Raw genomic sequence first — 54,390 nt, 5'->3', positions numbered from 1 at the left:
CCCGCCGCGTTCAGCGACCGGTACATGACGCCGGTGGCCAGCACGACCGAGTGCGCCGCGATCTCCGAGCCGTCCTCGAACCGCACCACCCGCGCCGAACCCCGCGTCTCCAGCGCCACCACGCCACGCGCCGTCAGCACCTCCGCGCCGAACTTGCGGGCCTGCCGCCGGGCCCGGTCGGTCAGCTGAGCGCCCGACACGCCGTCGGGAAAGCCCAGGTAGTTCTCGATACGAGAACTCTGTCCGGCCTGCCCGCCGGTCGCCTTCTTCTCCACCAGCACCGTGCGCAGGCCCTCGGACGCCCCGTACACCGCCGCGCCCAGCCCCGCCGGGCCGCCGCCCACCACGATCAGGTCGTAGAACTCGCTGGCGGGATCGGTCGACAGGCCCGCCGCCGCGGCGATCTCGTGCCCGGCCGGACGGATCAGCGCGGTGCCGTCCGGGGTGACGACCACCGGGATGTCGTCGGGACCGGCCTCCGCGGCCTCAAGGAGCCGCTTGCCCTCCGGCTCGTCCACCGAGTACCAGCGGTAGGGGACGGCGTTGCGGGCCAGGAAGTCGCGCACCCGGTACGAGGGCTCCGACCAGCGGTGCCCCACCACCTTGATCTCCTCGACCGGCCGTTCGCCGACCGCCCTCCAGGTCTCCACCAGGGCGTCCACCACCGGATAGAGCTTCTCCTCGGGCGGGTCCCAGGGCTTGAGCAGGTAGTGGTCGACGTCCACCACGTTGATCGCCTGGATCGCCGCCTCGGTGTCGGCATAGGCGGTCAGCAGCGCCCGGCGGGCCCGCGGAAAGAGGTCCATCGCCTGTTCGAGGAACTCGATGCCGTTCATCTGGGGCATCCGGTAGTCGGCCAGGATCGCCGCCACCGTCTCGCCGCGCAGCTTGATCTCGCGCAGCGCCTCCAGCGCGTCGGCACCGGACGAGGCCCGCATCACCCGGTAGTCAGGGCCGTACCTTCGGCGCAGGTCACGGGCGACGGCACGGGACACCGACGGGTCGTCATCGACGGTCAACAGGATCGGCTGGCTCATGGAACGCATCATCCCCTACAGGACGGCGAATCGCTCCTCAGTGAGGCTCCCCTGGCTCTCGTTTGGAGGGCGCCAGCAGTGCCGACTCCAGCCTCTCCATGAGCAACAGCACGACCAGCGCCACCAGAGGGGCCATCAGCAGCGTGAGGATGGCACTCACCTCCCACACGGGTTGGGGTATTTGCGGCCAGACCACAATCGGCCACAAATCCGACAACAGTGCCTCTACCTCCCGAAACACCCCCTAAACCCCCCGGCCCACCAGCCCGTCCCTGAAGAACAGCCTGGAGGCACCTGCCGCGAGGCGATGAAGCCCGCATCTCCCGCCTCCGTACGCGTCCGCCCCGCTTCCCGCCATTGAGATCGATCGCCGACAGCATCGAGTACCCCGCAGGCACCCAAGCCACTTACGTCACACCCGTTGACCAACCCCACGGCCGGAACCCGACCCGCCGCTTCCCAACTAGCCGGCCGACGCAACCGATTCGGCCTCACACTCCGCCCAGACGACCTTCCCGCCCTCATTGAGCGCCCGCGTCCCCCAACGCACGACCAGTTGCGTCATGAGCAGCAGCCCCCGCCCCGATTCACTGAGTTCATCGGGCGTCCGCACGACCGGGGCCTCGTCCGACCGATCCCACGCCTCCACCACAGGCCGCCCGTCCCGCAGGTAAACGCGCACCACGATCGGATCTCCCGGCTGCGATCCGTGCTTGACGGCATTCGTGGCCAGCTCCGTGACGACCGTCCGCGCGACAAAGCTGTCCAGGCCCCACGCCCCGAGAATCAGCCCCACCCAATCCCGCGCCTCCTTGATCGCTTCCGGCTGCGCTTTCAACACGATCGTCGGCGGTTCGGCCATCTTCCCTCCCAATGTTCGTGACCCACCGCACAGACTTACTGACTCGGCGTAATCTCAGGGGAGAAGCGAACGAGGACAAACGAGTCCTCGGCAGGCGGTTGCAGAGAGGTGGCACCATGGCGTCACGCAAGCCGACCCCGCAGACCATCGCCTTCGGCGCGGAACTCCACCGCCGCCGCGAAACGGCCGGCCTCTCCCGCCTCGAACTGGCCAAACTCATCAGCATCAGCCGCAGCTACATCGGCCAGGTCGAGACGGGCGTAACCCGTTGCCGCGAGGAGTTCGCCCAGTGCGCCGACAACGCCCTCGGCTGCGCCCCCGCCCTAGAGGACGCCTGGAACGACCTACTCCGCTCCTCCGGCTACCCCAAGTGGTTCGCCGACTACCCCCAAGCCGAATCCACCGCCGCCCTCCTCCGCGCCTTCTCGGCAACGTACGTGGACGGGCTCCTGCAAAGGGAGGACTACGCCCGTGTACTCCTCGCGTCAGACCAGACGGGCCTCGAAGGGCGACTCCGGCGGCAGCAGATCCTTACGCGAGAGAACCCGCCCCGGCTTGTGGTGGTCCTGGAAGAGAGTGTGCTGGCACGACAGGTCGGCAGCCGGGAAGTGATGCACGCCCAGTGCGAGTACCTCCTGGAGGTCTCGCAGGCCGAGAACATCACACTGCAGATCGCTTCCACGATGTACCACCGGGGCGTCTCGAGCGCCTTCAACATCGCCACCCAGCCCAACGGCGAGGAACTCGTTCATCAAGAGACCTCGACTGGTGGCGTCACATCCAATGATGTGGGCGATATCTTGCACCTCGTCAGCGCATTCGCGGAGTTGCAGGCGCGCTCTCTGAGCGTCAGTGACTCGCGCGAGTTCCTACGAAAGGCGGTGGTCCGGTGGAGCCCGTGACCTGGCGAAAGGCTCGTCTGAGCAATGATCAGGGCGGTGCGTGTGTGGAACTGGCGGGGCTGCCCGAGGGAGTCGCGGTGCGGGACTCCAAGGACCCGCAGGGGCCGAGGCTCATGGTGAGCCGTGAGGCGTTCAGGACGTTCGCGGCGTCCCTGAAGAAGTAGCCCCGATCAGACGAGGCCCCGGCGCGTGCCGGGGTTTCGCTTTTTCTGGGACGCGTCCGGTGCAACCCTGGCTGGAACACTCGGCGCAAGGATGGTGGTGGACGTGTCTGAGATCGTGTGGCGGAAGGCCACCCGGAGTGACAACCTCGGTGGCAACTGCGTGGAGGTAGCGGCGCTTCCCGGTGTGGTTGCTGTACGAGACTCGAAGGATCCGCAGGGGCCGAGCCTCATGGTGAGCTGGGAAGCGTTCAGGACGTTCGCTGCGTCCCTCAAGAACTAGCCCTCGGAGGACGAGGGCCCGGCGGGCTTCCCCCTTTCCCTGGGACGCGTCGGATGCAACTCTGGCGGAGGTGCTCGGCACAAGGGTGGTGGTGGACGTGACCAAGGCCGTGTGGCGGAAAGCCAGCCGAAGCAACGACCAGGGCGGCTTGTGTGTGGAGCTGGCCAGCCTTCCCGGCACAGTCGCTGTGCGGGATTCCAAGGACCCGGAGGGGCCAATGCTCCTGGTCAGCCGAGAGGCGTTCAGGGCGTTCGCGGTGTCCTTGAAGAAGTAGCCCTCGGAGGATGAGGCTCCGGCAGGTGCCGAGGCATCTCTTTCTCTGGGGCGCGTCTGATGCGACTCTGGCGGAGGTACTCGGCCACAAGGATGGTGGACGTGGCTTTAGCCCGGCAAGTCCAGGCTGGACCCGTCGAGTCTCCTGAGCGACCGCCAGAAGCCGACGCCGCCCCTTGTCGAGCTCTTCTGCCGTGTCACCAGCGGCGATGGTGGTGGTGGTGTTGACGACCTTGCGCGGCGACGCCGGTGGGAGTACCAGCGCGGGCGGCCCCGGATCAGAGCGGGGTGAGGACGCAGAACCCACGCGTGTGGGGACGGCCCCCCAATCAGCATTGAACAGGCCGCGCGTGATCGCGCGCTCCTCACGCTCGCGGGGTGGGGCGGTAGAACGGCCCGCCAGCAGACGTTGGCGGGACGGCCGCGAGGACAAGGCGCGTCTTCACCTGGCGTGCTTACAGGTCGAACGCATCCCGGACCTGCTGGAAGAGGCCGCGGTAGTCGGTGCCGAAGGCGGCCGCGGCGGCATAGAGAGCGTCGAGCGCGGCCTGCAACGGGTCGGCCGAGACCGCGCCCAACAGTGCCGGCACGGCCGCCGCCTGCTGGGAGAAGTTGTCGACCTCCCCTTGAGGAAGCGTGACCGTCGTTCTCGGCACGCTTTCGTCGGCGAACAGTCTGGGCCAGACCTGTTCGAAGTCGTCGAAGGGCGGGGGAAGGTCGCGGCCCTGTTGCATGGCGGCCAGGGCGGGGGCGATCCAATCGATGCCCGTCAGACCCGCCACCTGGTAGGCGCGTCGCGCCGCCCACCGGGCGATGTCACGCTGCAGTTCCGGATCGGTCGCCGCTATCGACTCGGCCAGGTCGCGATCAAGGCGAACCAAGCCGGGCGCGTTACCGGCAACGCGCCGAAGCCGCTCGCTGGGCAGTTGTCCGCCCCATAGAAGCATCTCAGAACGCAGCCTGGCTTTTTCCTGCTCGCGTTCCTGCTTGCGTTCCTTTTCCAGCTCGGCAAGACGCGCCGCCTCGGCTCTTTCTGCGGGCGTCGGGGCCGGAGGCAGACCGCGGGCGAACTCGTGCCAGTACGCGGCGATCTCAGTGGTCTGCTTCAGTACGCGATCGGGTTCGGGCGGGGCCGGCCAGAACTGCAGAAGGTAGCGGTCGATCAGCGGCTCGTCCTCGAGCCTGGTGTCGGCGTCCCTGGCCGCCCTCATTCCGCTGGCGCAGCACCGGACGCGGTAGTCGACCCGATCGAGTTCGAGGTCCCACCTGGCCTCCCCCGCCCACTGCATCAGGACGACGTCGTCCGTCTCCGGTGTGAAGGAGACTTCGACGATCTCCTCCCAGGCCCCGTCGTCGATCAGGGGCGGCTCATCATGCGACTCGACGGCGAACCCGACGTTGCCGGTGTGCAGGCCGGTGGTCAAGAACAACATTCCGGGTTCCGCCGCGCCGCACAACCCGTTGACCTGACCCGCGAAGCAATCGCGCAGGCTGCTGCCGAAACTCTGCGAGCTGTGCACGTACACCTGGCTGTAGTGGACGTGCACTTCACCGCTGAACAGCAACTGCATGACCGACTCCTGATCCCTCGATCGCCGAAGCCGAGACTGTCACCTCACACCGACATTTTCTGTCGCCCGCGCTCCCGCCAGGTCGCGTCACCTCGGCAATGCGGAATGCCACAACCGAGGGACCCACCTGCCCGACTTCGCGATTCAAGAACGCTTGTGCCTAGTAACGCCGCCAGGAGGGATCCGCAGGTGTGGAAATATCTGTGATCAACCGTGTCGACGACCCAACCTTGACTACTGTAAGTGATCTTCCTTCTACTGCAGCGGACACGTCAGAGACCGCGCAATAACCTAAGGCCGTGTGGCGAAAAGCCAACCGCAGCAACGACCAAGGCGGTGCATGCATCGAGGTGGCCGGGTTCCCCGGCGCGGTTGCCGTACGTGACTCCAAGGACCTGGACGGGCCGCGTCTCCTGGTGAGCCATGAGGTCTTCAAGGCGTTCGCGGTGTCCTTGAAAAGGTAATCCCTCGGAAACTGGGCCCCGCATATGCCGGGGCCAGCTTTCTCTAGGACGCTTGCGGTGCGACTCTGGCAGGAGCGCTCGATACCAGGGTGGTGGTGCACGTGTCCAAGATCGTGTGGCGGAGGGCCAGCCGGAGCAACGACCAGGGCGGCCACTGCGTGGAGGTGGCCAGCCTTCCCGGCGCAGTCGCTGTGCGGGATTCCAAGGACCCGGAGGGGCCGCGTCTCCTGGTGAGCCATGAGGCGTTCAGGACGTTCGCTGTGTCCGTGAAGGGGATGGGCTCGACGTGAGCGCGATCGTGTGGCGGAAGGCCAGCCGGAGCAACGAGCACGGCGGTGCTTGTATCGAGGTGGCAGAGCTCCCTGGTGCAGTGGGCGTACGAGACTCCAAAGATCCGGACGGGCCGCAACTTGTGGTCAGTCGTGAGGCGTTCGGAGCGCTCGCGGCGGCTTTGGGGAGGCAGGTCGAGTGAGAGGCGGCTGGGCGGTGAGCACCGGACGGCGCTGGCAGGACATCAAGGACGAAGCCCACCGCCGTTACCCCGAGTTGGGCGGACCGTCAACGGCAGGCTCGCGCCCGTGCGCAGCCTGACGCTTGGGTCGCTGGTCACCGCCTCAACCCAGGCGGTGAGTCGCCCAGTTGCGGATAGCGTGTGAATTGCATGCGGTGGAACGCGAGCGGACGGCGGGACTTGTGGGGTGCCGTGCCGCCATCGAGGGAGAGGGTGACCATGCCTGGGCGGGCTCCGCAGGATTGGGAAGAGCTGGAGCGGGAGTTGTACGCGGCCGGGGTCTCACCGGCGGAGGTGGAGGCCGGGACGCGCAGGCTGCTGGCTGAGACCAGGGGCCATCAACTCGCGGAGGCGCGTAGGCGGGCGGGTCTTGCTCAGGGGGACGTCGCGGCGCGATGGGAGTGAATGTCGCTCCCTTTGGCCGGTTCAGGTGCGTACGGTGGTGGGAGCGCGCTTGAGCAGAGGAGGCCGCCGTGCCGGAGACCGTCCGCTGGCGTAAGAGCAGCCACAGCCACAACAACTCCCAGCAGCAGTGCGTCGAGGTCGCGGCGGTGGCCCACGCGATCGGCATCCGGGACAGTGAGAACCCGGCAGGGCCGCGCCTCGCGGTGAGCCGGGCGGCCTTCCGGAGCCTGGTCGAGCGGGTGAAGGCTGGCGACCTCAACTGACCTGGCGAGGATGCCACGCCGTGCCCTTGTTCGGGAGCCTTGCTGGTGTTTCCTCCGGGTGCTGCCCGTCCGTTCCGCCGCCGGTGTGCGGTGATTGTTGCTGGGCGGGTTGGCCGCTGACCGCGCTGGTCATCGGTGTGGCCTTTGATCGGGGTGCATGGCAACTTCGTGTTCGCCCTGCCCGTCCTGGCTTACCTGACTGGTCTGCGCCGCAGCGCGGACGTGGGCGCGGCGCTGGTTCCGGCCCGCGATTGGTTCGTGCTGGCCTGGCTGGTGGGCCGCTGCCGGCGCAGGCTGCTCCGGGCCGGGCGGCGGCACGTCGAGGGGCCGCGCGAACGAGCCCGGACACTGGCGGCGTGTGCCGAGGCCCCGGCCTGGACGGCCACCAGCGGGAGTGCTGCGGGACGCTGGCGTCGTCCTGTCGCAGGAGCACCCGCCCCCGTGCCGTTGTGCGGCAGGTGCTTCCGCCAGGTTTCGATGCACGCCGAAGACCCTGAGCCGCGCATCTAGGGGGACGGGGTTCATTTCAGGGTGACGATCTCGTGCATTCCCTGGGCGGCGAACATCCGGCCGGTGCGGTAGTCGGTGATCCAGGTGACCAGGGCGTACGTGCCCGGTCGTAGGCCGACCGAGATGACCGTGGAGCGGCCCGGCGACAGCGGTACCGTGCCGATGGGGCCTCCGGTGAACGGGGGCGAGGCCGCCTCGCCGGCTTCCAGGGCGGTGAAGAAGGCGCCGACGTGGGCGCGGGTCGTGCCCTCCCGTACGGGCATGAAGATCGCCTCGTTGAACTGGCGGGACCGGTTGGTCACACGGATCGGGGCCCCGGCGCGCAGGACGCCCGAGACGCCGAACCGCGCCGTCTGGTGCTGGACGATCTCCGCCTCGGCCCGAGGCCGGGTGCGGCCCGGGCCGAGGACGCGCAGTGTGCGGACCTTGGCCTCCAAGCCGGGGGACCCGACGTCCTTGAAGTCGAGCAGGTGGTAGGTGCCCTGCCGGAGCGTGGGCGTGAAGGTGACGGGAACGCCGGGCAGGACGGCCGCGCCGCCGTACATCACCACGTCGCGTTCGGCGGCCCGCGATCCGGCCAGGGCCGCTTCGGGGTCGGACTCGTCGTAGGCCTGTTCGAGGTCGGCCAGGTACCGCTGGAGCGACACCCCCTTCCGGAGCTGGACCAGTCCGATGTACGCGCCGTCGGGATCGGTCGCGGTCACCCGGAAGGACGTGGCCTCCGGCACGGTGGCCGGGGCGGTGAACCCGTCGGGCGTGACGGTGATCTCGGATGCCCTGGCCTGCGATCGGGCGGCGTGGGCGGGGGTGACGGCGGTGGCCAGCAGGGAGACGATCAGTGCTGAAGCGGTGAGGATTCGCATGGGCCAAAACTCGCCCATCCAAGATCACCACGGCATCTGGCTCCGGCCGTATCTCCCCGGCGCTCCCTACGACCGCAGATGTAGGAGGGAGGAGAACCTGAGAGGTAAGGACTCGCGGCCGAGAAGGGTGGCTGGGGGCGGTTGGGGGTTGGCTCTTGCGGGTGACGTTGATTCGGCGGTGCCGTTCCTAGTGTGAACGCCCATGCGAAGGTATGTGGCGTTGGTGAGCGGGGCCTTGGCCCTGACGACCGTGGTGACGGCGCAGCCGGCCGTGGCGCGTACGGATCAGGCGGAGCTGCGGCGGGTGATGCAGCGGTTGACCGCGCAGGACGGCGCGGTGGGCGCGCAGGCGCTGGTGACCGGACGGGGGGAGCGTACGGCCATTGCCGAAGGGCTGGGCGACGTGCGCACCGGGACACCGATGCCGCGCGGGGGGCGGTTCCGGATCGGCAGCCTGACCAAGCCGTTCGTCGCGACCGTGGTGCTCCAGCTCGTGGGCGAGGGCAAGGTCGAGCTGGACGCGCCCGTGGAGCGCTACCTCCCCGGGGTGGTGCGTGGCAACGGCAACGACGGGCGGGAGATCACCGTACGGAACCTCCTCCAGCACACGACCGGCCTGCCGGACTACCTGCGGCTCCTCTCGCCGCAGCACTTCATCGAGCACCGGTACGAGGATCACGATCCGCGCGAGCTCCTGCAGGTCGCGCTCGACCATGACAGGCTCTTCGAGCCCAGGTCGCAGTGGAGCTACTCCAACACCAACTACATCCTGGTCGCCATGATCATCGAGCGTGTGACCGGTCGTTCGCACGGGGAGGAGATCGACCGGCGCATCGTGCGGCCGCTGCACCTGCGCGACACGTCCGTGCCCGGGGACGAGACCGGCATCGGCAGCGGGCATGCGCGCGGGTACGTGCGGGCGGGGTCCGAGCTGCTCGACCTCACCGAGCTCAACGCCTCCATGGCGTTCGGCGGCGGCGACATGATCTCCAGTGCCGCGGACGTGAACCGGTTCCTCGGCGCGCTGGTCAGGGGCAGGCTGCTGCGACCGGACCAGCAGCGCGAGATGATGACGACCCGGCCCACCGGTGGCTCCTCGGGCAGCGAGTACGGGCTGGGCCTGCAGAGGTTCCAGCTGGACGGCTGCGAAGGCGAGTTCTGGGGCCACGGCGGGGACATGCTCGGCTACACCGCCAAGTCCGGCGTGACCCTGGACGGCCGCCGGCAGGTCACCGTCATGATCAACCTCAACCCCGGCGGCACCCAGGCCCAGGAGGACGACCAGGGACGCGCCGTCTCCGCCGCCCTGTGCGACTGACGGGTCTGGAAAGGGTCTCCGCGCGGGGTGCCCCAGTCTGTCGCAACAGAAAGGGTTTGGGTCGTTCCGTGTTGTTACCGTCTGCCGTGGTGTGAGGCGGACGGGCAGGGGGCATGCCGGTGACGACGTTCAGCACGCGCAGCGACAGCGATCTGCTGGCAGGGTTCCGTGCGGCGGTGGACGCGTTCCTCGATCGCACGCTCCAAGACAAACTGGCCACCGACGCTGGCGCGCACCTGGCCGTGCCGGTGAGTGTCCTGCGGGACTTCCTGGGCGGGGGCGGGGAGCGCCTGCGGCCGATGTACTGCTACTGCGGCTGGCTGGCGGGTGGCGGCGATCCCGACGACCCTACGGTGGTGCGCCTCGGGGCCGCCGTCGAGCTGCACCACGCCCGCTACCTGCCCCTGCCGGGGTTGGGCGAGAACGCCGCGGTGCTGCTGGGCGACCTGTGCGCGAGCTGGGCGGACGAGCTGTTCGGCTCGATGCGCGAGGCCCGGCGGATGTTCGCCCGGATGCGCACCGAACTCGTGGTGGGCCAGTACCTGGACCTCTGCGCGACCGGCACCGTCCAGCAGGCGCTGACCGTCGACCGGTACAAGTCGGGCAGCTACACCGTCCAGCGGCCGCTGCACATCGGCGCGGCCGCCGCGGGCGCTGACGCGCGGGTCCTGGCGGCGTGCAGCGCCTACGGGCTGCCGCTCGGCCAGGCGTTCCAGATGTGCGACGACCTGGAGGACGTGATGGGGCACCCCGGCCGCCTGAGGGAGGGCAAGTCGACCGTGGTCGTCGCCCTGGCCGTGCGGCGCGCAGACCCGGCGCAGCGGCTGCGGCTCGGCGCGCTGCTGGGCGATCCCGGCCTGGACGAGGCGGGCGCGGCCGAGGCCCGCGCGATCATCGCCGCCACCGGCGCCGTCTCCGTCACCACCGAGATGATCGGGGAGTATCGCGAGCGCGCCCTGTCCGCCCTGCGCGCCGCCCCGTTCCCCGCGGAAGTGGCACGCCTGCTGACTATCCTCGCCGGATGCGACTCGACCTGATCACGATCGTCGTGGACGACTACGATCCCGCCATCGAGTTCTACACCCGCGCCCTGGGCTTCGACCTGGTCGAGGACTCTCCGTCGCGGACGAATGACGGCCGTCCGAAACGGTGGGTCGTCGTCCGGCCGCCGGGCGCCGAGACCGGCATCCTGCTCGCCCGCGCGGACGGCCCGCAGCAGACCCCCGCCGTCGGGAACCAGGTCGCCGGACGCGTGGGGTTCTTTCTCCAGGTGGACGACTTCGACGCCGCCCACGCGCGCATGACGGCCGCCGGTGTCGAGTTCGTCAAGCCGCCCCGGACGGAGCCCTACGGGCGCGTCGCCGTCTTCCTCGACATCGCCGGCAACCGCTGGGACCTCCTGGGTCCTGCCTGACCCGCTGGGCGTGCCGCCCGCACCGCGGCCGTGCGGCGCGGGACTGGCTATTCAAGTTTGACTAGCGGTGTGATCGGGTCCTACCGTGACGGCATGGCCGAGAAGACCATTCCGATCTTTCCCTGCCGGGACATCGACGACTGCTGGGCGTTCTACGAGGCGCTCGGGTTCGAGCTGACCTTCCGGGAGACGCGCCCCTACCCCTTCCTGGCGGTCCGCTACGGCGACATCGAGGTGCAGTTCGGGGGCATGAAGGCGCACGACCCGAACACCGGCCTCTTCAGCTGCTACGTCCTGACCACTGATGTCGACGGCCTGTACGCGGCGTTCCGCGGCAACCTCAAGGCCGCGCTCGGCCGGATCCCCGCGCGCGGGCTGCCCCGGATCGGCCGGCTCGGCGACATGTCGTACGGCGTCCGCCAGTTCCTGGTGACCGACCCGGACGGCAACCAGCTGCGCATCGGCCAGCCGATCTCCGACCACTTCGAGCACCGGCCCGCGCCCAAGGACAAGGTCGGCCGCGCCCTCCACACGGCACGGCTGTACGTGAACTCCAAGGAGGACTTCGCCGGAGCCGCCAAGATCCTCGATCACCTCCTCGCGGACGCGGACGGCCTGACGGCGGCGCAGCGGGTCGAGGCGCTGGTCCTGCGCGCCGACGTCGCCGTGCACATGGAGGAGGGCGGCCGGGCCAGGGAACTGGTGGACGAGGCCGCGCGCGTCGAGCTGACCCCCGGCGAGCGCGAGGCCGTACGCGACGAACTGCGGCGGCTGGACGACCTGAACGAAGCCGTCTGAGCCCGCGAAGCCCTCAGGGCAGGGGCGGCGCGGGGTTTCTTCCGCCAGGTCTTCGTTCTCGCCCGCGCCGTCGCGGAGAGCCCGCGGGGCCGGGCTGCGCCGTGGCGATGATCCTGGGGCGCGGGCGGTTTTGGGGAGGCTTGACCGGTCGTTAGGTTTGCATAAAACACATTCTTCCTAGGCTCGTTGGAAAGACCCATACAGATCAAAGAGGGCGAGAGGCGAAGCGTAAATTACACGGAAAGGAATGAAGGTATGCGCCTCATTATCATTGGTCTGATGACAGCGGTAATGACGCTCGCAGGACTCCTGGGGGTCACCGCCATCAGCGCTTCGGCCACCACCGGCCAGCAGGTCGTCAAGGACCATCACGGAGACGGCGACCGGTACGGCGACTGGTGGAACAACGGCCGCGACAACGGGTACCGGCACGACCGCGGCGACTTCCGGGATCACGGCGACTTCGGCCGCCACGGTGACTTCGGCCGCTTCGGCGACTTCAACCGCCACGGTGACTTCGGGCGCCACGGTGACTTCGGCAACTTCGGCGACTTCGGGTTCTTCGGGCGCTGATGGCTGTCAGCAAAAGCTCCGGCAAACTGGTGCCGGGGCTTTTTGCTGGACGCCGCCGGCAGCGCGCGGTGGCCGCTTGTCCTGAGGGGTGGCCGGGCGGGACCGGGACGCGGAGCCGTGTCGTCCGGGACCGGTGCCTGCCTACCGTGAACGCGGCAGTCGACGCACGGGGGAGACGTGATGATCACTCAGGAACTGCGGACCGTGGTGTGGCTGATGATGGGGTCCACGGGGAGCGCGCCGGGGACGCTGCGGTTGGGGGACGGGCGGCTGACGTTCGAGGCGTACGGGCGGGGCGCGCTCACCGGCGGCCAGCTCCGCGAGGTCGAGAAGCGGTCGGGGCGGCCCGGCCTGGCCGCCCACCTGGACGGCGGGCACGCGGGGGTCGTGTTCGACGTCGCCGCGTCCGGGATCGGCAAGGTCACCTTCCCCTGGTACTACTTCGGCGGCGGGATGAAGCTCACCGCGGCGGGCTCGCCCTACCGGTTCTCCTTCCTCCAGCCGCAGAACACGATGCTGACGGAGCGGCTCGGCGGGATCCCTGCCGGGCGGGCGTGCGGGCGGGCGTGGAAGGAAGCGCTGCGCTGAGGTTTTCCACAGGACGGAGTGCATAGGGCGGGCCGGGGACGGTGATGATAGGGCCTGTCGCCAAGGCCCGGTCACCAGGCGAGCGCCGCAGGCCGGGCGGCCTAGGGTGGGCGGCGACGATGCCGTCCACGAGGAGGGAACTGTCCATGGCGCATGAAGTCCGCGGAGTGGTGGCCAAGGGCAAGGGCGAGCCGGTCTCGGTGGAGACCGTCCTGGTGCCCGACCCGGGTCCGGGTGAGGCCCTGGTGAAGGTGCAGGCGTGCGGGGTCTGCCACACCGACCTGCACTACCGGGAAGGCGGTATCAACGACGAGTTCCCGTTCCTGCTGGGCCACGAGGCCGCCGGGGTGGTCGAGGAGGTCGGGGACGGCGTCACCGAGGTGGAGCCCGGCGACTTCGTGATCCTGAACTGGCGGGCGGTGTGCGGGCAGTGCCGGGCGTGCCTGCGGGGCCGTCCCTGGTACTGCTTCGACACCCACAACGCGAAGCAGAAGATGACCTTGGCGGACGGGACGGAGCTGTCGCCCGCGCTCGGCATCGGCGCGTTCGCGGAGAAGACGCTGGTGGCGGCGGGGCAGTGCACCAAGGTGGACCCGGAAGCGAGCGCTGCCGCGGCCGGGCTGCTGGGCTGCGGGGTGATGGCCGGGCTGGGCGCCGCGATCAACACCGGCGGGGTGACCCGGGGCGACAGCGTCGCGGTGATCGGCTGCGGCGGGGTCGGGAGCGCCGCGGTCGCGGGGGCGCGGCTGGCCGGCGCCGCGAAGATCATCGCGGTGGACATCGACGCCCGGAAGCTGGAGTGGGCCACCGGGCTGGGCGCCACCCACACGATCGACGCGTCCGCGGCCGACCCGGTGGCGGGGATCCGCGAGCTGACCGGCGGGTTCGGCGCGGACGTGGTGATCGACGCGGTGGGCCGGCCGGAGACCTACGAGCAGGCGTTCTTCGCCCGCGACCTGGCCGGGACCGTGGTCCTGGTCGGGGTGCCCACCCCGGAGATGCGGCTGGAGCTGCCGCTGCTGGAGGTGTTCGGGCGGGGCGGGGCGCTGAAGTCCTCCTGGTACGGCGACTGCCTGCCCTCCCGCGACTTCCCGATGCTGATCGACCTGTACCGGCAGGGGCGGCTCGACCTGGACGCGTTCGTGTCCGAGACGATCGCGCTGGACGAGGTAGAGGCCGCGTTCACCAAGATGCACCACGGCGACGTGCTGCGCTCGGTGGTGATCTTCCCGTGAGCGCCCGCGTCGACCACGCCGTCACCTCGGGGACCTTCTCCCTGGACGGCCAGACCTTCGACGTCGACAACAACGTGTGGGTGCTCGGGGACGACGCCGAGTGCGTGGTCGTCGACGCGCCGCACGACGCGGAGGCGATCCGGGAGGTGGTCGGGGACCGCAGGCTGGTGGCGGTCCTGGCGACGCACGCCCACGACGACCACGTGCGGGTGGCCCCGGAGCTGGCCGACGCGACCGGGGCGGAGATCCTGCTGCATCCGGCCGACCTGCCGGTGTGGCGGCTCACCCACACCGAGCGCAGGCCGACAGGGGAGCTGGCGGACGGCCAGGTCCTCGAGGTCGCGGGCACCCGGATCGAGGTGATCCACACGCCGGGGCACGCGCCCGGCGCGGTCTGCTTCTACGTCCCCGATCTGGGGGTGCTGTTCAGCGGCGACACCCTCTTCCAGGGCGGGCCGGGGGCGACCGGGCGGTCGTTCTCCGACTTCAACCTGATCATCGCCTCGATCCGGGACCGGCTGCTGGAACTGCCGCCGGAGACGGTCGTCCACACCGGGCACGGCGACAGCACCACGATCGGGGCGGAGGCGCCCCACCTGCAGGAGTGGATCGACCGGGGGCACTGAGCCGCTCTCCGGCGGGGCCCGCGGCGAGTCGTCCCGCGGGCCCTTCGCGCGCGAGGGATGAGTACGCCGCCGGGGTCGCGTTGAGTAGTACGACGGGTGGCGCCTCGACTACTCTGCCGATTCAATGATCACAATCCTGAAGGAACGGTGACAGGCCGGACACCGCGCGGGTGGTGACGGGGGGATCATGGCGGCAGTGGAGACGGCGGCGGGGTTCACGGAGCGGCTCGCGCCGCGGCTGGGGCGGCTGACCCTGCGGGAGCGGTGGCGCCGGGCCCGCCTCCAGGGCTACTCGTGGGCGCTCACCGGGGCGTACCGGACGGCGTCCCTGCACCCGGCCGTGTGGCGGCTGGTGGCCCGCGGCTACCATCCGGCGCTCGACCGGCTGGCCGCCCGGCACGCCCGCGTGGCCTGCGAGTTCGGCGCGGTGGACGTCCCCGCGTACCGCGACTTCGTGCGGCGGCACGCGGGCGGGCGGCGGCCGCGCCGGCTGGCCGACTTCCCGGAGATGACCAAGCAGAACTACGCGGGCGTGTACGACGAGGCCAGCCGCTGCCAGGAGGGCCGGCTGCACCGGGCCGGGGTGGTCGTGGACGAGTCGTCCGGCTCCACCGGCAAGCCGTACAACTGGGTGCGGGGCCCGCGCGAGCTGAAGGCGATCTACCGGAACGCGGCCGGGTACATCGAGCTGGTCTTCCCCGGCGAGAAGCTGTTCGTGATCAACGGCTACTCGATGGGCGCCTGGGCCACCGGCACCACCACCGGGACGGCGATGACGCGGATCGCGATGGTGAAGAACACCGGTCCCGACCTCGAGAAGATCGTGGACACGCTGGAGCACTTCGGCCCCGGCTACGACTACGTGATCACCGCGTACCCGCCGTTCCTGAAGCATCTGCAGGACCGCCTGGACGCGATCGGGTTCCCCTGGGAGCGGTACCGGATCCGGGGGATGGTCGGCGGCGAGGGCATGACCGAGGCGCTGCGCGCGTACCTGGAGCGGCGTTTCGAGGAGGTCCGTTCCGCGTACGGGGCGAGCGACCTGACGATCGGGATGGGCGCGGAGACCGGGTTCACGGTGTGGCTGCGCAGGCGGCTGGCGGCGGATCCGGAGCTGCGCCGCGAGCTGCTGGGCGAGGACGAGCAGCGGCTGCCGATGATCTTCCACTACAACCCGCTGGAGACGTTCCTGGAGGTCAACGGGCGCGGCGAGCTGCTCTGCACGATCAACACCAAGAGCTGCCTGCAGCCCAAGCTGCGCTACAACGTGGGCGACGAGGCGCGGCTGCATCCGCTGACCCGGGTCAAGGAGATCATCCGCCGCGATCCGGAGCGCTGGGCGGACTGCCGCAGGGCGACGGCGGACGAGCGGATGGCGCTCCCGCTGTTGTTCCTGTTCGGGCGGGCCGACAGCACGGTCTCCTACATGGGCGCGAACCTCTACCCGCAGGACGTGGAGTACGGCCTGTACGAGGGCAACCCGTACGCCGCCGACATCGCCCGGTTCTGCATGTCGCTGGAGGAGCTGCCCGACCTGGAGTCGCGTCCGGTCGTCAACATCGAGTTGCGCCCCGGCGTGGAGCTGGACGAGGAGGCCACCGCGATCCTGGTCGAGACGTGCCGCAGGGGGGTCCTCGACCATCTGGCGTCGGTGTCGCGGGACTTCGCCGAGTCGCTCAAGGAGGATCCGGCGGCCGGCGACCTGCGGGTCCGGGTGTTCGCCGAGAACGAGGGGCCGTTCGAGGGCGCGAGCAGGCTCAAGAACACCTACCTCGTCAAGGAGGCGTCCTGATGCGGACCACCGACTTCAGCAAGGCGCCGCCGCAGGGGCAGGCCACCGCGATGTTCGTCGGCGCGACCCGGTACCGCGGCCCGGTCTCGATCATCACGCTCACCTTCACCTGGTACCGGATGGTCCGCGACATGAAGCGGATGAAGGGCTACCGCTGGCACAAGGTGTACTGGGAGTTCCCGTACACGCTGGGCACGCTGGCGTTCTTCAGCGACCGGGACGCGCTGCTCCGGTTCGCCCGCAGCCGCCACCACCGCAAGCTGATGGTGTGGGTGACGGACGGGCGGAAGAACGCGACGGGCGGCTACATCCGGCTCTACAACGCCGAGCCGGAGGGGTACAGCAACGGGGTGTGGCGGGCCGAGGGCGACGTCATGGCGCACATTCCGGAGTTCACGGCGCTGTCGGGCGAGGAGCAGGGGCCGCCGGTCGTCCGTGAGCGCCGGTGAGCTTCGCGTTCGCGGCGGTGGAGGGCCGCCGCGACCTGCGGGAGTTCGTCGCGTTCACGCGCCGCGTGTACGGGCGCGACCCGCGGCACGTCCCGGTGCTGGCGCAGCAGATCCGCGGCTGGCATCGCGGCGAGGTCCCGGGCGTGCGGCTGCACCTGCTCCGGGACGCGTCCGGCCGGGTCGTCGGCCGGACGACGTTGCACACGGACGCCGCCTTCGACGCCAAGCTCGGCAAGCGCCTCCAGTTGTTCGGGCTGACGGAGTTCCTGGACGAGGACGGCGTGCCCGAGGCGCTGTTCGGCGCGATCTGCGCGGCGGGGCGGGCGGCGGGCCGGGACGCGGCGTTCGGGCCGGTGTCGCTGCTGCCCAACCAGGCCGGCGGGGTGATCACCTCCGGGTACGCGGAACGCGGTTTCATCGACAGCGCATGGAATCACCCCTATTACCCGCGCGCGTACGAGACCTGCGGCTTCTCGCGCCGTTTCGAGTCCGACACCTGGATCTGCCCGGCGACCGCCGATCCCGAGGCCGCGTTCCCTTTCGACGACGCCCGGATCGCCGCCGAGGACCTGGTCCTGCACCGCGGCGACAGGAAACGGTTCCGCGCGCAACTGCCCATCCTGCGCGAGATGCTGAACGCGAGCTTCGCCCAGCTCGGCTACTACACCGAGATCTCCGCCGAGCAGCTCGACCGGGCGACCGACGGCCTGGCGCACCTGATCGACGAGTCGCTGCTGCTGTACCTGACCAGGGCGGGGCGGCCGGTGGCGTTCGTGCTGTGCGTCCCGGACATCTCCGAGTTCGTCGTGAAGACGGGCGGCGACCTGGGCCTGCCCAACCAGCTCCGGCTGCTGCTCACGCGGTCCCGGTACCGCCGCGACGCCGTTCTCATCATCAAGGGCACGGTTCCGGAGGCGCAGGGGCGCGGCTACATGCGGCTGCTCTCGCGCGAGCTGCTGCGCAATGTGCGGGCCGGCGGATATGAATTCCTCCGCAGCACGTATGTGGAGCGCGCCAACCCCGGTTCGGCGGCACAATACGAAGCGATGGGCGGACGTCCCCTGCACGGATACACGTTCTACGAGAAAGGCTTCCATTGAAGCCCGACGCACTGCGGGAACTGGAACCGGACTTCTGGCGCGCGCCCAGCGCGCACAACACCCAGCCCTGGGTGCTCCGCTACCGCGAGGACTCGGTCGAGATCGGGTGGGACCCGGCCCGCACGCTCCCGGTCGGCGATCCCGCCGGCCGGGATCTGCGGCTCGCGCTGGGCGCGTTCACCGAGACGTGCCTGATCGTGTGCGCGGACGCGGGCCTGCGGGTGGAGTTCCGGCAGGACCACTCCGAGGCCGACCGCCGGGCGGGGTACCTGGCCGGGGTGGAGGGCCGGTACCCGGCGCCGTACACGACGCCGTTCACGGCGCAGGACGTGCGCGACCGCCGTACCGGGCGCGGCGCGTACGAGCCGGGGCGCCTGGACGAGGCGGTGATCGGCCGCCTGGAGAAGCTGGCCGCCGAGGAGAAGGCGGAGGTGCGCCGCGTCCCGTGCCGCGAGCTGATCGAGCTGGCCTACGACGCCGACCGGCACCTGTTCTCGACCCCGCCCATCGCCCGTGAGCTGCGCGCGTGGCTGCGCCTCGACCCCGAGGACCCGCGCTACGAGCAGGACGGCCTCACCGACCGCGCCCTGGGCCTGACCCGCATGGAGACGCGTGCGCTGCGGGCGGCGCTGTCCCGGCGCGGCTACCCGCTGCTGCGCCGCCTCGGGGTTCCCAAGCTGATGGCGTCCTCGTCCCGCAGGACGCTCGACTATGACGGCGAGGTCGTCGTCCTGGTGGGCCGGCCCGGCTGCACGGACGGCGAGCAGGTCGCGCTGGGGCGCGTCCTGATGCGCCAGTGGCTGACGCTGTCGACGCTCGGCTACACGACCCATCCGGTCAGCCAGATCATCGACGTGGAGATCACCAAGCAGCGGCTGGCCCGGCTCCTGGGGATCGACGACCCGTCGCGGCTCCTCAACGTCACGCGGGTGGGCCGTCCGAAGGCGACCCCGCCCGCCTCGGCCCGCCTGCCCCGGTAGCCGGGCGGACCCGGCGCAGGCCCCACCGGGTTTCCGCGCGCCATGCGAAGGCACCGTGGACCGGTCCCGTCAAGTACTTGCTAGCCGTCCAGGAAGTTTGTTACGTTCACCGCACTTCGCTGCCGCCACTTGAGGAAACACCGGAGCGACCACTCCGAGGAGGACGCCATGGGGCCAGGCCCGAGACGGTGTCGACGCGAGCGCCACCACCCCCGGCGAACGAGGCACCGCACGCCCGCCGCCGCCGCGCTCGCGCTCGCGCTGACCGCGTCCGTCACCGCCGCCTGCGGGACGGGCGGACCGGCCGACCGCACACCCGAGTTCCGCTGGGGGTACTCCACCCGGGCGACCACCCTGAACCCGCACCGCGGCGCCCAGTTCGACCTGATCTTCCTGCATCCGGTCTACGACGCGCTGATCAAGATCGGCGAGTCCGGGGAGTTCGAGCCCGGCCTCGCCACCGCGTGGAAGCTGTCCGACGACGGCCTCACCTTCGACCTCACCCTCCGCGCGGGCGTCCGGTTCCAGGACGGCGCCGCCCTCGACGCCGCCGCCGTCAAGGCCAGCCTGGAGCACGGCAAGCAGCCCAAGAGCACCGTCGCCGGCGACCTGGAGGTCGTCCGCGCCGTCGAGGTCGTCGACCCGCTGCACGTGCGGCTGCGGCTGGCCGGACCCGGCGGCCACCTGCTCGGCGTGCTCGCCGGCGAGGCCGGAATGATCATCAGCCCGCGCGCGGTGAACTCCCCCGACCTGGCCAAGCGCCCGGTCGGCGCGGGCCCGTACCGGATCGCCTCCTACACCATGCGCCAGGTCACCTACGAGAAGTGGGACGGCTACTGGGACGCCGGCTCGGTCACGATGCCCCGGCTCAAGATCATCACGATGACCGACGACAGCACCCGGCTCCGCGCCCTGCTGTCCCGCCAGCTCGACGCCGCCTACCTGCGCCCCTCCCACACCGCCCGCCTCAAGTCGGCCGGGATCACGCTGCTGAGCAAGCCCCGCACGCTCATCTACACCGCCGTCGTCAACACCGCCCGCCCCGGCCTCAAGGACCCGCGCGTCCGGACCGCGCTCAGCCAGGCCATCGACCGCGCCAGCATCGACGAGAACCTCCAGAACGACGGCTGCACCCCGACCGTCCAGCCGTTCATCCAGCAGTACTGGCCGCACGTGCCCGGCCTCGACGCGCGGCCCGAGGCGGTGCACGACCCCGCCCGCGCCCGCCGCCTCCTCGCCGAGGCCGGCCACGGCGAGGGCCGCGAGCCGCTGACGCTCACCATCACCTCGGCCAACATCACCCAGTACCAGATCCTCGCCGAGGCCCTCCAGGCCCAGTTCAAGGACATCGGCATCCGCGCCGAACTGCGCGTCGTCGACACCGCCCAGTCCACCCCGACCCTCCGCACCGGCAAGTTCGACCTGATGGTCACGCCCATCGACGTCGGCCGCCCCGACCCGTCCACGTTCATCGCCGACTACTACCTGCCCGGCGGCGCCGTGAACCCCGGACGCTTCCAGGTGCCCGACGGCCCCGCGCGCCTCGCCGAGGCCCGCCGCCGCCTCGACACCGCCGGTCAGCAGGGCCCGCTCCGGGACCTGTTCCGCAAGGCGTACGAGGCCGGCCCGCCGATCATCCCCATCTGCGCCCCCGACAACGTCGTCGGCGTCCAGCCGGACGCCGGCGGGATCGTCATCCCGCCGACCGGCACCTACGAGTTCCGCGGCACCCACGTCGCCGGCTGAGCCGCACCCGGAGGACTGAACCCCATGAACATGGCGAGACTCACGCGCCGGCTGGCCTCCGCCGTCCTGGTCATCTGGCTGGTGCACCTGCTGACGTTCCTGCTGATCCGGCTGGTTCCCGGCGACCCCGCCCAGCTGCTGGCCGGGGAACGCGCCACCCCCGACGAGGTCGCCCGCATCCGCGAGCAGCTCGGCCTGGAGGACGCGCTGATCGTCCAGTACGGCCACTCGCTGGGCGGGCTGCTGCGCGGCGACCTCGGCGCGTCGATGTTCTCCGAGCTGCCCGTCACCCGGCTGCTCGGCGACGCCGCCCCCGCCACCCTGTCCGTCGCGCTGATGGCGCTGCTGTTCGCCACCGTCTTCGGCGTCGGCGCGGGCACCATGGCCGGGCTGCGGCAGGGCGGCTGGACCGACCGGATCGTCTCCACGGTCGCCACCGTCGGCATCGCGATGCCCAGCTTCTGGATCGGGCTGGTGCTGGTCACCTTCTTCGCGCTGGTCAACCCGTGGTTCCCGGCGACCGCGTACGCGCCGCTCAGCGAAGGCGTCGGCACCTGGCTGCTGCACCTCATCCTGCCCGCGGTCACCCTCGGCCTGGCCGTCGCCGCCGAGATCGCCCGCCACACCCGCGGCGGCGTCGCCGACGTGCTGGCCAAGCCGTACATCAGGACGGCGCGGGCGCGCGGCGCGTCCGGCACCCGGCTCGTCCGCGGCCACGTCCTCCGCAACGCCGCCATCCCGGTCGTGACCGTCCTCGGCCTCCAGACCGGCAAGCTGCTCGGCGGCACGGTGGTCGTCGAGGCCGTGTACGGCATCTCCGGCCTGGGCACCCTGGCGGTCAACTCCGTCCTGGAACGCGACTACCCCGTCCTCCAGGGCTTCGTCATCTTCGCCGCCGTCGTGGTCGTCCTGGCCAACCTCCTCGTGGACGTCGCCTACGGCTGGATCAACCCGAAAGTGAGGACGGCGTGAGCACGGTCACCACTGCCTCCGCCGGGACGGCGGACGCGGACGCGGTCGTTCCGAGCTCGGCGCGGAAGCGGCCCGGGCTGCTGCGGGCGATGCTGTCCAGCCCGTCCGCCATCGCCGCGGCCGCCTACCTGGTGCTGCTGGCCGTGCTCGCGATCGCGGCACCGCTGGTCGCCCCGCACGACCCCAACGCGCAGAACCTCTTCGACCGGTTCGCCGGGATGAGCGCCGAGCACCCCCTCGGCACCGACGACTTCGGCCGGGACGTGGCCAGCCGGGTCATCTACGCGGCCCGGATCTCGCTGGTCGCGCCGCTGATCTCGCTGGCGGTCGGGCTGGCGCTGGGCGTCCCGGCGGGGCTGCTGGCCGGGCTGCGGCGCGGGGTGTTCGACGCGGTCGCCGACCGGCTGTCGGACACGCTGCTGAGCATCCCCGCGATCGTGTTCGCGCTGGCGATCATCGCGGTCATGGGGCCGTCGCTGACCAACGCGATGGTCGCGATCGGGATCGTGTTCGCCCCGCACCTGTTCCGGGTCGTGCGCGGCGCCACCATGGTCGTCGCCGAGGAGACCTACATCGCCTCGGCGGAGGCGATCGGCGCGAGCACCCGCCGGGTGCTGCTGGTGCACGTGCTGCCGAACATCCGCGCCCCGTTGCTCGTCCAGGTCACGCTGCTGATGGGCTTCGCGCTGCTGGCGGAGGCGAGCCTGAGCTTCCTCGGGCTGGGCGTGCAGCCGCCGGAGGCCAGCTGGGGCTCGATGCTCAAGGCGGCGTACGAGAACCAGTTCGAGGCGCCCTACTCGGTGCTGCCGTCCGGGATCGCGATCCTGCTGACGGTCCTGTCGTTCAACGTGCTCGGTGACAGGCTGCGCGACTCCGTGGCCGGGAGGGAGAGGTCATGAGCGAAGCGGAGTCCGTGCTGAGTGTCAGCGGGCTGACGCTCGATCTGGTCGGGGGGCACGCGCCGCAGCCTCGGCTGGTGCACGACGTGACCTTCGACGTCCCGTCCGGCGGGGCGGTGGCGCTGATCGGGGAGTCCGGCTGCGGGAAGACGATGACCGCGATGGCCGTGCTGGGCCTGCTGCCGAAGGGCGTGCGGGCGGTGGCGGGCGGCGTCCTGCTGGACGGCCGCGACCTGCTCCGGTGCAAGGAGCGGGAGCTGGCCGCGGTGCGCGGCCGGACCATCGGCACGATCTTCCAGGAGCCGATGTCCAGCCTCGACCCGACCATGACCGTCGGCGACCAGATCGCCGAGTCGCGCCGCCTGCACCTGGGGGAGCGCCGCGGCGCCGCCCGGGCGCGGGCCCGGGAACTGCTCGACCGGGTCGGCATCCCGGACGCGGCGCGGCGGCTGCGCGCCTACCCGCACGAGCTGTCGGGCGGCATGCAGCAGCGCGTGATGATCGCCGCGGCGATCGCCTGCGATCCCCGGCTGGTGATCGCCGACGAGCCGACCACCGCGCTGGACGTGACGATCCAGGCCGAGATCCTCGGGCTGCTGCGCGACCTGCAGCGCGAGTCCGGCATGGCGGTGCTGCTGGTCACCCACGACCTGGGCGTGGTGGCCGAGTTCTGCGAGGACGTGGTCGTGATGTACGCGGGCCACGTCGTCGAGCGGGCGGCGGTCACCGAGGTGTTCGGGACGGCGCGGCACCCGTACACGCGGGCGCTGCTGCGCTCGGTCCCGACCGGCCGGGCGCCGCGCACCCGGCTCGACGTCATCCCGGGCCGGGTGCCGCCCGCCGGGGCCTTCCCGTCCGGCTGCCGGTTCCGGCCGCGCTGCGAGTACGCCGCCGACGCGTGCGCCACGACCGAGCCCGCCGAATCCCAGGAGGCCGGGCACGCCACCCGGTGCCTGCGGGTGGCGGCCGGTGAGATCGAGCTCCAGGAGGCACGATGAGCACGCCGCTGCTGACCGCGCGCGGGCTGCGCAAGACGTTCCCGACCGGCCGCGACCTGCTGGGCCGCCCGTCCGGCGGGGTCCGGGCGGTGGACGGCGTGGACCTCGACCTGGCCGCCGGCGAGACCGTGGGCGTGGTCGGCGAGTCCGGGTCGGGCAAGACGACCGTCGGCCGGCTGGTGTCCCGGCTGGCCGCGCCCGACGCGGGACGGGTCGAGCTGGACGGCCGCGACATCACCCGGCTGCGCGGCCGGGATCTGAAGCGCGTCCGCCGCGACCTCCAGGTGATCTTCCAGGACCCGTACGGCTCGCTCGACCCGACCAAGACGGTCGAGCACGCCGTGGCCGAGCCCCTGGCCGTGCACCGCGTCGGGTCCCGCGCCGAGCGCTCCGCCCGGGTGGCCGGGCTGCTGGAGCAGGTCGCGCTCGACCCGGCCATGGCGCGGCGCTACCCCGACGAGCTGTCGGGCGGGCAGCGGCAGCGGGTCGCGATCGCGCGGGCGATGGCCCTGTCGCCGCGCGTGCTGGTGGCCGACGAGCCGACCTCCGCGCTGGACCTGTCGACCCGTTCGGAGATCCTCAACCTGCTGCTGGAGCTGCAGGCCGGGAAGGGCCTGGCGACGCTGCTGATCTCGCACGACTTCGCCACCGTCCGGCATCTGACGCACCGGATCGTGGTGATGTACCTCGGCCGGGTGGTGGAGGAGGGCGACGCGGCCGAACTGGTGGCTTCGCCGCTGCACCCGTACACGAAGGCGCTGCTGTCGGCGGTGCCGGAGCCCGATCCGGTACGGCAGCGCGGCCGCGAGCGGATCGAGCTGCGCGGCGAGCAGCCCGACCCGGCGAACCCGCCGAGCGGGTGCCGGTTCCGGGGCCGCTGCCCGCAGGCGATGGCGCGCTGCGCCGAGATCGACCCCGTACTGACCGACGCGGGCGACGGCCCCGGTGCTTCTGTACACCGTGTGGCCTGCCTGCTGCACGAGGAGAGCAAGTGAGTGAAGAGAAGGCGCTACCGCTGCGCGGGGTGCGTTGCCGGGGCTGCGGCCGTACGGCGTTCCCCGTGCAGGACTTCGGCTGCGAGAGGTGCGGCGCGCACGGCGACGACCTGGAGCCGGTGGAGCTGAGCGGGAACGGGACCGTGCTGGCGCTGCTGACCGTCCACGAGCATCCCGACCCGGCCGTGCCCACGCCCGCGGCCATCGCCGGGATCCAGCTGGAGGAGGGCCCGGTGCTGCGCGCCCGTGTCGGCGCGGGCGTGGACGCGGCGGGCGCGGCTGTGACGGCGGCGGCCGACGGCGGCGTCCTGGTCTTCCAGAAGAGGAACGGAGCGGACAACCGATGACGACCCTGCGACTGGGCGACCTCCGCCCCGTGTACGTGATCGGTGTGGGCCTGCACCGCTTCCAGCGGGCGAGCGACACCAGCTTCGTCGAGCTGGGCGTGACCGCGGTCCGCCGCGCGCTCGCGGACGCCGGGCTGGAATGGACGGGCGTGCAGGTCGCCTACACGGCCGCGACCCGGCTGGGCATGGCGGTGTCGCGGCCGATGCTGCGGCACCTGGGCGCGACCGGGATCCCGATGACGCAGGTGGAGAACGCGTCGGCGTCGGGGTCGTCGGCGTTCCGGCTGGCCTGCCGGGACGTCGCGGCGGGCTTCGCGGACGTGGCCCTGGCCGTCGGCGTCGACAAGGTCGGGAAGGTCGCCCGTGCCGAGCACCTGACCGGGCTGCCGCGTCCGGACGCCGGGCTGGTGATCCCGCCCGTCCACTACGGGCTGCTGGCCGAGGAGTACCTGCGCACGCGCGGCGGCGGCCCCGAGGACCTGGCGCGGGTCGCGGTGAAGAACCACGGCAACGGCGCCCGCAACCCGTTCGCGCAGCGGCAGAAGGCGCGGACGCTGGAGGAGGTCCTGGAGGACCGGCCGATCGCCGGGCCGCTGACCCGATTGCAGTGCTGCCCGGTCGGAGAGGGTGCGGCGGCGGCGCTGGTGGTGTCGGAGGACGCGATCCAGGGGTTCGGGCTGGACGCGGGGCGGGCGGTGCGCGTGCTGTCGTCCGTGCAGCGCAGCGAGGAGCTGTACGGCGCCAAGAGCTTCGACGCCGAGCTGACCCGCACCACCACCGCGCAGGCCGTGGCCGAGGCAGGGATCGCCCCCGCCGACCTGGACGTGGTGGAGCTGCACGACGCGTTCACCATCGAGGAGCTCCAGTACGTGGAGGCCATGGGCCTGTGCGGGGACGGCGAGGGCCCGGGACGGCTGGCGGACGGCGAGTTCGCCATCGGCGGCCGGGTCGCGGTGAGCCCGTCCGGCGGCCTGCTGGCGATGGGGCATCCGGTCGGGCCCACGGGCGTCGGCCAGATCGCCGAGGTCACGGCGCAGCTGCGCGGCGAGGCGGGCACGCGGCAGCAGCCGGACGCCCGGCTCGGGCTGGCGCACCTGGTCGGCGTCGGCGCGGTGTGCGCGGTGCACGTCCTCGCCGCTCCGGGCCGGTGACCGGGATGCTCGTCGAGACGAGGCTGGGCTTCGGTCCGGACGCGGGGGAGCGCGCCGCCCGCCAGGAGGCCGCCGGGTACGCCGGCACGTTCACCCGGGAGACCGACACCGACCCGTTCCTGCCGCTGGCCCTCGCGGCCGGCGGCACGGAGCGGATCGAACTGGGCACGGCGGTCGCGATCGCGTTCGCCCGTTCCCCGATGACGCTCGCGTACACGGCGCACAACCTGCAGACCCTCACGGGTGGACGGTTCGTGCTCGGCCTGGGCACGCAGGTGCGCGGGCACATCGTGCGGCGCTTCTCCATGGGCTGGGACGCCCCAGTGGCCCGGATGCGCGACTACCTGGACGCGCTCCGGGCCATCTGGGCCGCATGGCGCGAGGGCACCCCGCTCAAGCACGAGGGGGCCTTCTACACGCACACGCTGATGACGCCCGCGTTCACCCCGCCGCCCCACTCGTACTCTGACCCGCCCGTACTACTGGCCGCCGTGGGGCCCGCGATGACCGATCTAGCTTGCGAACGGGCCGATGGACTGCTGGTGCATCCGTTCAGCGGGCACGCCTACCTGCGCGAGGTCACGCGTCCGCGTGTAGGGGAGGCCCTGGCCCGCCATGGGCGCGACGCCGGTTGCTTCCGGGTGGGCGGGTCGGTGCTGGTCGCGACAGGGCGCGACGAGGAGGAGACGGCGGCGTCCGTGGCGGCCCTGCGTGCACGGGTCGCGTTCTACGGAAGCACCCCCGCGTACCGGCCCGTCCTGGCCCACCACGGTTGGGGGGACCTGGCCGACCGCCTGCATGGCCTGTCCAAGTCGGGGCGGCCCGATCGCTGGCAGGCAATGGCCGATCTGATGCCGGACGAGGTCGTCCACACCATCGGGGTCGTGGCCGACCCGGACGACCTGGCCGCCCGGGTCGCGGACCGCTACCGCGGCCTGCTCGACCGCGTCTCCCTGAACCACCCCGGGAAGGTCCCGCCGGAGCTGCTCGACACCGTCTCCACGCGCCTGTAGTCCGGCTCAGTCGGTGCTGAGGTCGTGCTCCAGGGAGGCGAGGGCGGCGTTCTTCATGGCCTCCACGTCGACCTCCGGGTCGAGGGAGTACTGGAGGACGATGCCTCGCAGCATGCCCTGGAGCACGCCCGCGTGGGCCTCGGGGTCGAGTGACCTGCGGACGGTGCCGTCGGCCATGCCGGTGCGGAGCATGCCCACGTACGTCTCGCGGATCATCGCGTAGGCGTCCTGCACCGCCTGCCGCACGGCGGTGTCCTCGGTGCCGGACTCGATGGCCAGGATCAGCATCACCTTGGCGGGCTTGGGGTTGCGCGCGAGCCGGGTGAGGTAGGAGTCGAACATCTCCAGCACCTGCTGGAGCCCGGTCATGTTCGCGCGGTTCTGGACGGCGGCGGTCTGGTCCCGGTACTGCGTCCGGATGCTGTCGACCACCGCCTCCATCAGCTTCCCCTTGGAGCCGAAGTGGTAGCCGACCAGGCCGCGGCTGAGGCCGGACGCCTCCTGGATCCGGGCGACGGTGGCCGCCCGGTAGCCCTCACCGGCCAGCACCTCGATGGTCGCCTCGATCAGCGCCCGCCGCGACGCCTCCGTGCGCTCCGGCTGCGTGCCCAGCCGCGGGACGGCCGCCCCCGCCATCATGGCCACTCCTTTTCCTTGCTGGATGACCATCAAGACTACCGGCGGTCAGCGATCGGTCCACACCGGGTCGCGCCGTTCCAGGAAGGCGCGGATGCCCTCCTGGCGGTCCGGGGACGACATCGCGGGCTCGGCGGCGGCGAGCTGGGCGTCGAACGCGTCGGCCTCGCCGCCCCACTCGAACGCCCGCCGCACGATCTCCTTGGCGGCGCGGACGGCGGACGGCCCGTTGCCCGCGATCCGTCCCGCCAGGCCGAGGGCCGCGGTGAGCGCCTCGCCCGGGTCGGCGAGCTCGTTGACGACGCCGGTCTCGGCGAGCCGGCCGGCGCCCACGTGCTCGCCGGTGAGCGCGAGCTGCATGGCCAGGTGGTACGGCATCCGCAGCGGCAGCCGGATCAGCCCGCCGCCGATCGCGACCAGGTTCCGCCGCACCTCCGGCAGCCCGAACACCGCCTCCCGCGACGCCACGATCAGGTCGCACGACAGCGCCAGCTCGAACCCGCCGGCCAGCGCGTACCCCTCGACGGCCGCGATGACCGGCTTGCGCGTCGAGGTGCGGGTGAACGCGGCGAGCTGCGCGGCGCGCGAGGCGTACATCGGCTCGCCCGCGGCGGCGGCCTTGAGGTCGCGGCCGGAGCAGAAGTTCCCGCCTGCCCCGGTCAGCACGATCACGGTCACGGCGGGGTCGGCGTCGAAGCCGTCCAGGGCGTCCTGCATGGCCTCGCGCAGCTCCAGGTTGAGCGCGTTGCGCACCCGCGGCCGGTTGAGCGTGACGATCCCGGCGTCGCCGCGGGTCTCGGTCAGAACGACTGCGTCGGTCATGGTTCCCCCTAGAGCGCGAACGAGTAGCCGCCGTTGACCGGGATGGTCTGCCCGGTCACCCAGGACGCGGCGTCGGAGGCCAGCATCAGGATCATGTTGGCGGCGTCCTCGGGCTGGCCGGGGCGGCGCACGACGTACTTCTTCATGACCTTCTTCAGCCGCTCCTGGTCGTCCAGGCCGGCGGCGGTGCGCGGCGTGTAGGTCGCGGCGAGCGAGACGCAGTTGGCGGTGACGCCGTGCCGGCCCCCGCTGGCGGCCAGCGAGCGGGTGAACCCGGCCGCGCCCGCCTTGGCCGCCGAGTAGCACTCGCGGCCGGGCTCGGCGAAGCGTCCGGCGTCGGAGATGACGGTGACGATCCGGCCGTACCCGCGCTCGATCATGCCGGGCATGACGGCGTGCGCGGTGTTGAGCACCCCGTACAGGTTGGTGCCGAGGTAGCCGTGCCACTCGGCGGGCGTCTGCTCCCAGAACGGCGCGGTCATCTCGCGGGTGGGGTTGGGGCCGGCGTTGCCCGCGTTGTTGACGAGGATGTCGACGCCGCCGAAGGTCTCGGTCGCGCGCCGGACGGTCTCGGTGACGGCCGCGAGGTCGGAGACGTCCCCGGCGACGGCGAGCGCGCGGGCCCCGGCCTGTTCTACCTCGGCGGCGACCTTTTCGGCGCGTTCCAAACGGAAGTCGTTCACGACGACGGCGCCCGCGCCGTGCTCGGCGAAGTGCAGCGCGACCCGCCGCCCGACGCCCTGCCCGGCACCGGTGACCAGCGCGGTCCGTCCCTTGAGATCCAGCAGATCCGGCATCTGTCCTCCCTGGTGTGATCCTTGCTGAGCGTACAGCAAGTGTGTTTCGATGGAAATGCCCGACCCCCGAACCCCGAGCGAGGTGCCCGACCCGATGGACTTCGACCTCACCGAGGAGCAGACGGAACTGCGCGACGCCATCCGCCGCTACCTGGCGGCCGAGGTGGAACCGCTCGTCAAGGAGCACGAGGCGGCCGGAACGTTCCCGTACGAGCTGCTGCCCGGCCTGGCCCGGTTCGGCTACCTCGGCGGCTGGCTCCCCGAGGAGCAGGGCGGACTCGGCGTCAGCCGCGTCACCTGGGCCATGATGATCGAGCAGCTCGGCTACACCTGGCCCTCCCTCCGCACGATGATCAACATCAGCAACGGGCCCCTCCAGCGCATCGCCGCCCACGGCACCCCCGAGCAGAAGAAGCGCTACCTGGAGCCGCTGCTGGCCGGCGAGGCCCGCGTCTTCAACGGCATCACCGAACCCGAGGTCGGCTCCAACGTCGCCGAGATCCGCACCAAGGCCGAGCTGGACGGCGACACCTGGGTCGTCAACGGCCGCAAACTCTGGATCACCGGCGGCGCCTGGGGCGACTTCGGCACCATCGTCGCCCGCACCTACAGCCCCACCTGCGACGGCGGCCTGTCCCTCTTCCTCGTCGACAAGGCCGAGTCGCCGTTCGAGGTCCGCAAGGTCGACACGATGGTGCTGCGCTCCACCGGCACCGCCGAACTCGGCTTCGACGGCGTCCGCATCCCCAAGGGCAACCTCCTCGGCAAGGAAGGGCACGGGCTCAAGTCGACCCTGGCCGGGCTCGGCGTCGCCCGCGTCAACGTCGCGATGGGCGCGGTCGGCGCCGCCCAGCGCGCCTTCGACCTCTCCCTGGAGCACGCCAAGACGCGCACGCAGTTCGGCAGGCCGATCGGATCGTTCCAGCTCGTCCAGAAGCACCTGGTCGAGATGAAGACCCGGATCGACGCCGCCCGCGCCCTCACCTACGCCGCCGCCGCGGCGCTCGACAAGGGCCGTCCCGCCAAGGTGGAGGGCTCCATCGCCAAGCTGTACGCCACCGAGGCCGCCCACCAGGTCGCCGACATGGCCCTGCAGATCCACGGCGGGCTCGGCTACGCCACCGGCTACCCCATCGAACGGATCTTCCGCGACACCCGGGGCGGCACCATCCCCGAGGGCACCAGCGAGATCCAGACCCTGATCATCGGCCGCGAGCTGACCGGCCTCTCCGCCATCAAGTAAGGAGCTCCGCATGAGCGGCCCCCACGCCCTCCCCGACCTGTCCCGGCTGGTACGGCCCGAGTCCGTCGTCATCGTGGGCGCGTCCGACAAGCCCGGCGGCCTCGGCACCCGCACCGTCCACAACCTGCTGCGCGCCTCCGACTTCGACGGCCGCACCTTCCTGGTCAACCCGCGCCGCGACGAGATCGACGGCCACCCCTGCCACCCCGACATCGAGTCGCTGCCCATCGCCCCCGACGTCGCCGTGATCGCCATCCCGGCGCCCGGCGTCCTGGACGCCCTCGAACGCTGCGCCGCCAAGGGGATCGCGTTCGCCATCGTCCTGACCTCCGGATTCGGCGAGGTCGGCGACGAGGGCCGCGCCCAGCAGGAGCGGATGCGCCGCATCGCCGCCGACACCGGCATGCGGATCTACGGGCCCAACTGCCCCGGCCTCACCAACCTCGCCGACCGCATCGGCATGACGTTCTCGCCCGCGTTCGCCGACGACAAGCGCACCGGCCCGATCGGCATCGCCACCCAGGGCGGCGGCCTCGGCCGCAACCTCGTCCAGGCCGCCGAACGCGGCGCCGGCGCCGCCCTCTGGGCCTCCCTCGGCAACGCCGCCGACCTGGACGTCGCCGACTTCGTCCACCACATGGCGGGCGACGACGGCATCACGGTGATCGCCACCCTGCTGGAGGGCGTCCGGGACGGCGCGCGGCTGATGGCCGCGTTCGGCGCCGCCGCCGAGGCGGGCAAGCCGGTGGTCGCGCTGAAGGTGGGCCGGTCGGAGTACGGCGTGCGCGCCATCCAGTCCCACACCGCCGCCCTCGCCGGGTCCGCCGCCGTGAACAGCGCCGTGTTCGCCCAGTACGGCGTGGTCGAGGTGGACGACACCGACGAGCTCATGGACGTCGCCTGGCTGCTGGCCCGCGCCGCGCCCCCGCCGCGCACCCGCGTCGCCGTCTTCGGCGGCTCCGGCGGCGCCGCCGCGATGGCCGCCGACATGGTGGGCGCCGCCGGCCTGGAACTGGCCGTGTTCGAGCCCGCCACGACGGCGGCGCTGCGCGAGGCGCTCCCGGACTTCGCCGCCGTCGGCAACCCGGTCGACATCACCGCCGCCTCCATCTCCGAACCGGGCCTCATGGACCGCACCCTCGGCCTCGTCGCCGCCGACCCCAACGTGGACCTGGTGCTGCTACCCATCCCGCTCGACTACGGCGCCCACTCCGCCCGCGGCTCGGAGGTCATGGCCGCCGTCCAGAAGCAGACCGCGACGCCGCTGCTGCCGGTCTGGATGAGCGACCGGCGCGGCCCCGGGTTCCAGGTGCTGGCCGACGCCGGGTTCTGCTCGCCGCGCAGCCTCGACAAGGCGGTCCTGGCCGTGCGCCGCTGGGCCGACCACGGCCGGTGGAGGGCGGAGTCGCGCGCCCCCGAGCCCCTGCTGCTGGCCCCGTCCACCACCGAGCCCCTGCCGCCCGTCCGCACCGAGCCAGAAGCGAAGGCGTGGCTGGCGGGCGCGGGGATCGCCGTCCCCGAAGGCAAGGTGGCCGCGACCGCGGACGAGGCCCGCACCGCCGCACGGGAACTGGGCGGACGGCTCGTGCTGAAGGTCGTCAGCCCCGACCTGCCGCACAAGTCCGACATCGGCGGCGTACTAGTAGGCGTGGAGGGACCCGACGCCGCCGCGGCCGCCTGGGAGCAGATCGTCGCCGCCGCCTCCCCGCACGGCAGTGTCGAGGGCGTCCTGGTGGAGCGGATGGCCCCGGACGGCGTCGAGATGCTCGTCGGCGTCCACCGCGACCCCGTCTACGGCCACCTCATCACCGTCGGGCTCGGCGGCGTGCACGTGGAGCTGTTCGGCGACGTCCAGCGCAGGCTGCTTCCGCTCGACCCGCAAACCGCCCGGGAGATGGTCGACGGCCTCCGTTCGCGCCCGCTCCTCGACGGGCTCCGCGGCGCGCCGCCCCACGACGTCGACGCACTCGTCGACCTGCTCCTCGCGGTCTCCGACCTGGTCACGAAGCACGCCGCCGACATCGGCGAACTCGACCTCAACCCGGTCCGCGTCCTCCCGTCCGGCGTCATCGTGCTGGACGCCCTGGTGGTGCCGTGAGCCCGCTAGAAGGCACGGTCGTCGTCGACTTCAGCGAACTGCTGCCAGGCCCCTTCCTCACCCAGAACCTCGCCGACCTCGGCGCCCGCGTGATCAAGGTGGAGCGGCCCGGCGGCGACAACGCCCGCCACCTGTCACCCGGACTGTTCGCCATGGTCAACCGGGGCAAGGAGCACCGCACGGCCGACCTCAAGGACCCCGCCGACCGCGCCGCGATCAGCGAACTCATCACCCACGCCGACGTGCTCGTCGAAGGATTCCGGCCGGGCGTGATGGCCAAACTAGGCTTCGACCCTGCGGAGACCCTGGCGGCCTGCCCCCGGCTGGTGTACGTCTCCGTCTCCGGCTTCGGCCAGTCCGGGCCACACGCACAGGAGCCGGGCCACGACGTGACGTACGCCGCCCACGCCGGGATCGTGGCGCTTGCAGGAGCCCCCGGTGGCCCGCCCTCCTGGGGCCCCGGAGTGCCCGTGGCCGACCTGTGCGCCGCCATGTACGGCCTATCGTCCGTCCTGGCCGCGTTGCACGAGCGCGAACGCACCGGCAGGGGCCGACACCTGGACGTGTCCATCCGCGACTGCCTCGCGCACTGGCTGAACGCGCGACTCGGCCCGTTCCACCACGCGGGCGCCACCGAACTGCACGAGCAGCGGGCGATGGCGCTGCGGCGCCCCGGCTACGGCACGTTCACCTGCGCCGACGGGACGGCCATCGCGGTCGGGGCCATCGAGGACCACTTCTACGCGCGGCTCGTCCAAACCCTGGGCCTCACCGACTGGGCCGGGCCGGAGTGGGCGTCGTACGCGGCCAGGCACGGCGCGGCCGAGGAGCTCAACGCCGCCGTCGCCGCCGCCCTCGCCACCCGCGACTCCGGCGCCGCCCTCGCGGAGCTGTCGGCGGCGGGAGTCCCGGTCGCGCCCGTCCTGTCACCGCTGGAGGCCGTCGCCGCGACCCCCGGCACCCTCGACGACCCGGTCGCCGGACCCGTGATCCCGTTCCCGGTGGCGATGCCATAAGGGCGCGGGAGGCGGGCCGAATAGCGCATTCTCGGCGCCCCCGCGTCCCGCGCCCTAGTTTGGGGGACATCAGGCGAAAGAGAAGGAGCTGTCGGACAATGCAGGACGACACTTCCAATTCCCCCGCGAAAATCAACACCGAGGTCCCGCATTCGGCGCGGATCTGGAACTACTGGCTCGGCGGCACCGACAACTACGCGGTCGACCGCGCCGCCGGCGACCAGTACGTCGCCGTCTACCCCCAGATCAAGGAACTGGCCCGCGCCGGCCGCTACTTCCTCGCCCGCGCGATCCGCTTCCTGACCGCCGAGGCCGGCGTCCGCCAGTTCCTCGACATCGGCACCGGCCTGCCCACCGTCGACAACACCCACGAGGTCGCCCAGCGCATCGCCCCGGAGACCCGCGTCGTCTACGTCGACAACGACCCACTCGTCCTCGCCCACGCCCGCGCGCTCCTCACCGGTACTGCCCAGGGCGCCACTACCTACATCGACGCCGACCTGCACCACCCCGAGAAGATCATCGAACGCGCCAGGCCTTCGCTCGACTTCTCCCAGCCGATCGGCCTCATGCTGATGGGCGTCATGGGCCACATCATCGACAACACCGAGGCCCACTCGATCGTCGCTCGCCTCGTCGACGCGCTCCCCTCGGGCAGCCACCTCACCCTCTACGACTCCACCGACGACGACCCCACCTTCAACAAGGCCCAGAGCGGCTACGACGACACCGGGGCCGTCCCCTACGTCCTGCGCGCCGCCGAATTCGTCACCGGCTACTTCGACGGGCTAGAACCGGTCGAACCGGGCATCGTGCCCCTCGGGCAATGGCGCCCGGAGATCGAACCATTCGAGCGCAAGAACGACCCCACCCTGTGTGGCGTGGCCCGCAAACCGTAATCCGGCCGCCTTATTCCACCGCTCGCGGGTCTATAGTGGAAACATTCGTGCACCCGTTCGAGGAGCCCCCTTGGCCTCCCCAACGACCGCGTCCGACCCGCTGATCCCCCGGCTCCTCCTGGGCCGCCGCCTCCGCGAACTGCGCGAGGCCAGGACCATCTCCAGAGCCCGCGCCGCCACCGCGGCCGGCCGCTCCCCGTCCACGATCACCCGGATCGAACGGGGCCGCACCTCTACCGCTCCGGAGACCCTCACCGCCCTCCTCACCCTCTACTCCGTCGCCGACGACGAACGCGCCACCCTGCTAGCCCTCGCCGACCAAACCAAACATCGCCCCTGGTGGCACGACCACCGCGACGCCGTCCCCCACCACCGCCGCCGGTACCTCAGCGCCGAGGGCACCGCGTGGCTCGTTCGCTGCTACTCCGACCGGTACCTCCCCGACCTGCTGCGCACCAACGACTACGCCCGCGCGCTCGGCAGCGACCTCGACCTCCTGTCCCAGCGCCGCCGCATCCTGCGCCGCCGCCCCCGCCCGGTCAACCTGTGGGTCGTCCTGGACGAGGCCGTGCTCTGGCGGCCGGTCGGCGACGCCGCGACAATGCGCGCCCAGCTGGAACACCTCGTCGAACTCTGCTGGCGGCCGAACGTCACCATCCAGATCGCCGCGTACAACACCTGCCGCCGCGTCGCCCCCGACGGCCCGCTCACCCTGATCCGCTTCCCGCAGCAGAACCTGCCGGACATGGTGACCCTCGAATCCGACGGCACCTACCCGACCAGGCCCGCCGAGATCGAGCACCACTGGCACGTCTTCAACACCCTCGTCACCGAGGCCGCCCCGCCCGAGCACACCCCGCGGCTCGTCGAGGACGCCCTCAGCGAATACCGCACCCGCGAGATCGGCGCGCGCTTCTAGGCTTCACCCGTGACGCGCAACAGGACGTACCGCATCGTCGACGGGGAACGCATCGAGGGCACCTGGCGGCCCGTCTTCGTCCACAACTGGAACTACCACCTCACCGACCTGAAGATCTTCGCCGACGGCGCGATCCACTGCTGGGACTGGCTCGACCTCGACGGCCTCCGCGCCAAACTCGAATCCGGCCGGATCGCCACCGCCATCGAACCCGGCGCCCGCGCCTCCGCCCACCACCTCGGTGCCTGGCGGTTCGACGACTTCCGCTCGTCCCTCACCCCCGAGATGCTGCTCGGCGAGGTCGCCGACGAGATCGACCGCCTGAACGACCGTCCCGACTCCAGCGGCCGCTGCCGCCAGGCCCTCGACCGCTACCTGGAGACCCGCACCGAGGAAGACCGGCAGGCCCTCCGCACCGCCTACCTCGACATCCCCGAACACCTGCGCGTCTACGTCCTCGGCGACATGGACAACAAGGACCACCCCTTGGCCGTCCTGTGCACATCCCTGGGCGAACCCCTCCTCGCCAACCGCACGCCAGGCTCACCCCCCATCGTCACCGAGAAGATGCGCGACCAAGCCTTCGCCTACTTCACCCACCAAACCCGCGCGGAACAGACCTTCCCACCCCACACCCCAGCCGACGACCCCGAAACCCAGCCAACAGCCCTCCACATAACCCACACCGTCTACCCCAGCGGCTGGCCCACCGAACCAGGCCCGCACTACCTCCAGAACGAATACCCGGCCCCCATCGAAATCAGCGGGACCACCTACCCGACCGTCACCCACGCGTACTGGGCCCTGTCCACCACCGACGCGGAAACCCGCGACCAGATCCGCCAGGCCGACCGCCCCTTCAACGCCGAACGCCTAGCCCGCGACGCCCCCCGCGCCCCTACCTGGCCCGACTCCAGGGCCGCCGTGATGGCCACCCTCCTCCGCGCAAAGTTCGCCCAGCACCCCCACCTCGCCGACTACCTCCGCAGCACACGCGGCCGCATTCACTACAGCGGCACCGGCTCCACGTACTGGACCGCCGCCGGCGAGACCGGCCGCAACTGGACGGGCCGCCTCCTGGAACTCATCCGCTCCGAGTACATGATCGAACACATGTTTGACTGACCGCCTACAATGGGCCCATGACCAGGGCTTTCCAGGGTTCGCTGCTCGACTTCGCGGACGAGCCGGGCCCGCGCGAGCTCGATTCCGTCCGCCGGACGCACCTCTCCGACGGCGCCTGGCTCGACCTGCGCCCCAACTGGATCGCCGGCGCCGACGCCCTCTTCGAGCGCCTCCTGGAGATCGTCCCGTGGCGAGCCGAGAGCCGCCACATGTACGACCGCGTCGTAGACGTCCCCCGCCTCCTGAGCTTCTACGACGAAGACGCCACTCTCCCCGACCCCCTCCTCGACGAGGCTCTCAACGCCCTGAACGCCCACTACGAGGAAGAACTAGGCGAACCCTTCCGCACCGCCGGCCTCTGCCTCTACCGCGACGGCCACGACAGCGTCGCCTGGCACGGCGACAAAATAGGCCGCGGCAGCACCGAGGACACGATGGTCGCCATCATCTCCATAGGCACCCCCCGAGCTCTCCTCCTACGCCCCAGCTCAGGCGGCCACGCCCTCCGCTACGACCTGGGCCACGGCGACCTCATCGTCATGGGCGGCAGCTGCCAACGCACCTGGCAACACGCCATCCCGAAGAGCACCCGAGTCACAGCCCCCAGAATCAGCATCCAATACCGCCCAAGAGGCGTCCGCTAAGAAACGACCTGCTCCAGGTAACGCCGCGCCCCCCGATGACGCTCGGCCACCTCCACCAACAACTCCTCCAACCGATCCCGCCCCATACCCGCCAACCGCTCCCGAAGGTCAAACCGCCGCGGAATCTCCACCCCATGCTCCCGGTCGTGCAGGTAGACCAGCGCAACAGCGACGCAGTGCTTGCAGAAGTTGCCCTCCTCGCCCCAAGGGCAGTCGCACTCCCCGCCAAGCCCACGACCGTGACGAAGTCGGACGCTGTACAACTCGGTCCCCTGGACAGCGGCATAGACCCCGCCGTCATCGGCCTCCAACTCCTCGACCGCATCGAGGTAACCGAGGCCACGCTCGTACGACTTGGCACCGGCGAGTTCGCGAACGTCATCCTTCGTGAAGGGGGGCATGACACCCATCAAACCAACCCGCCGATGTTTCCATGCCGTGATGTCTTAGGTACCTGACTGCCCGCCGCGCCACAACTACCATGAGGTGATCCCGCGTGGCAGCGGACGGTTACTTCGGGTTGGGGTGGTTCGATGTACCCGGTTCCTCACGGCGGTGCGGAACCCGTCCTGCTGCAGATCGGCGACATGTCGCTGACGAGCACACACGTGATACTCCCGTATGGCCAGTTCCCGCTGCACGGCGCCACCTGGACCGTCCAGGACTCCACCCAGGTGACCGAGGGCATCCCCGCCGTCGGGATCGTCCTGACCATCATCTTCGTTTGGTTCTGCCTCCTGGGCCTGCTCTTCCTCCTGATGAAGGAACGCCGCTACCTAGGCTTCGTCTCCATCTCTGTGACCGGCCCCGGCTTCCACCACACCGCCCAGTTCCCGCCGGGCCCCCAGACGGCAGCCTGGGCCGCCAACGCCATAGGCCAGGCCCGCGCCATCACCGCCTCAGCACCCCCCATGGCCTGAGACACACAGCCCCGCCCTGCGTGGTCGTCGGCTGCCCTGGATCGCCCCCCAAACGCGATGTATCGTGTTGCCGTCAACGCGATATATCGCTTCTTGGAGGGATCGTGGGCCTGCGAGACCTGTTCTTCGTGACCGGCACGCTGGAGAGCACAAAGCAGATCACCAAGCGCATGCGCCACTTGCGCATCGCCTGCCCGCCCCAGACCTGGACGCCGGGCCAGCAGATCCGCATCAGCGTCGACGGCCTCCTGACCCGCCGCACCTACTCCATCTGGGACGGCGACGAAACGGGCCTCGAGCTCTGCGTCCTGGACCACGGCGAAGGCCCCGGCTCCCGCTGGGCTCGCACCATCCAACCCGGCCAGAAAATCACCTTCACCAAACCCGAAGGCAAACTAGTCCTACGCCCCGCCCGCTACCACCTCTTCGCCGGAGAGGAAACCGCCTCAGTAGCTTTCGCCCCCATGCTCCGCACCCTCAAGGACGCCAAGACCCACACCCTCCTAGAGGTAGACACCCCCGAAGACCGCCTCCCCCTGGACAACGTCACCTGGCTCTACCGCGAAGGCGCCCCCGCAGCCTCCTCGAAAACCCTCCTGGAAGCCGTCCAAAACCTAGACCTGCCCCCCGACCCCGGCATGGCCTACCTCGCCGGCGAGGCCAAGACCATCCAGTCGATCAAGACCCACCTGATCCAAGACCGTGCCTGGCCCCGCCAGTCCATAAAAACCAAACCCTTCTGGACCCCAGGCAAAAAAGGTCTTGAATAACCCAGAAGTCGACCCGGGGAAGGCCCGCCCGGTGACTTGGATAGGGCCTGCAACTCCTGAGCTGATACCCCCGTCAGCCAACGGAGGCGTGCCGGAGTTCCTGCCGTTGATCCCAACCTCGCGCGTCTAGTTAGAGCGTTGGCCGCCGCACCGTGGCGGAGGTCGCGCAGGCGGACCGGCGGGAGCTTGGCCCCGTGGACTAGCAGGCGGGCAGCGCACATAAGATTCGGACGTTCCCGTTCTCCTGCGTGAGGCAGGTAGCCGACCTCCGGCCAGGTGATCGCCGGGCCTAGGCGGCGGCGGACAGCGCCAACAGCTCCGGAGCCCGCGAATCGCCGAGGCGACCAGGTCAAACACATCCCTGGAGTTCCCTGAGGGATCCCTGAACTTCCCCGACTCATGTGCATTCGATGTGCACGCGCGGGACGTCTTCGGGAACTGTTGGGAAGTCCGCCACCGGGCTCACGGCGGTCGTTCCGCTCGTACTCTGGAGCGGTGATCTCTGTGGTGTTCGACGTTGGCGAGACCCTGGTGGACGACACGCGGGAGTGGCGGGCATGGGCCGATTGGCTCGGCGTTCGCCCTCACACGATGTCGGCCCTTGTTGGCGCCGTGGTCTCCCAGGGGCGCGACAACGCCGACGCACTGCGTCTCATCCGGCCCGACATCGACCTAGCAGCCGAGCGCCAGGCCCGTATCGCTGCGGGATGCGGCGAGCAGATCATCGAGGCAGACTTGTACGGCGACGTCCGCCAGGCCTTGGCCGGACTGCGATCCCAGGGGCTGTGGGTCGGCATCGCAGGCAACCAGACCTCGCATGCCGGCGACTGCCTGCGCGCGCTGAATCTCCCCGCTGATGCGATCGCCACTTCACAGGAGTGGGGGGTAGCCAAGCCAGATCCCGCTTTCTACGCCCGGCTGGCCGAATGGGCGCCTGGCGCTCCCGGCGAGATCCTGTACGTGGGTGATCATCCGGCCAACGACATTGGGCCAGCCAAAGCCGCGGGTCTGCGGACGGCACTTGTGCGCCGCGGCCCCTGGGGCTACCTGTGGGCTGACGATCCAGCAGGCGGCCGGAGTGCGGATTGGCTGGTCGACCAGCTGACCGATCTTCCTGAACTGCTGCGCTGAAGTTCGCTGCCCGCGGGGGAGGGCCATGTACGGTGCTTGCAGGACCTACCCCACGGAGCCCACGGTGACCCCGGACAGGCAGGTCGGCCATCGCATCGCCGCGATGCGCGGCGTGCGTCGACTCACGCAGCGGCGACTGGCCGAGGACGCGCACATCTCGCTGAGCACGTTGCGCAAGGTCGAACAGGGCAGCCGCCCGGTGAGCGATCGTGTACTGGAGTCGATCGCCGCAGCGCTTGGGGTGGAGCCGGACGCCCTCACCGGCCGCCGCACGCACACAGACAGCCGGGTGCATGCGGCGGTGCCGAATATCCGCACTGCCATCGATGCCTACGACGTTCCCGACGATGGCCCCGTACGTCCGTTGGACCAGCTCAGGCAAGCGACCGCGACCGCAACGCAGCGGCGGCTGACCTCGCAGTACACGCGCCTGGCCGAGGAGCTGCCCCTGCTGCTGGTGGAGCTGTCGCGCGCCGTGTTGGGTGGAGCTCCCGAACGCCGAGCCGTCGCGGCCCTGCTGGCTGCGGCCTATCGTTCCGCTGACGCGGTGGCCTACAAATACGGCTATTACGACCTGTCGGCCCGCCTGATCGAGTTGATGCGCCGGTCGGCCGATATCGCAGAGGATTCGGCGCTGATCGCCACCGCCGCCTATGTGCGAACCGAGGTGTTCTTCGCTGCTGGCCGCAATCTCACTCCGGGACTGCGCGCACTGGAGATGGCCCTCGATGACCTTCCCGAGCCCACCTCGCCGGACCTGGCCGCGGCGGCTGGCTCCCTGCATATGCGCGCCGCCGTCGTGGCCGCCCGGCTGACCGAAGACCCTGCGGTTGTCGGCCAGCACCTCAAGGAGGCTCGGCGCTTGGCCAAGGGGGTCCCTGAAGGCGTCTACAACGGCACGGCCTTCGGTCCGGCCTCGCTGCATGTGCACGAGGTCTCGGTCGCCGTCGAGCTTGGCGACGCGGCGCGCGCGGTCGAACTCGCCATTGGCCAGAAGGCCGAGCGGGAGAAGATCCGCCTCGACGGCTTGCCTCCCGAGCGCCGCTCCCACTACGCCATCGACCTGGCGCGCGCGCAACTATGGCTGGGGATGCGCGACGAGGCGTTCGGGTCGCTCCAGACCGCCCGGCAGATCGCTCCTCAGCATGTGCGCGAGCACCCATTCGTGCGTGATGCCCTGGTCACCCTGCTTCGCCTGCATGTGTCCCCGCCGCACGCCCTCGTCGCATTTGCCGAGTGGGCGCGGGTCATTTAGCCAGTTCAGGCGCGGTGACACCAGGTGTGTCACTTCTGGGCCTTGTGAGCCATCAGCATCGGTGCGTGGGCGCGACCTGCTGAACGACAGCCGCCCGCCCGCCCGACAACAAGGCGGCCCCGGCCTGGCGCGCGAACACCAGGGGACCCGGGGCCTTGGCCGGAAGGTGCTCCGACCTGTGAGTGATGTTACGACCAACCCCGATCCGCTAGCCCCCCTCGCCGGGTTCTTGGCCGGCCAGGGGCTGAAGACCGAGTTGACCGACAAGGGCCTGAAGGTGGTCAACCCGAAGATCGCCGGATGCTGCTCGGCCCACGCGGCCGACACGATCACCTGCCGCCCGCGCACCGACGACGGCGGGCGCCTCTGGTTCTTCACCTCGTGGGGCGAGCCGATCGCCGAGCCCCACCACATCGCCGACGCCGCCCTGTTCATCCGCGCCAACCTCGCCCGCCGCGAGCTGACGGGTGATCCCCGGTGAACGCGATGGCTCCGCTCCCCGCGGAGATCCCGCGCATCGTCGCCGAGCTCGGCCGCCGCTTCCCGGGTGTGCGCGCCTGGTGGGGCCGCTCCACAGGGGAGTGGTGGGCGATGACCCGCGACCACTCCGGCCGCGACCGCCTGGTGGAGGCCGACAGCCCGGCCGAGCTGAGCCGGCGCCTGGACGCCATCCTCACCGTCCCCCGGTTCGCCCGCGCCCACCAGTTCGGCGCCCCGAGCCGTCCGGCGCCCCGAGCCCCCGAGCCTGCCCGACCGTCCGCCGCCACCGCGTCGCCGACGCACGGCCGCCACGAACTTCCCCGGCGCGGCCTGCTGCGCGGCCGACGACGGCCCCTCGCACGTGGGAACGCGAACCATGCCTGAGTTCAACGAGCCGCCCGGTTTGGTGCCGTACGCGCAGTTCGGCCCGCTCGACAGGCTGCACGCCGTGCTCCGACGCCGCTACCCCACCGTCGCGGCGTCGGTTGTCCGATCGGGCGCGCTCCCTCAGGACGGGCAGCCGGACGCCTGGCTGGTGGTGACCCACCGAGATGAAGGCCCGGACAGGATCGCCTGGGACCGGAAGAGCAACGCCTACGTATGGATCGACAACTCCAACTGCCTCGGTCCGTCCCTCGGCACGCCCCACCGACTCGACCAGGCCGCCGACGCCGTCGCTCGTGAAATGCGCGCCCCCGCCGCGCCCACCGAGCCGGAACACCCCCAGATCCTGATCGAACACACCACCCTTACGCCATTGAGCCCGGCTGACGTGCTGCGGAATCGCGAGATCATCGCCAACCGCCTGGACTGGCCGGACGGCGCGTTGCAGACGTGCCTGGAACTGGAGGCGCGCTGGCCGGGCTGGAACGTCAGCTACAGCACCGGCGTGCTCGGCGGCCCACCCGAGTACCTCGCCTTTCTGGACCAGGACACGATCTGGCAGGGCTACAACCCGAAGATTTCCGCGGCCGACCCGGCCGGGCTGGAACAGCAGATCCGGGACGCGGACGCGCGGCGACCGCCGCGCCCCCGGTAACCCGAGGAAGGAGAGACACGGTCATGGACAAGATCCCGATCGTGCACGGAGACGACGGCGGCAGCCCCGGAGAGTGCCCCAAGGGCGGCGAACACTCCATGGACTGGGCCAACGGCGCGGCCTACTGCACCAAGTGCCTCGCCACCTTCTGACCTTCTGACCGCCGCACGCCCGCGCCGATACGTCACACGGGCGGCGTGCGGCCGGGACGCGGCCCACCCCTACCAGCGAACCCGGGGGCGGAGCCGCGGCCCACCCGAAGCGCGGGGCGGCGCGGCCTACACGGCGCGGCAGCCGGGCCGCCCCGCACCCACCCCGTGCGACCGCCCCGAGCACCGCAATCCCTCCGTGAATCTCATGACCGCGAGGGGCGGTCGCACGGTCCAGATCCCGGACGGCGGCGGTGAGGAAGCGCCGCCGCCCGGGCGCAGAGGGGGGCGCTGCGCGGCCGGTGCCTTCTACCCCCGAGGGCACCGGCCGCGCCGCGAAGGAAGGTCATGTTCACCGATCTCTGGCATGCCTGCCTCGACGCGCTCGCCTGGTCGATCGCTCATCCGATGGCCGCGGCCACCTCGGCGGTCTGCTCGGCCGCCGTCGTGGCCGCGCTCCTCGGCAGGCAGCCGTGACACAAGGCACACGGGAGGAGACGAGATGTCTGATGGATTCGGCGAGATGCTGCGCAGATGCTGGAAGGACGGGCCCGCGCGTGGGGTTGCCTGCCAGGTGATCGAGCGCGACGACGAATTCGTGTCCGTCGAGGATGCGTACCGGTATTTCACCCGCCCTGAGGAATGGGTGGCCAGCGAGCAGCGCGCGGTCGAGCTGGCGCGCGGCAGGGTCCTGGACGTGGGCTGCGCGGCGGGCCGGCACATGCTGGAGCTCGCCGGCACGCGCGAGGTCATCGGGATCGACCCGTCGCCGGGCGCGGTTGCCGTCGCCCGCGCGCAGGGCCTGGACGCCCGGCTCGGCAGCGTCCAGGAGCCCGGCGAGGTCGGCACCTTCGACACGATCATGCTGCTCGGCGGAAACCTCGGCCTCCTCGGTTCCGCGCGGGAGGCGCCCAAGGTCCTAGGCAGCCTGGCCAAGCTCGCACGCCCGGGTGCCGAACTGCTCGCCGTCGGCCACGACCCCTACGCCGCACCGCTCGCCGACCACGACGACTACCACCGGCACAACCGTGAGCGCGGGTGGCTGCCCGGCCAGGTGCGGATGCGGCTGCGCTACCGGGGATGGTCGACCCCGTGGTTCGACCGGCTGCTGCTGTCGTCCGACGAACTGTCGCACCTGGTCGACACCAGCGGCCTCTGGGCGATGGAGAGCTGCGGCCAGCCGGACAACCTCGGCTTCTACCTGGCCATCCTGAAGCGAAAGGGCGCTGCGGTGCCCGCCGACATGCTAGGAGGGTGACATGAGCGAAGACACAAGCCCCTGGGACGCGATCAACGAGCTGAGCCACCAGGTCGCCGCGCTGCGCGAGGACTTCCGCGCGGCCACCGAAGACCCGAAAGCGCGGTACGCCGCGGCGTCCGAGCGTCTCACCGCGGAGGCGGTCCGGGACACCAAGTTCGTGATGCCACGGATGCAGCCCGGCTACTGGACGGAGCAGGTCGACCCCTTCATGGATCAGGTCGCGATCGAGTTGGAGACGCTCACCCGCGAACGCGACGAGGCCCGCGAAGAGGTGGCGACCCTACGCGCGGAACTAGGCAGAAGCGCTTCCTGAGCCTACGTCCCACAACAGACGCCCCGACTGGTGAGAATCCGGGCGGGGCGCTCTGCTGTTTGCCGCTCGACACCGACGTCCCTGCGGCGCTCCGCGATCTAGGCCATCCCCAGCCTGACCTCGGCGCAAGCGTGCCCGCAGCGGCCGGCGCTGATCGTGCGGGCCGCCGGGGCATCGAGGCCCCGCACCACGTCCGGGACATCACCTTCGGCTAGGACGTCAGCAAGATCTGGGCCGGGCACGAGCCCGAGAACATGGCACACTCCGGAAGCTGGCCTGGGCCCGGCTCCGGGACGCCGGGTTCAATAACATCACCGCCACCCGCCGCCGAATGTATTACGACACCTTGAACGTCTCGCTTGACCTACTCGGTATCCGATCCTGACCAGCGGCAACATCAACGATCAGCACTTTGAAGTGGCCCTGATCCGACCCCGAACACCGCGTACCTGGCCGGCGCGGCCAAGACCATCCAGTCCATCAAAGACCCACCTCATCCAAGACCACGCAAATCCATAAAGTTAAACTTTTCTGGACCCTAAGCAAAAGGCTTGGAGTGGACATCAATGGTTTCTGCGGGGCTGCCTTACCTGGTTACGGTAGAGCTTTCGGTGATAGCGCACGTATTCGACACCGATCTCGTGTCTGGGCACAGTGTTGAGCTGCCCGATTGGCACCCCATCGATCTCATCGATCACCTTGAGATCGTCCTCAATGGTAATAGTCCCTAGTTCAAGTTGTACGCGATGTGTCGGGCACACGCACAGCAGGTTGGCTGCGATGTCGGGACCTTGGTGCGGCCTAGTGAGGGCCCTGAGATGGAATGTCTGGGCAAAGCGGAAACCGGCAGGAGACTGCAGCGTTACCCTGCAGATCTGACACTGAAATCTGTGTGCTTGCTTGACCCTGTCGGCGATTCGGCGGTCGCCATAGACTCCCAGCCCTACAGGTTCCCAACGGTGCAGGTCGATCCCGGGCATGTCTACCATCGAGTTGGACGGCACCAACGGCGGCGCGGAGTCGCGAAGCTTCTCTAGTCGGAACTGAAGGATTCGGAATCCTTCGATTCCGATCGTGGTCCAGTACCCCTCGACTGTGTAGAGTCCGTCGTATCTATATCCCGTGGCAGGAGAGTGTTGCTCGTCCCCCGCGGAACCACGGATCACTCGGACGGGATATCGCGTGGTGATGCTGGCGAGCAGCGCTGCATTGCCGGATGCAGTCGGATCCTGGTCCTTCGCTTGCTGGCCATTTTCCCGACCTCCGTGGCCGGTGTAGACGATGACATCTCCGTAGTCCTCGTCATCGGGATAACCGCCAGAAAGGACGATGGATTCTGCTCCGCCGTCCCGGTATGTTCCGCAGATTCCTGCTTGCAGAGGTCGATGAACTTTGGCCTCGTGCAACTCTTGTCTGCTGGGGAAAGGAGCGCCTTCTTCAAAACCTGGGATCTCCCCATACCCTGGCGGCGTCTTGGCAGCGGCTCTAGCGCGGTTCTTGATGAGTGCTACCTGTCCGGCATCATTGCGGTCTTGACGCCAGGGGCGCGGGCGGGCCTTGGCCGCCATCTCCCCTTTTACGTGATCGAAAATCTGGTCCAGCGTAAGGAAGGCACCGGCATCCGGGAGGCCGCCACGGATCACTTCGATGAGTTCCTGCGTGAACGCGGTGAACTCGGCACCTTCAGGTGCGAGGGATGCCTTGGTAGGCGGCGCTGAGGTGAGGGTGTACGTGCCCTCAATGTCAGTGAGAGGGGAGACGGTGGTGGCACCCATGGTGTAAGCGGCTTTGCCGCTGTAGCAGCAGTCCAGGATGACGATGCGAATCTGTGCACGGCTGTTCTGCACGGTTGTCCGCAGGGCGTCGTACGCGACGGCCGTGTAGTGCGACCGGGTGCGGTCGTTGTGAGTGCCGGGTGTCCCGAGGTAGAGGTCATCGTTGGGGCCGATCACGCCATGCCCCGCGAAGTACACCAGGAGGACTTCACGGGCCTCGTCGCTCGCCTCGTGAACCGGGGTGATCATCCCTTGAGGGTCAGTGGGATCCTCCACCACCCTGCAGTGTTGCGGTGACAGCCCCCACACTTCGTGCCGCATCAGTTCCTGCTGCAGCGCCCGCAGGTTGCGGGCAACGGCGGGCAGGTCTTCCATGTGCTCGTACCGAGCAGTCCCGATGAGGACGGCGCGAGAAGCCTGTGGGTCGGGCTGCGTCACGACTCGTCAGCGTCCAGCTTCTTGGCGACTGACTCGGCTGTCTCGTCGGAGGCTTCCGACAGGGGGATCTTCGTCTTCCCTTGCTCGATGGTGCCGCTGACCTTGATGCCGCGGGCAGCACGCCAGGCCAGGTAAGCAAGGACAAGTTCCGCCGCCTGGAAGCCCTGCTCCACGGCCACTTGGATCGCATCGAGGGCCGTGCCCATCTCGCCGGGCTTCGCCTCAGCCGACCGCAGCGACACGCTTGCGTGCCTACGGATGGCGGGCTCGGCCATCAGCCAGTCATGAAGCGATTGAAGCTGCTCATCAGCTTCCGGGCCGTCCAGACGAATGACAATTTCCATGAAATCTCCCGATTCTCTAGGAATCGGATATTTCCAGAGTGACTGGTGCGGTGGCAGTTGACTGCCGATAGACGTGCGAGCGCCGTGCCAGCGTGACGAGATCGTCATCCGGTCGGATGACCACCTTCGATCTCATCAAGATCCCAGGTCAGCCAGTGTTGACCTTCGCGTAGTGGAAGACGTCAGCAGGCAGTGGATGAGCCAGCTCCCACAGGATGCGCATCGGCTGCTCACCCTCGTGGCTGCGGTACGTCATGGGGCCGGCGTAGAGGTACGGCGGGGCGCCTGCCTTGCTCTCGCGGATGAACAGGTGCACCGTGGAGCCCCGCTCAGCATGGTGGATGTAGCGCTGACCGTCGCGCGAGTCCTCGCGAGTCTCGCTCTGGGACTCCCACTGGAACAGTGTCGGAGTGATCGCGCGGTCGTTGTACATGGTGGACGGCTTGTAGCCCTTCTCGGTCTTATTGATGGTGACCATGAAGAGATCGGCTCGTTCACGCTCTACCCAGCGAATGCCCTGGACCCAGGAACGAGGCTTCTCCATGCCGAATGCAGAGAGCAACTCGTCCTTGCTGTAACGAGCGTGCAGGTGGATCGGCAGATGGGCGACTTCGTTAACGACCGGAGTCACACGATGAATCCGCTCGTACAGCACGCCTGTGATGAGTAGCAGCTCTTCACGGCGCGCCGCGTTCTGCCAGAGCCGCGCGAGGTTCTGTTCGAGCACGCTGATCGGCTGGCTGCTGTCGAGGGAAGCATGGAGCATCGCGAGCAATCGCTTTCGTCGCGGATCCGCCGAGGCCGTCTCGGGCGGGTTCGGTGCGTCTAGGACTTCACGCAGGAAACGCAGCCGTTCAGGGTCGTCGATGTGGAGCATCCGTCCGATGGATCTCGCGAGCTTCTGATCCTCCTTCTCGTCGGCCACTGGGCGCGGGTCGTAGCCCGCTTCGCGGCGTAGCCGTACCCAACCACCACGGCTGCCTTGGTACAGATCCTCAAGCTCCCGGCCCGTCTCGCTGAGGAAGTCGGGCAGGCTGACATCGCCGAGGTCGCGCAACTCCGAAACTGCCTCTTTAACGCGGAAGCCGAGCGACTGCTTGATGTTGGCGAGCACGATCTGACTGACCTCACGGTCCAGGTCGATAGCGCACCCCGCCGGGAGCGTAGGAAAGCCTGCCTCAATCTCCTGCGCGAGCCGCCCTCGTGGGACGCCGGTCAGTGCTCTGAACCGCTTGTCGAAACGGAACTCCTTGTTCTGGTGGCCAACGAAGTCCAGGACAGTGAGCACTGGCTTATCTGGTGCGAGCCGCAGACCGCGGCCAAGCTGCTGCAGGAAAACGGTGGCACTTTCGGTCGGGCGAAGGAAAAGCACAGTGTCGATGTCTGGTACATCGACCCCCTCGTTGAACAGATCGACCGTAAATACCACCTGGACGGTCCCGTCCTTGAGGTCACGGAGAGCGGCTTCGCGTTCTTCGGTGGTCATTGCCGAGGTGACCGCCCGCGCCGGGATGCCGCGATGGTTAAACCGGTCCGCCATAAAAGTGGCATGCCCGATACTGACACAGAACCCGACGGCTTTCATGGTCGACACATTCCCTAGTTTGTCCGCCAGGGCTTGTACGATCATGTCGACTCGGGTGTGCAAGCCCGTGTAGAGCTCGGACAGATCGCTGATGTCATAGCCGCTTCCACGGCGCCAGGCGACTTGACTCAGATCGGTGTCGTCATGGATGCCGAAATAGTGAAAGGGCACCAGCAGTCCGCGTTCGAGAGCTTCCCACAGCCGCAACTCGACGTCCGGCTTGCGCCCGTCGAACCAGCGCAGGATATCCTCGCCGTCAGCCCGCTCAGGCGTTGCGGTCAGGCCCAGCAAGACGGTGGGTCGTGCCTGATCCAGCAACGTACTGTACGAGGCCGCCGCCGCATGATGAAACTCATCCACGATGATCATGCTGTACCGGTCGGGGTCGAGAGCGGGCAGCAGGTTCAGGGATTGGATGGATGCGAAGACGTGCTGCCAATTCATTGGTCGCTTCCCATTGACCAGCAACTCCCCAAAAGCGCCATCCTTAAGTACCATACGGAACGTACTAAGGCTCTGCTCTAGGATTTCCTTTCGGTGGGCGACGAAGAGGAGCGAGTCAACTCGTCCCTGGCGTCGGAGTCGCTGGTAGTCCAGTGCTGACACTATCGTTTTTCCCGTGCCGGTGGCCATGACTACCAAGTTGCGCCAGTGACCGTGCACCTCACGAACTGCCTCGAGTTCATCAAGGATCTCTCGCTGGTACGGGTAGGGATTGATATCGATGTTAGCGATCTGGAGCGGAAGGGCGGTATTGCCATTCTGTTCATGCGAGAGTGCGCGCGCCAGCCGTGGCTTATCACGCTCGGAGTCGTATCGCTCGAAAGATGCTTCGTTCCAGTACTCTTCAAAGGTTGCAGCAAAAGTGTCGATGAGATGCGGCTGCTCGGCGCGTGCTAGCCGAACATTCCACTCCACCCCATCGAGCATCGCGGCCCTCGACAAATTCGATGAACCGACGTAGGCGGTGTCTAGTCCCGAATCTCGACCAAATAGCCAAGCCTTCGCGTGCAAGCGTGTGCGGCGCGTGTCATACGAAACGGCCACCTCGGCGCCCAGTTCGACCAGCCGTTCTACCGCACGCAACTCTGTTGCGCCCATGTAGGTCGTGGTGATCACACGCAACGTGCCGCCTCGCGCGAGGAACTCACGCAGCGCCCCTTCCACGAGGCGCAGGCCATGCCATTTGAGGAACGCACACAGCAGGTCGACACGGTCTGCCGATGCCAGTTCCTTGACGACCTCCCGCCCGATCTGCGGCTGCTCGCGCCCGTTCACCAGCAGTGCACTGGATGTCAGCGCGATTTCCGGGCGTTCAGGGAAGCGAACGCGACCATCTGGAAGCCGGCCATCTGCAACAGCGAGCAGCACATCGTGATCGTCGGCCAGCAGATCGTCGGCCTGGGAGGCTCCCGGCACCAGCCGTGAGATCGCCTCACTGATCGCGTTTGCTACCACCGCCTGGCGCGCCAGAGCCTTGTCCGGATCAGTGCTCTCGGCAGCAATCCGTAGCGCTCGCCGTATCTGGTGGGAGACGTGACGAACGAGCATCTCTTCCGAGTCAACGGCATCTAGCCCGGTGCGATGCACGAGATCGTCGTCCAGAACCTGGAGTCTCCGCTGGAGCGCAGCAGTCACGATCTCCTCGTACGCCCCAGGGGCCAGCTCAGCCATGAGGCAACCGTAAGGCCCGGCCCTGACAACGTGCCAAGTTGGATTCTGGTCCCTCTGATCACTCCCGGTGGAGCGATGCCGCTATCAGCTCCCCCCGGCTAGGGGCGAGTATCGATCAGGTTGATGACGCGTTCGGTGGTTTCGTGGAGGTCGAGCAAGGGGTGATGGTCGTGGCCATTGCCTTCCGGCCAGGAGAAGGTCTTGGGCTCGACCCGGATGTTGAGACCACCTGCGGTGATGACGGGTCGGCCAGTGTCGTTGCTGCCGTGGGTGGAGTGGATACCGCGTGTCTGGAGTGCCAAGAGCAGACGGTAGGCGGCCACGGTTGGTGTGACGCCGTGTTTGGGCTCGGGCCAAGGGGCGGGGATCGCGAGAGCGAACCACACGGCCTTGCCCCGCACGGGGGCGCAGGCCAGGCGTGAGCGGGTGAAGCGGGCACCCGTGTCGGAGGCGAGCGCGGCGACGATGCCGAGACCCTTGCCGTGCTCGTCCAGCAGGTGGCACATGACGGGGCTCGGAAGGCTTGTGCGGGAGGCGTCGAAGAGCGAGATCACGAGTTCGTGACGCGGATGGGTGCGGGCCCAGATCCACAGCTCTGGCGGTGTGGCCGGCTGTTTGGTGTGGAGGTAAGCGTTGGTGGCCAGCTCTGAGACAGCGAGTTCCGCGTCCTCGACGAGGTTGTCCGGCATGGAGAGCGCCCGCAGTGCATTGACGACGAGCGACCGCGCAAGCGAGGCAGAGCGAGGACCTTCGGGAAGTTGGAAGGCACATGCTCCTCCAGCAGCGATGTCGGCGGTGCTGCCGGTCCTCATTGCCTGCCCCTTTCCCAGAGGGCAGAGCTGCGGTGGGTGTGCGGGTGGTTTGTGCTCTTCCGGTGGGTGAGGGAGCGCAGGACGCGGGGAAGCAGGCGGGGCCACGGACGTGCTTGGTAGCTCGCGCTGATGCCGGGACTCGTGCGGGGGGTGGCCATGCCGTAGCCCGGGAGTGGCCTGGTTGCGTGGGCCGCCTGGATAGCGATCATGCGGCTGAGGTCGCTCGGGGATGTCGCCTCAAGGATGTGGTCGTGCTGGCTTCGGTTCCGGACCATGGCCCAGTAACGGCCGGTGTGCTCGCCCAGCCACATGACCACGCTGGGGAAACGGGCGCGGAGCTGCGCCAGCGCCACCTCGGGGTCGATCTCGAACTCGGCCCAGGGCGGCGGGAAGAGCGCGGTCACTTCGTGGGGTGGTGGCTTCGTACGATGGTGCATGGATTGGACCTCCTGCGTCCGATCAAGGTCCCGGCCGGTGTTGCAGCACCGCGTCCGGGACCGTCTCGTTTCGAGTGATCACGATGCGTGAGCACCTCGTTACGAGGCATCATGACTTGGACACGTCCTGATGTCCATGCACTTGTTCATTTTTCTTGGAGCAAGTTTTCCGCTTCTCAGGAGGTGATCACCTGGAAGTGGCATGCTGCGCACCATGACACCCGAGCAGAGCCCGACGGTTCGGCATCGCCGTCTCGCTCGTCAGCTCCGAGAAGCGCGCAAGCGGTCTGGTATGTCGATGGAGGCCGCGGCAGCCGCCCTCGGCTGGAGTCGTCCCAAGCTGGTCCGGTTCGAGACGGCCAAGACTCGTCCGACGGCAGCGGACGTTGCGGCGATGCTCGACCTCTATGGTGGCGGCGAGGCGATCAAGCTGGCCCTCGTCCAACTTGCCAAGGACATCCGCAAACGCGGCTGGTGGTCAGCGTTCAACGACGTGCTCGCAGGGTCGTTCGCGGAACTCGAAGACGACGCTGTACGCATCCGGACCTGGCAGGTTCAGTTCGTGCCGGGGCTACTGCAGATCAGCGACTACGCGCTCGCGCTCATCCGGGTGAGTAGTCCGGAAGAGACGGAGGAGATCCATCTGCGACGCCTGCAAGCACGAATGGCACGGCGGACGATCCTCGAACGGCAGGAGGGAGCCTCGCTTGCGGTTGTCCTGGACGAGGCAGTCCTGAGGCGGCCGGTTGGAGGCGCCGAGGTGATGGCGCGTCAACTGGACGCGTTGGTGAACGAAGCCAAGAAAACCAACGTCAGCTTGAGCGTCCTTCCGGCTGCGTCCGGTGAGCATGCCGGGATGGACGGCCCGTTCGTCATTCTGAGCTTCGAGGGGCAGCTGGACCCTGAGGTCGTCTACCTGGAGGGGATGGGCGGTGAGATCTACGTTGAAGATGTCGGGCAGGTCAACCGCTGTAATGTGAGGTTTGACCGGCTTTCAGATCAGGCGCTGTCCGAGGAAGACTCGGCGCGGCTGATCGTCGACATCGCCAAGGAGTACCGGGAAACCCCATGAGCCTCCCAGTTGACGCTTCACGGATCCGCTGGCGCAAGGCCAGCCGAAGCAGTGGCACCGGCAGCGACTGCGTTGAGATCGCTGACGTGGCAAACACGATCGCCGTGCGTGATTCCAGGGATCCTGCGGGGCCCAAGATCCTTGTTACGCGTGCGGGCTGGCGGGAGCTGGCTCGCCGGGTGGCAGATGGGGAGCTCGACGTTCGCTAGCTTCGAGCTTTATGAGCCTGTCGGGTTGCGGCCGGCGGGCTCTTTTTTTTTAGAGGGTGGTTGTTGCCTTGGTGGCTAGTTGTTGGGCTATGACTGGATGGCGATTCTGGTCGTGTTGGGGGGTGCCTGGGCCCTTGTAGCCTATGCGGGCCATTACTGGGCCCTTGGTTATTATTACGCCGGTGTCCAGAGGGGATTTGTAGGCGCAGGCATTGGAGGGTTTGGGGGTGGCCAGGGTGGTGTGGCATTCCCAGGTTTGGGCGGTTCGGTAGAAGTCGGCTTCGGCGGTTTTGGGGTTGTCGTAGACCTTGGCTTCCACGTTGAGGGAGTTGGCTTTGTTGCGGTCGGTCCAGTAGCAGCCCACGTAGTTGTGGGTCTCGTTGTCGCTGATGGTGCTGGGTTCGCCGGTGCGGTCGCCGGTCAGGGACTCCGCGAGGGACGGGTCGACGAGGGTGCAGGCGTTCAGTGATCTTCGGGCTCCGCCGCAGGAGGCGAGGGGGAGGAGGGTGACGAGTATGGAGATCACCAGAAATGACCGCATGGAGCCTTCAGGGGGAGGAGGGCGGGCTCCGAGGGTATCGCTTAATGTGCGGGGAGTTGATTTATGTGGCGGTTTCTTTCAGTGGAAGTGGGAAATGTTGGCAGTTGCCCAGGTTTTGAAGGTTCGAGGTGGGTTGGTGGTGATTTGTTCTACGGCGGGGGAGATTTCCGCGGGGGTGTTGACGGCCGCTGCTTGCATGGTGAGGAGTGTGTCGGCTATGGGGGCGGGGATGTGGTTGGCGAGCATGGCCTGGCGGGCTTGTTCGGGGAGTGTTTCTTCGTAGCGGAGGGGGCGTCCAAGGGCTTCGCCGATGATGCGGGCCTGGTCGGCGTTGGTCAGGGATTCGGGGCCGGTCAGGTGGGGTTTTGAGTCAATGAGGGTGTCGGTGGTCAGGGCGACGGTGGCTACGGCGGCTATGTCGCGTTCTTCGATGGGGGCCGTGTGGGCGTTGGCGTAGGGGGCGCGGACGATTCCGTTGGTGCGGATCTCGTTGGCCCACTGGAGGGTGTTGGACGCGAACGCGCCGGGGCGGAGGAAGGTCCAGTGGAGGGATGACTCCTCGATCTGGGCTTCCAGGGCCAGGTGGTGGGCGCCTATGAGGTTGGTGGGGTCGTCGTAGGCGGCGGCCAGGGAGGAGAGGAGGACGACGCGGTGGACGCGGTGGTCGGCGGCTTTCGTGAGGAGCTCTTCTAGGCCGTTTCGGAAGACGGCGGGGTTGATGAAGATCGAGGTTACGTCATCCAGGGGGAGGTCCTCGGTGCGGGCTAGAAGACTGCTGAAGATCTTGGGGTTCTGGCCCCGTCGCGGTTGCGGCGGGGCCAGTGTGGTGTGGTGTGGTGATGGGTGAATGGGCCGGGGAGAGGGTCGGTCCGGATGTGTGGGAGACG

At 69.5% G+C, this 54,390-nt stretch carries 65 protein-coding genes (1 of these 65 only partly in view); 49 read left to right on the top strand and 16 right to left on the bottom strand.

The genetic code is table 11. From position 1 onward, the window contains the following. The 3 genes from ACFPZN_RS28495 to ACFPZN_RS28485 form a co-directional block, all read right to left on the bottom strand. On the bottom strand, positions 1 to 1,037 hold the 5' portion of the coding sequence (locus tag ACFPZN_RS28495; RefSeq protein ID WP_378285307.1) for an NAD(P)/FAD-dependent oxidoreductase. Its footprint begins 622 nt before the window's first position; 1,037 of the gene's 1,659 nt are visible here — the first part of the coding sequence; the start codon lies at positions 1,035 to 1,037; the stop codon falls past the left edge of the window. A gap of 37 nt (positions 1,038 to 1,074) precedes the next feature. Then, positions 1,075 to 1,197, bottom strand: coding sequence for a hypothetical protein (locus ACFPZN_RS28490; RefSeq protein WP_378285306.1), 123 nt, complete (start codon positions 1,195 to 1,197; stop codon positions 1,075 to 1,077). Positions 1,198 to 1,500: 303 nt separating this feature from the next. Further along, a complete protein-coding gene (locus ACFPZN_RS28485) occupies positions 1,501 to 1,899 on the bottom strand; it encodes an ATP-binding protein (protein ID WP_378285305.1) in 399 nt (132 codons plus the stop codon). Positions 1,900 to 2,015: 116 nt separating this feature from the next. Here ACFPZN_RS28485 and ACFPZN_RS28480 point away from each other — a divergent pair, with 116 nt between their 5' ends. The 4 genes from ACFPZN_RS28480 (at position 2,016) to ACFPZN_RS28465 (ending at position 3,519) form a co-directional block, all read left to right on the top strand. After that, positions 2,016 to 2,801: a helix-turn-helix domain-containing protein gene (locus ACFPZN_RS28480; RefSeq protein WP_378285304.1), complete on the top strand. Its 786-nt coding sequence runs from the start codon at positions 2,016 to 2,018 to the stop codon at positions 2,799 to 2,801. Continuing rightward, entirely contained in the window at positions 2,789 to 2,965 is a 177-nt protein-coding gene (locus ACFPZN_RS28475) for a DUF397 domain-containing protein (protein WP_378285303.1), read from the top strand. Before ACFPZN_RS28480 ends, ACFPZN_RS28475 begins: the two co-directional genes overlap by 13 nt. Before the next feature lie 91 nt (positions 2,966 to 3,056). Next, a complete protein-coding gene (locus ACFPZN_RS28470; protein ID WP_378285302.1) occupies positions 3,057 to 3,245 on the top strand; it encodes a DUF397 domain-containing protein in 189 nt (62 codons plus the stop codon). 70 nt (positions 3,246 to 3,315) lie between these two features. After that, positions 3,316 to 3,519 (top strand): DUF397 domain-containing protein, encoded by a 204-nt coding sequence (locus tag ACFPZN_RS28465; RefSeq protein WP_378285301.1) that lies wholly within the window; start codon positions 3,316 to 3,318, stop codon positions 3,517 to 3,519. 454 nt (positions 3,520 to 3,973) lie between these two features. Here the strand turns inward: ACFPZN_RS28465 and ACFPZN_RS28460 are convergent, their stop codons facing one another. Next, a complete protein-coding gene (locus tag ACFPZN_RS28460; RefSeq protein ID WP_378285300.1) occupies positions 3,974 to 5,089 on the bottom strand; it encodes a hypothetical protein in 1,116 nt (371 codons plus the stop codon). Between the two features lie 299 nt (positions 5,090 to 5,388). On the opposite strand from ACFPZN_RS28460, the gene ACFPZN_RS28455 reads away from it, so the two are divergent. The 5 genes from ACFPZN_RS28455 to ACFPZN_RS28435 all read left to right on the top strand — a co-directional run bounded on the left by ACFPZN_RS28455 (position 5,389) and on the right by ACFPZN_RS28435 (position 7,242). Then, positions 5,389 to 5,553 carry a DUF397 domain-containing protein gene (locus ACFPZN_RS28455; RefSeq protein WP_378285299.1) on the top strand — a complete coding sequence of 55 codons (165 nt, stop codon included), beginning with the start codon at positions 5,389 to 5,391 and terminating at the stop codon, positions 5,551 to 5,553. An 89-nt stretch (positions 5,554 to 5,642) separates the two neighbouring features. Continuing rightward, positions 5,643 to 5,843 (top strand): DUF397 domain-containing protein, encoded by a 201-nt coding sequence (locus ACFPZN_RS28450; RefSeq protein WP_378285298.1) that lies wholly within the window; start codon positions 5,643 to 5,645, stop codon positions 5,841 to 5,843. Continuing rightward, entirely contained in the window at positions 5,840 to 6,025 is a 186-nt protein-coding gene (locus ACFPZN_RS28445) for a DUF397 domain-containing protein (RefSeq protein ID WP_378285297.1), read from the top strand. The genes ACFPZN_RS28450 and ACFPZN_RS28445 overlap by 4 nt, the downstream gene beginning before the upstream one ends. Positions 6,026 to 6,537: 512 nt before the next feature. Further along, on the top strand, positions 6,538 to 6,732 hold the full coding sequence (locus ACFPZN_RS28440) for a DUF397 domain-containing protein (RefSeq protein ID WP_378285296.1): 195 nt from the start codon (positions 6,538 to 6,540) through the stop codon (positions 6,730 to 6,732). Positions 6,733 to 6,876: 144 nt separating this feature from the next. Next, positions 6,877 to 7,242, top strand: a complete 366-nt coding sequence (locus tag ACFPZN_RS28435; RefSeq protein ID WP_378285295.1) for a hypothetical protein — start codon at positions 6,877 to 6,879, stop codon at positions 7,240 to 7,242. Positions 7,243 to 7,253: 11 nt separating this feature from the next. Here ACFPZN_RS28435 and ACFPZN_RS28430 read toward each other — a convergent pair whose 3' ends face one another. Next, positions 7,254 to 8,105: a hypothetical protein gene (locus ACFPZN_RS28430; protein ID WP_378285294.1), complete on the bottom strand. Its 852-nt coding sequence runs from the start codon at positions 8,103 to 8,105 to the stop codon at positions 7,254 to 7,256. 223 nt (positions 8,106 to 8,328) lie between these two features. On the opposite strand from ACFPZN_RS28430, the gene ACFPZN_RS28425 reads away from it, so the two are divergent. From ACFPZN_RS28425 to ACFPZN_RS28330, 20 genes are all read left to right on the top strand, one after another. Beyond that, a complete protein-coding gene (locus tag ACFPZN_RS28425; RefSeq protein WP_378285293.1) occupies positions 8,329 to 9,423 on the top strand; it encodes a serine hydrolase domain-containing protein in 1,095 nt (364 codons plus the stop codon). Positions 9,424 to 9,542: 119 nt separating this feature from the next. Further along, complete coding sequence (locus tag ACFPZN_RS28420) at positions 9,543 to 10,460, top strand: polyprenyl synthetase family protein (protein WP_378285292.1); 918 nt, start codon at positions 9,543 to 9,545, stop codon at positions 10,458 to 10,460. Further along, entirely contained in the window at positions 10,445 to 10,837 is a 393-nt protein-coding gene (locus tag ACFPZN_RS28415; RefSeq protein ID WP_378285291.1) for a VOC family protein, read from the top strand. The genes ACFPZN_RS28420 and ACFPZN_RS28415 overlap by 16 nt, the downstream gene beginning before the upstream one ends. Positions 10,838 to 10,930: 93 nt before the next feature. After that, positions 10,931 to 11,635: a bleomycin resistance protein gene (locus ACFPZN_RS28410; protein WP_378285290.1), complete on the top strand. Its 705-nt coding sequence runs from the start codon at positions 10,931 to 10,933 to the stop codon at positions 11,633 to 11,635. 279 nt (positions 11,636 to 11,914) lie between these two features. Beyond that, positions 11,915 to 12,208, top strand: a complete 294-nt coding sequence (locus ACFPZN_RS28405; RefSeq protein WP_378285289.1) for a hypothetical protein — start codon at positions 11,915 to 11,917, stop codon at positions 12,206 to 12,208. A 180-nt stretch (positions 12,209 to 12,388) separates the two neighbouring features. Next, positions 12,389 to 12,796 (top strand): hypothetical protein, encoded by a 408-nt coding sequence (locus ACFPZN_RS28400; RefSeq protein ID WP_378285288.1) that lies wholly within the window; start codon positions 12,389 to 12,391, stop codon positions 12,794 to 12,796. A gap of 146 nt (positions 12,797 to 12,942) precedes the next feature. Then, a complete protein-coding gene (locus ACFPZN_RS28395; RefSeq protein ID WP_378285287.1) occupies positions 12,943 to 14,031 on the top strand; it encodes an S-(hydroxymethyl)mycothiol dehydrogenase in 1,089 nt (362 codons plus the stop codon). Next, positions 14,028 to 14,657, top strand: coding sequence for an MBL fold metallo-hydrolase (locus tag ACFPZN_RS28390; protein WP_378285286.1), 630 nt, complete (start codon positions 14,028 to 14,030; stop codon positions 14,655 to 14,657). Before ACFPZN_RS28395 ends, ACFPZN_RS28390 begins: the two co-directional genes overlap by 4 nt. Positions 14,658 to 14,844: 187 nt before the next feature. Next, positions 14,845 to 16,449 carry a phenylacetate--CoA ligase family protein gene (locus ACFPZN_RS28385; RefSeq protein WP_378285285.1) on the top strand — a complete coding sequence of 535 codons (1,605 nt, stop codon included), beginning with the start codon at positions 14,845 to 14,847 and terminating at the stop codon, positions 16,447 to 16,449. Further along, complete coding sequence (locus ACFPZN_RS28380) at positions 16,449 to 16,898, top strand: DUF4188 domain-containing protein (RefSeq protein ID WP_378285284.1); 450 nt, start codon at positions 16,449 to 16,451, stop codon at positions 16,896 to 16,898. Before ACFPZN_RS28385 ends, ACFPZN_RS28380 begins: the two co-directional genes overlap by 1 nt. Further along, on the top strand, positions 16,895 to 17,998 hold the full coding sequence (locus ACFPZN_RS28375) for a GNAT family N-acetyltransferase (RefSeq protein WP_378285283.1): 1,104 nt from the start codon (positions 16,895 to 16,897) through the stop codon (positions 17,996 to 17,998). Before ACFPZN_RS28380 ends, ACFPZN_RS28375 begins: the two co-directional genes overlap by 4 nt. Beyond that, positions 17,995 to 18,978: a nitroreductase family protein gene (locus tag ACFPZN_RS28370; RefSeq protein ID WP_378285282.1), complete on the top strand. Its 984-nt coding sequence runs from the start codon at positions 17,995 to 17,997 to the stop codon at positions 18,976 to 18,978. Before ACFPZN_RS28375 ends, ACFPZN_RS28370 begins: the two co-directional genes overlap by 4 nt. Before the next feature lie 168 nt (positions 18,979 to 19,146). Continuing rightward, entirely contained in the window at positions 19,147 to 20,724 is a 1,578-nt protein-coding gene (locus tag ACFPZN_RS28365) for an ABC transporter substrate-binding protein (RefSeq protein WP_378285281.1), read from the top strand. Between the two features lie 24 nt (positions 20,725 to 20,748). Next, a complete protein-coding gene (locus tag ACFPZN_RS28360; protein ID WP_378285280.1) occupies positions 20,749 to 21,696 on the top strand; it encodes an ABC transporter permease in 948 nt (315 codons plus the stop codon). Further along, the gene (locus ACFPZN_RS28355; RefSeq protein WP_378285279.1) at positions 21,693 to 22,595 is read left to right on the top strand and encodes an ABC transporter permease; all 903 of its coding nucleotides are present in this window, start codon (positions 21,693 to 21,695) and stop codon (positions 22,593 to 22,595) included. Before ACFPZN_RS28360 ends, ACFPZN_RS28355 begins: the two co-directional genes overlap by 4 nt. After that, on the top strand, positions 22,592 to 23,593 hold the full coding sequence (locus tag ACFPZN_RS28350) for an ABC transporter ATP-binding protein (protein ID WP_378285278.1): 1,002 nt from the start codon (positions 22,592 to 22,594) through the stop codon (positions 23,591 to 23,593). Before ACFPZN_RS28355 ends, ACFPZN_RS28350 begins: the two co-directional genes overlap by 4 nt. Beyond that, positions 23,590 to 24,588 carry an ABC transporter ATP-binding protein gene (locus ACFPZN_RS28345; RefSeq protein WP_378285277.1) on the top strand — a complete coding sequence of 333 codons (999 nt, stop codon included), beginning with the start codon at positions 23,590 to 23,592 and terminating at the stop codon, positions 24,586 to 24,588. Before ACFPZN_RS28350 ends, ACFPZN_RS28345 begins: the two co-directional genes overlap by 4 nt. Further along, complete coding sequence (locus ACFPZN_RS28340; RefSeq protein WP_378285276.1) at positions 24,585 to 24,935, top strand: Zn-ribbon domain-containing OB-fold protein; 351 nt, start codon at positions 24,585 to 24,587, stop codon at positions 24,933 to 24,935. Before ACFPZN_RS28345 ends, ACFPZN_RS28340 begins: the two co-directional genes overlap by 4 nt. Continuing rightward, on the top strand, positions 24,932 to 26,086 hold the full coding sequence (locus ACFPZN_RS28335) for a thiolase family protein (RefSeq protein WP_378285275.1): 1,155 nt from the start codon (positions 24,932 to 24,934) through the stop codon (positions 26,084 to 26,086). Before ACFPZN_RS28340 ends, ACFPZN_RS28335 begins: the two co-directional genes overlap by 4 nt. Before the next feature lie 5 nt (positions 26,087 to 26,091). Continuing rightward, a complete protein-coding gene (locus tag ACFPZN_RS28330; protein ID WP_378285274.1) occupies positions 26,092 to 27,099 on the top strand; it encodes a TIGR03617 family F420-dependent LLM class oxidoreductase in 1,008 nt (335 codons plus the stop codon). Between the two features lie 6 nt (positions 27,100 to 27,105). Here the strand turns inward: ACFPZN_RS28330 and ACFPZN_RS28325 are convergent, their stop codons facing one another. Genes ACFPZN_RS28325 through ACFPZN_RS28315 form a run of 3 tightly spaced genes read right to left on the bottom strand, consistent with a single transcriptional unit; the run spans position 27,106 to position 29,354 of the window. Beyond that, positions 27,106 to 27,738 carry a TetR/AcrR family transcriptional regulator gene (locus ACFPZN_RS28325; RefSeq protein WP_378285273.1) on the bottom strand — a complete coding sequence of 211 codons (633 nt, stop codon included), beginning with the start codon at positions 27,736 to 27,738 and terminating at the stop codon, positions 27,106 to 27,108. A 45-nt stretch (positions 27,739 to 27,783) separates the two neighbouring features. Further along, a complete protein-coding gene (locus tag ACFPZN_RS28320; RefSeq protein ID WP_378285272.1) occupies positions 27,784 to 28,557 on the bottom strand; it encodes a crotonase/enoyl-CoA hydratase family protein in 774 nt (257 codons plus the stop codon). An 8-nt stretch (positions 28,558 to 28,565) separates the two neighbouring features. After that, positions 28,566 to 29,354 (bottom strand): SDR family NAD(P)-dependent oxidoreductase, encoded by a 789-nt coding sequence (locus ACFPZN_RS28315; protein ID WP_378285271.1) that lies wholly within the window; start codon positions 29,352 to 29,354, stop codon positions 28,566 to 28,568. A 49-nt stretch (positions 29,355 to 29,403) separates the two neighbouring features. Here ACFPZN_RS28315 and ACFPZN_RS28310 point away from each other — a divergent pair, with 49 nt between their 5' ends. The 7 genes from ACFPZN_RS28310 (at position 29,404) to ACFPZN_RS28280 (ending at position 37,298) form a co-directional block, all read left to right on the top strand. Next, entirely contained in the window at positions 29,404 to 30,597 is a 1,194-nt protein-coding gene (locus ACFPZN_RS28310) for an acyl-CoA dehydrogenase family protein (protein ID WP_378285270.1), read from the top strand. Between the two features lie 10 nt (positions 30,598 to 30,607). Then, complete coding sequence (locus tag ACFPZN_RS28305) at positions 30,608 to 32,695, top strand: acetate--CoA ligase family protein (RefSeq protein ID WP_378285269.1); 2,088 nt, start codon at positions 30,608 to 30,610, stop codon at positions 32,693 to 32,695. After that, on the top strand, positions 32,692 to 33,711 hold the full coding sequence (locus tag ACFPZN_RS28300) for a CaiB/BaiF CoA transferase family protein (RefSeq protein WP_378285268.1): 1,020 nt from the start codon (positions 32,692 to 32,694) through the stop codon (positions 33,709 to 33,711). The genes ACFPZN_RS28305 and ACFPZN_RS28300 overlap by 4 nt, the downstream gene beginning before the upstream one ends. A gap of 98 nt (positions 33,712 to 33,809) precedes the next feature. Further along, positions 33,810 to 34,610: an SAM-dependent methyltransferase gene (locus ACFPZN_RS28295; RefSeq protein WP_378285267.1), complete on the top strand. Its 801-nt coding sequence runs from the start codon at positions 33,810 to 33,812 to the stop codon at positions 34,608 to 34,610. 70 nt (positions 34,611 to 34,680) lie between these two features. After that, on the top strand, positions 34,681 to 35,529 hold the full coding sequence (locus tag ACFPZN_RS28290; protein WP_378285266.1) for a helix-turn-helix domain-containing protein: 849 nt from the start codon (positions 34,681 to 34,683) through the stop codon (positions 35,527 to 35,529). Between the two features lie 9 nt (positions 35,530 to 35,538). Continuing rightward, positions 35,539 to 36,654, top strand: a complete 1,116-nt coding sequence (locus ACFPZN_RS28285; protein ID WP_378285265.1) for an NADAR family protein — start codon at positions 35,539 to 35,541, stop codon at positions 36,652 to 36,654. Positions 36,655 to 36,671: 17 nt separating this feature from the next. Beyond that, on the top strand, positions 36,672 to 37,298 hold the full coding sequence (locus ACFPZN_RS28280; protein ID WP_378285264.1) for an alpha-ketoglutarate-dependent dioxygenase AlkB: 627 nt from the start codon (positions 36,672 to 36,674) through the stop codon (positions 37,296 to 37,298). Here ACFPZN_RS28280 and ACFPZN_RS28275 read toward each other — a convergent pair. Continuing rightward, positions 37,295 to 37,699, bottom strand: a complete 405-nt coding sequence (locus ACFPZN_RS28275; protein WP_378285263.1) for an SWIM zinc finger family protein — start codon at positions 37,697 to 37,699, stop codon at positions 37,295 to 37,297. The genes ACFPZN_RS28280 and ACFPZN_RS28275 overlap by 4 nt on opposite strands. A gap of 132 nt (positions 37,700 to 37,831) precedes the next feature. Between ACFPZN_RS28275 and ACFPZN_RS28270 the strand changes: the two genes are divergently transcribed. The 11 genes from ACFPZN_RS28270 (at position 37,832) to ACFPZN_RS28220 (ending at position 44,616) form a co-directional block, all read left to right on the top strand. Next, complete coding sequence (locus tag ACFPZN_RS28270) at positions 37,832 to 38,218, top strand: hypothetical protein (RefSeq protein WP_378285262.1); 387 nt, start codon at positions 37,832 to 37,834, stop codon at positions 38,216 to 38,218. 104 nt (positions 38,219 to 38,322) lie between these two features. Next, the gene (locus tag ACFPZN_RS28265; RefSeq protein WP_378285261.1) at positions 38,323 to 38,988 is read left to right on the top strand and encodes a siderophore-interacting protein; all 666 of its coding nucleotides are present in this window, start codon (positions 38,323 to 38,325) and stop codon (positions 38,986 to 38,988) included. A gap of 495 nt (positions 38,989 to 39,483) precedes the next feature. After that, a complete protein-coding gene (locus ACFPZN_RS28260; RefSeq protein ID WP_378285260.1) occupies positions 39,484 to 40,119 on the top strand; it encodes an HAD family hydrolase in 636 nt (211 codons plus the stop codon). Between the two features lie 64 nt (positions 40,120 to 40,183). Then, positions 40,184 to 41,374 (top strand): helix-turn-helix domain-containing protein, encoded by a 1,191-nt coding sequence (locus ACFPZN_RS28255; RefSeq protein WP_378285259.1) that lies wholly within the window; start codon positions 40,184 to 40,186, stop codon positions 41,372 to 41,374. A gap of 178 nt (positions 41,375 to 41,552) precedes the next feature. Next, positions 41,553 to 41,855, top strand: coding sequence for a hypothetical protein (locus tag ACFPZN_RS28250; RefSeq protein WP_378285258.1), 303 nt, complete (start codon positions 41,553 to 41,555; stop codon positions 41,853 to 41,855). A gap of 5 nt (positions 41,856 to 41,860) precedes the next feature. Next, the gene (locus ACFPZN_RS28245) at positions 41,861 to 42,238 is read left to right on the top strand and encodes a hypothetical protein (protein ID WP_378285257.1); all 378 of its coding nucleotides are present in this window, start codon (positions 41,861 to 41,863) and stop codon (positions 42,236 to 42,238) included. Beyond that, positions 42,231 to 42,893 (top strand): hypothetical protein, encoded by a 663-nt coding sequence (locus tag ACFPZN_RS28240; RefSeq protein WP_378285256.1) that lies wholly within the window; start codon positions 42,231 to 42,233, stop codon positions 42,891 to 42,893. Before ACFPZN_RS28245 ends, ACFPZN_RS28240 begins: the two co-directional genes overlap by 8 nt. Before the next feature lie 23 nt (positions 42,894 to 42,916). Next, on the top strand, positions 42,917 to 43,045 hold the full coding sequence (locus ACFPZN_RS28235; protein WP_378285255.1) for a hypothetical protein: 129 nt from the start codon (positions 42,917 to 42,919) through the stop codon (positions 43,043 to 43,045). 345 nt (positions 43,046 to 43,390) lie between these two features. Beyond that, positions 43,391 to 43,519 carry a hypothetical protein gene (locus tag ACFPZN_RS28230; protein WP_378285254.1) on the top strand — a complete coding sequence of 43 codons (129 nt, stop codon included), beginning with the start codon at positions 43,391 to 43,393 and terminating at the stop codon, positions 43,517 to 43,519. Between the two features lie 25 nt (positions 43,520 to 43,544). After that, positions 43,545 to 44,300, top strand: a complete 756-nt coding sequence (locus tag ACFPZN_RS28225) for a class I SAM-dependent methyltransferase (protein ID WP_378285253.1) — start codon at positions 43,545 to 43,547, stop codon at positions 44,298 to 44,300. A 1-nt stretch (position 44,301) separates the two neighbouring features. Continuing rightward, positions 44,302 to 44,616 carry a DivIVA domain-containing protein gene (locus ACFPZN_RS28220; protein ID WP_378285252.1) on the top strand — a complete coding sequence of 105 codons (315 nt, stop codon included), beginning with the start codon at positions 44,302 to 44,304 and terminating at the stop codon, positions 44,614 to 44,616. 563 nt (positions 44,617 to 45,179) lie between these two features. Here the strand turns inward: ACFPZN_RS28220 and ACFPZN_RS28215 are convergent. The 5 genes from ACFPZN_RS28215 to ACFPZN_RS28195 form a co-directional block, all read right to left on the bottom strand. Then, entirely contained in the window at positions 45,180 to 46,829 is a 1,650-nt protein-coding gene (locus tag ACFPZN_RS28215) for a caspase, EACC1-associated type (RefSeq protein WP_378285251.1), read from the bottom strand. Continuing rightward, positions 46,826 to 47,281, bottom strand: a complete 456-nt coding sequence (locus ACFPZN_RS28210; RefSeq protein WP_378285250.1) for an effector-associated constant component EACC1 — start codon at positions 47,279 to 47,281, stop codon at positions 46,826 to 46,828. Before ACFPZN_RS28210 ends, ACFPZN_RS28215 begins: the two co-directional genes overlap by 4 nt. Positions 47,282 to 47,321: 40 nt before the next feature. Further along, the gene (locus ACFPZN_RS28205; RefSeq protein ID WP_378285249.1) at positions 47,322 to 50,432 is read right to left on the bottom strand and encodes a DEAD/DEAH box helicase; all 3,111 of its coding nucleotides are present in this window, start codon (positions 50,430 to 50,432) and stop codon (positions 47,322 to 47,324) included. Positions 50,433 to 50,530: 98 nt separating this feature from the next. Then, on the bottom strand, positions 50,531 to 51,244 hold the full coding sequence (locus tag ACFPZN_RS28200) for an ATP-binding protein (RefSeq protein ID WP_378285248.1): 714 nt from the start codon (positions 51,242 to 51,244) through the stop codon (positions 50,531 to 50,533). Further along, positions 51,241 to 51,681, bottom strand: coding sequence for a hypothetical protein (locus ACFPZN_RS28195; RefSeq protein ID WP_378285247.1), 441 nt, complete (start codon positions 51,679 to 51,681; stop codon positions 51,241 to 51,243). Before ACFPZN_RS28195 ends, ACFPZN_RS28200 begins: the two co-directional genes overlap by 4 nt. A gap of 202 nt (positions 51,682 to 51,883) precedes the next feature. Here ACFPZN_RS28195 and ACFPZN_RS28190 point away from each other — a divergent pair, with 202 nt between their 5' ends. Beyond that, complete coding sequence (locus ACFPZN_RS28190) at positions 51,884 to 52,753, top strand: helix-turn-helix domain-containing protein (protein WP_378285246.1); 870 nt, start codon at positions 51,884 to 51,886, stop codon at positions 52,751 to 52,753. Further along, positions 52,750 to 52,962, top strand: coding sequence for a DUF397 domain-containing protein (locus ACFPZN_RS28185; protein WP_378285245.1), 213 nt, complete (start codon positions 52,750 to 52,752; stop codon positions 52,960 to 52,962). Before ACFPZN_RS28190 ends, ACFPZN_RS28185 begins: the two co-directional genes overlap by 4 nt. Before the next feature lie 49 nt (positions 52,963 to 53,011). Here the strand turns inward: ACFPZN_RS28185 and ACFPZN_RS28180 are convergent, their stop codons facing one another. Further along, positions 53,012 to 53,503, bottom strand: a complete 492-nt coding sequence (locus tag ACFPZN_RS28180; RefSeq protein WP_378285244.1) for a hypothetical protein — start codon at positions 53,501 to 53,503, stop codon at positions 53,012 to 53,014. Between the two features lie 78 nt (positions 53,504 to 53,581). Beyond that, the coding region (locus ACFPZN_RS28175) for an NAD(P)H-binding protein (protein WP_378285243.1) at positions 53,582 to 54,390 on the bottom strand (809 nt) is incomplete at its 5' end.

Origin of the sequence: Actinomadura rugatobispora (assembly GCF_042656285.1) — a bacterium.
GTDB classification, from domain to species: domain Bacteria; phylum Actinomycetota; class Actinomycetes; order Streptosporangiales; family Streptosporangiaceae; genus Spirillospora; species Spirillospora rugatobispora.
Note: the sequence above shows the minus strand (reverse complement) of the source record. Positions and strands in the feature narration are given on the sequence as shown.

Coding starts and splice junctions, on each gene's coding strand:
- ACFPZN_RS28365 (WP_378285281.1), top strand. CDS start 19,147: ATGGGGCCAGGCCCGAGACGGTGTCGACGCGAGCGCCACCACCCCCGG.
- ACFPZN_RS28270 (WP_378285262.1), top strand. CDS start 37,832: ATGTACCCGGTTCCTCACGGCGGTGCGGAACCCGTCCTGCTGCAGATC.
- ACFPZN_RS28350 (WP_378285278.1), top strand. CDS start 22,592: ATGAGCGAAGCGGAGTCCGTGCTGAGTGTCAGCGGGCTGACGCTCGAT.
- ACFPZN_RS28195 (WP_378285247.1), bottom strand. CDS start 51,681: ATGCACCATCGTACGAAGCCACCACCCCACGAAGTGACCGCGCTCTTC.
- ACFPZN_RS28305 (WP_378285269.1), top strand. CDS start 30,608: ATGAGCGGCCCCCACGCCCTCCCCGACCTGTCCCGGCTGGTACGGCCC.
- ACFPZN_RS28315 (WP_378285271.1), bottom strand. CDS start 29,354: ATGCCGGATCTGCTGGATCTCAAGGGACGGACCGCGCTGGTCACCGGT.
- ACFPZN_RS28480 (WP_378285304.1), top strand. CDS start 2,016: ATGGCGTCACGCAAGCCGACCCCGCAGACCATCGCCTTCGGCGCGGAA.
- ACFPZN_RS28190 (WP_378285246.1), top strand. CDS start 51,884: ATGCTGCGCACCATGACACCCGAGCAGAGCCCGACGGTTCGGCATCGC.
- ACFPZN_RS28240 (WP_378285256.1), top strand. CDS start 42,231: ATGCCTGAGTTCAACGAGCCGCCCGGTTTGGTGCCGTACGCGCAGTTC.
- ACFPZN_RS28330 (WP_378285274.1), top strand. CDS start 26,092: ATGCTCGTCGAGACGAGGCTGGGCTTCGGTCCGGACGCGGGGGAGCGC.
- ACFPZN_RS28430 (WP_378285294.1), bottom strand. CDS start 8,105: ATGCGAATCCTCACCGCTTCAGCACTGATCGTCTCCCTGCTGGCCACC.
- ACFPZN_RS28200 (WP_378285248.1), bottom strand. CDS start 51,244: ATGAGGACCGGCAGCACCGCCGACATCGCTGCTGGAGGAGCATGTGCC.
- ACFPZN_RS28415 (WP_378285291.1), top strand. CDS start 10,445: ATGCGACTCGACCTGATCACGATCGTCGTGGACGACTACGATCCCGCC.
- ACFPZN_RS28400 (WP_378285288.1), top strand. CDS start 12,389: ATGATCACTCAGGAACTGCGGACCGTGGTGTGGCTGATGATGGGGTCC.
- ACFPZN_RS28405 (WP_378285289.1), top strand. CDS start 11,915: ATGACAGCGGTAATGACGCTCGCAGGACTCCTGGGGGTCACCGCCATC.
- ACFPZN_RS28310 (WP_378285270.1), top strand. CDS start 29,404: ATGGAAATGCCCGACCCCCGAACCCCGAGCGAGGTGCCCGACCCGATG.
- ACFPZN_RS28230 (WP_378285254.1), top strand. CDS start 43,391: ATGTTCACCGATCTCTGGCATGCCTGCCTCGACGCGCTCGCCTGGTCG.
- ACFPZN_RS28210 (WP_378285250.1), bottom strand. CDS start 47,281: ATGACGATCTCGTCACGCTGGCACGGCGCTCGCACGTCTATCGGCAGT.
- ACFPZN_RS28280 (WP_378285264.1), top strand. CDS start 36,672: ATGACCAGGGCTTTCCAGGGTTCGCTGCTCGACTTCGCGGACGAGCCG.
- ACFPZN_RS28295 (WP_378285267.1), top strand. CDS start 33,810: ATGCAGGACGACACTTCCAATTCCCCCGCGAAAATCAACACCGAGGTC.
- ACFPZN_RS28345 (WP_378285277.1), top strand. CDS start 23,590: ATGAGCACGCCGCTGCTGACCGCGCGCGGGCTGCGCAAGACGTTCCCG.
- ACFPZN_RS28205 (WP_378285249.1), bottom strand. CDS start 50,432: ATGGCTGAGCTGGCCCCTGGGGCGTACGAGGAGATCGTGACTGCTGCG.
- ACFPZN_RS28235 (WP_378285255.1), top strand. CDS start 42,917: ATGGACAAGATCCCGATCGTGCACGGAGACGACGGCGGCAGCCCCGGA.
- ACFPZN_RS28395 (WP_378285287.1), top strand. CDS start 12,943: ATGGCGCATGAAGTCCGCGGAGTGGTGGCCAAGGGCAAGGGCGAGCCG.
- ACFPZN_RS28470 (WP_378285302.1), top strand. CDS start 3,057: ATGGTGGTGGACGTGTCTGAGATCGTGTGGCGGAAGGCCACCCGGAGT.
- ACFPZN_RS28485 (WP_378285305.1), bottom strand. CDS start 1,899: ATGGCCGAACCGCCGACGATCGTGTTGAAAGCGCAGCCGGAAGCGATC.
- ACFPZN_RS28460 (WP_378285300.1), bottom strand. CDS start 5,089: ATGCAGTTGCTGTTCAGCGGTGAAGTGCACGTCCACTACAGCCAGGTG.
- ACFPZN_RS28185 (WP_378285245.1), top strand. CDS start 52,750: ATGAGCCTCCCAGTTGACGCTTCACGGATCCGCTGGCGCAAGGCCAGC.
- ACFPZN_RS28320 (WP_378285272.1), bottom strand. CDS start 28,557: ATGACCGACGCAGTCGTTCTGACCGAGACCCGCGGCGACGCCGGGATC.
- ACFPZN_RS28380 (WP_378285284.1), top strand. CDS start 16,449: ATGCGGACCACCGACTTCAGCAAGGCGCCGCCGCAGGGGCAGGCCACC.
- ACFPZN_RS28275 (WP_378285263.1), bottom strand. CDS start 37,699: ATGCCCCCCTTCACGAAGGATGACGTTCGCGAACTCGCCGGTGCCAAG.
- ACFPZN_RS28335 (WP_378285275.1), top strand. CDS start 24,932: ATGACGACCCTGCGACTGGGCGACCTCCGCCCCGTGTACGTGATCGGT.
- ACFPZN_RS28220 (WP_378285252.1), top strand. CDS start 44,302: ATGAGCGAAGACACAAGCCCCTGGGACGCGATCAACGAGCTGAGCCAC.
- ACFPZN_RS28180 (WP_378285244.1), bottom strand. CDS start 53,503: ATGCGGTCATTTCTGGTGATCTCCATACTCGTCACCCTCCTCCCCCTC.
- ACFPZN_RS28410 (WP_378285290.1), top strand. CDS start 10,931: ATGGCCGAGAAGACCATTCCGATCTTTCCCTGCCGGGACATCGACGAC.
- ACFPZN_RS28360 (WP_378285280.1), top strand. CDS start 20,749: ATGAACATGGCGAGACTCACGCGCCGGCTGGCCTCCGCCGTCCTGGTC.
- ACFPZN_RS28245 (WP_378285257.1), top strand. CDS start 41,861: ATGGCTCCGCTCCCCGCGGAGATCCCGCGCATCGTCGCCGAGCTCGGC.
- ACFPZN_RS28225 (WP_378285253.1), top strand. CDS start 43,545: ATGTCTGATGGATTCGGCGAGATGCTGCGCAGATGCTGGAAGGACGGG.
- ACFPZN_RS28325 (WP_378285273.1), bottom strand. CDS start 27,738: ATGATGGCGGGGGCGGCCGTCCCGCGGCTGGGCACGCAGCCGGAGCGC.
- ACFPZN_RS28385 (WP_378285285.1), top strand. CDS start 14,845: ATGGCGGCAGTGGAGACGGCGGCGGGGTTCACGGAGCGGCTCGCGCCG.